Origin of the sequence: Ectopseudomonas oleovorans (assembly GCF_003052605.1) — a bacterium.
In the GTDB taxonomy this organism is placed as follows: domain Bacteria; phylum Pseudomonadota; class Gammaproteobacteria; order Pseudomonadales; family Pseudomonadaceae; genus Aquipseudomonas; species Aquipseudomonas oleovorans_A.
In genome coordinates this window covers 1-56892 of record NZ_QASO01000117.1, presented here as the reverse complement: position 1 = coordinate 56892, position 56892 = coordinate 1, and the positions used below count along the sequence as shown (strand labels likewise).

Below are 56892 nucleotides of genomic sequence, written 5' to 3'. Positions count from 1 at the left end.
CTGCGAGCGAACTGGCAGCCGAACAAGGCGGCCGATCCAATCAGAAATGGCGTCGCGGCATTGGCCCACCAGGGGTTGTTGGGCCAGAAATACTCGATGCCAGCACCGTTGACCGAGACCTGATACAGGCCGAACGAGGCGATATAAAGGATGTAATAGAGGTAGCTGGTGTCGCGCACGCTGAGGAAGATGAACAGGTTGTACACCAGCATCACCAGCAGCACGCCGTAGATGATGCCAAGCACGTAGATACGCGCGGGCTGCTCTTCCAGATAGGCGTTGGGCGCCCACAGGGTCAGCGGCGCCTGGATCGAGCCCTGGCTTTCCAGGCGCAAATAGATGCGCTTGTTCTGGTTCGGCTCGAGATTCAGCTCGAACAGGTAGTTGTGCTGGCGGATCTGGCGGGTGTCGAAAGGCAAAGAATCGCCGGTACGCTGTGCCAGAGTGAAACCACCGGCCTCGTCGGGGAGGTAGAGCTCAAGGTGATCGAGCGGCGGATAGGCCAGTTCAAGCAGCCAGTTGCGTGGGCCCTGTGCCTGCTGCGGCAAGTAGTGCAAATCCAGCCGCAACCAGAATACCGAGCGTGAATAGCCGGCGTTGAGCACGGGTTTGTCATGCAGACGGAAACTGCCTTGCACGGCGGGTGAGGCAATGTCGTCAATGCTGGCATCGCCGCGCACGTCCTCGAACACGTACATGCTCTGCCCCAGAGGCAGAGTGCGCATATGTTCGTCGAAGGTAACGGCGCCCACGAGCGAGGAAAAAACGAGGCTCACGATGAGCAGGAGCAGCCGGCACATACGACTCCAAAACCCTGTCAGACAACGCCCAGGCCCCCATTAGCCCATCAAATGGCACCGTCACGTACGGCAGACTTATATTCGAATCGCTCTACTCTAGGGACTGTTGGGTCGCTTTTCCAGATTCAGACGGCAGTTTAAGCAGCGCTTCACCTATGGCCTCGGCCAGATACTGCAGGGAAAACACCCCGCCATAGGTCCAGGTCGAGGGCATCGCGGCGAAGCGCTGCTCACGCACGAAAGGCATCGCCTGCCACAGTGGCGAGGCGAACAACTGCACCTCCTGGGCAAAGGGTTCGATATGCAGCACGACGCCCTCTTCGATGCGCCCCAGCGCGGTGATCGGTACCTGAGTGATGCCCCAGGGGCTCGGCGGCAGATCCAGTGCCGGCTGCAGGCCGAGCAGCGCCAGCGCATGTTGCGGCATGGAGTTGGGGCCGTTGATGAAGGCGGCCGTCGGCGACGAGAGGCGTATCACCGTGACGGCCGGCAGGCGCTGCCCGTAATGAGCCCGCAGCCGCTCGCGCCATTGCGCCAACTCGGCGTCCATCGCCTGCAGGCGTTGCTTGGCCAATGCCTCGCGGCCGAGCGCGCGCGCCAGGTCGAGAAACGCCTCGTGATGCACCTGCAGATTGTCGCGCTGCTGGCTGAAGCCCTGATACACCTGCACCGGCGCGATACGTTCGAGCAACGGGCGAATGTCTTCCAGCACCGGTGGAATGACGATCAGCTCAGGCTGTAACTCGGCCAGCAACTCGAGGTTGGGCTCCAGGCGCGAACCACTCGACGGCACGCCTGCGGGCAGCGTCGGCCGCACCACCCAGGCGCGGTAGTCACCGGCATCGGCGACGGTCAATGGCGTCACATCGAGCATCAGCAGATGCTCGGTGGCCTCCCAGCTCAGCGCAGCCACCCGTGGCGCATCACTCGCCCAGGCAGGTGTCAGCCACAGCAGTAGAAAGCCGAGTAAGCAACGCTTCACGCCAACCTCCCACGGATGAGCAGGTAGACGAAATAGCTGCCACACAGCACCGAGGCAACAATGCCCACCGGAATCTGCAACGGGAAGATCAGGGTGCGGCCAACCCAGTCCGCCAGCAGCATCAGCACCGCGCCCAGCGAGGCCGCCAGCAGCAGTTGCGGCAGTACCCGGCGCGCGCCGAGCATCACCGCGATATGCGGGGCCAAAAGCCCAAGAAACGCTACTGGCCCGAGCAGGCTGGTGACCAACGCACACAGCAGCGCCACCAGCACCAGCAACGCCAGACGCAAGCGCGGCACGTTCAGGCCACGGCTGGCGGCCACCCCATCGCCGATGCCGATCAGCGTCAGGGCGCGCTGAAACAGCAGCGCCAGCGCGCCGAATAGCAGCACGCCCAGCGTCAGCCCCAAGGCTTGCGCCGGTGTGGCGCGGTAGGTGGAGCCGGCCAGCCAGCCGAGCAACGCGAACGAGTCACCCGTGCCCTTGGCCAACACGAACTGCAAGGCGGCGTTGAGCAGCGCGCCCAGGGAAATCCCCAACAGCGCCATCAGCGCTGGTGAGTAGTGATGACGCCGGCCCAGCAGCATCAACACCGCCAGCACCGCCAGACTGCCGACGAAGGCCGCCAGCGGCGCGACCGCGCCTAGCAGCGCACCACCGAAGATGATCAGCGCCAGCATCACCGCCAGCGTGGCCCCGGCGGATAGGCCGAGAATATCCGGGCTGGCCAGCGGGTTACGCAGCAGGCGCTGCAGCAGCAGGCCGGAAATCGCCAAACCGGCGCCGGCCGAAGCAGCCGTGAGCACACGCGGCCAGCGTAGCGACCAGACCAACGCCGACGGCCATTCCAGACGCCAGCCATCGATACCACGCGCCAGCCCGAGCGCCACGGTCAGCGCCAGCACGGCGAGAAGCGCCACCCACAGCGCACTGCGCCAGCCGAAACGCTCGGCGCCGCGCGGCAACTGCAGGCCACGCGGGTCTTCCGCCGCCAGATGTCGGCGCGCCAGCCACAACAACACTGGCGCACCGATCAACGCCGCCGCCGCGCCACTGGGCACCAGTTGGCCGCTGAGACGATTGGCCAGCAGCGCCAGGGCGTCGGTGCCAAGCAGCAGCAAGGCACCGAGCAACGCGCTGTAAAAAAGCTCATCACGCGCCGTGCGGGCGCCGAGCATCTTCGCCAGATTCGGCGTGAGCAGGCCGATGAAACCGATCAGGCCGACCGCCGTGATCGACACCGAACATAGCCACAGCGCCGCCAGGAACAGCACCAGCATCACCGGCCACAGCGCCAGGCCACGGCCCTGAGCAGCATCGCCGCCAAGCTGCAGCAAGCTCAACGGCCGCGGCGCCAGGATCAGCACTGGCACTGCCAGCAACAGCTTGGGCCACAGCCACTGCACCCAATGCCAGTCGATCTGCGCCAGATCACCCGCGCCCCAGACGAACAACCCCTGGGTGTACTGGTTGTTGATCAGCACCAGCCCGGCAGCCAGCGCGCCGAGCAACAGGTTCATGGCCATGCCGCCCAGCACCAGCGGCAGCCCGCCGATGCCACTGCGCCCGGCAATCAGCAGCACCAGACCGACCGCCAGCAGTGCGCCGAGCAGTGCCGCCCAGTGTCCGTGGCTGGCCGCGAAGGTCGGCACCAGCAAGGTGGCCAGCACCAGCCCGAGCCAGGCCCCGGACGAGGCGCCGATGGTCATGGGCGACACCAGGCGGTTCTGCGTGATCTGCTGCAACAGGCTGCCGGACAGGCCCAGCGCAGCGCCGGTCAGCAGCGCCATGCTCAGCCTGGGTAGAGCCGACAGTTGCAGTTGCAGAAACTCGAAGCTGTGTTCGGCAGAAGCCAGCATCGCCCACAGCTCGAACGGACCAAGATCTGCCGCCAGCCACAGGTGCAGGAGTGCCAGGGGCAGCAGCGCGAGTAGCGTCAGAAGGTGGCGTGACGGCGCCGAAACTGCAGCCATGCTCAGGCCACCACGGCAATCTTGCGGGCGCTGCCGGGCTGCTCGATCAGTTCGATATCGATGTCGTAGAGCTGGCTGAGCAATGGCCCGCTGAGCAACTCGTCCGGGCTACCGTCGAAGAAGATCCGCCCCTGCTTGAGGGCGATCACCCGGTCGGCATGCCGCGCGGTGAGGTTGATGTCGTGAAGGATGGCGACGATGCCGCGCCCGCTGTCGCGATTGAGCTGCCGCAGCAGGCCCATCAGCTCGTACTGATGCGCCAGGTCCAGCGCCGAGGTGGGCTCGTCGAGCAGTAACAGCGGCGATTGCTGGGCCAGCAGCATGGCGATCCAGGCACGTTGGCGCTCGCCACCGGAGAGGCGGTCGGCCAGGTGATCGGCGTAATGGGCGACATCGGTCTGGGCCAGCGCCTGATCGATGGCTGCATGGTCCTCGGCGCGCCAGCGGCCGAGCAGCCCGCGCCAGGGAAAGCGCCCCAGACGCACCAGTTCGCGCACGGTCAGGCCAGCGACATCGGGCAGGTGTTGCGGCAGAAAGGCCACACGGCGGGCGAAGTCACGGGCGGAAAAACCGGCCAGGTCGCGCTCATCGAGCTGCAGCGAACCTCGGGTCGGCTGCAGCTGCCGCGCCAGCAGGTTCATCAGGGTCGACTTGCCCGAGCCGTTGTGGCCGAGGATCACGGTGAAGCGATCCCCTTCGAGGTGCAGTTCGTCCAGCGCCAGCGTCACCCGCTCGCCGCGGCGTACTTCGATATCACGCAACGTCAACATGCCAGGGCCAGCTCCTCGCGCAGGCGCAGCAGGCGCTCGTCACGCCGCAATTTCGGGCAGGTGCTGCACAGCCCGCCGTCGCAACGCCGAAAATGCTGGCAACAGGCCTTGCGCTCCAGGGTCAGGCAGTCGCGGCCATCGTCCAGGCGCACCTCCAGCAGGTCGCTGCCACCACGCAAGTCCAATGCCTCCAGCCAGCGTGCCGCCAGCGCGCGCAGTTGCTGGTTATCCAGAGTCAGTTGGCGCTGCACCAGCAACAAGGCGGCCAGCACGTAATCGGCCGCCAGGCGCTGGGCCAGCTTGCCGTGAATGTTCTGCACCTGGCAGAACTCGGCGTGCTGGCGGCGCAGCAGTTGCTCGAGCTGGCTGGCAGCCAGGCCGATCAGCTGATCTTCCGTAGCTTGCTGCGGGCAGTGCTCGGGCAGACAGAAGCCCGACACCACGCCGCCCTGCACCGCCTGCCCCAGGCTCGAAAGACTGGGCACGCGCTGCGCCAGGTGCACGCCGAGCAAGGTCAGGTAGATGGGTTGCCAGACCAGATAGGTCCAGCTGCGCACCGTCCAGTAATGCGGCCCGGCCTCGGGATGGGCCTGCTGCCAGTGCTGGTAGAGCGCGGCGATACGCCGGTCGTTGCCCTCGCTACCGCACACCAGCAGGTCAGCCCCGGCATGCCCGATCCGTCCCTGCAGCCCGGGCAGGCTGCGAGAAATGACATCGAGCAGATGGTGGAGGTCTTGCATCGCGGCGAATCCAGATGACGGCGGCAGTGCGGAGGGCGAATTTAATCACCGAAACGCATCTGCATCAAATTATCATTCGCCACTCAAGACTCAGGCCACCTTGGGCTTGCGCACCAGCACCGGGAACAACGCGGCGGTCAACAGCAGCCCGGCAGCACCGACCCAGAACGGCATGGCCTGGCCGTAGTGGCTGACCAGCAAGCCCGCGCCGTAGGCCGAGCCCATGTTGCCCAGGCACTGGAAGATATTGATCTTGCTGAAGTCCACCGCGTAGTGCTCCGGCGAGCTGAGCTCGAACAGCAAGGCATCGAGGCGCACGGTGACCTGATACAGCGCCCAGCCAAACAGCACGCGGCCGAGCAGGATCAGCCACTGATCGCCGAAGCCCTGGATGAAGGTGGCCGCCGCGCCCAGCAGCAGACCGGCGAGAATGCCGTCACGGGTGTTGCCCTGCTTGGTCGCGCGGCGCCCCCACCACAGCGCCAACACGGCCACGGCGCCGGGCAACGCATAGACGAAGCCGGCCGCCATCTCGCTGTTCCAGTGCGCCACCTGCTGCCAGTAGACGGCAAAGAACGGCCGGGTGACGTAACCGACGAAGTAGAACAGCAGCATCACCAGGCACAGGCGGTAGATCGCCGGCAGGCTGCGCGACTCGTTCTTCACCGGCGCGTCGTCGCTTGCCGGCTGCTCGCCTGGTGCCGGCAGGTAGCCACGCACCAGATGCATGCAGATGGCCATCTGGATGAAGTCGCCAGCAGCCATTACCAGAAACACGTCGCCAATGTTCATGATCTGCAGGATCAGGCCGCCCAGCGCGGCACCGAGAATGGCGCCGAAGTGCACCACCACCGACAACGTGCCGATGGTCTGGGTGTGGTTGTCCTGCTGCTGCAGGCTCATCACGTAGGGGTACATCAGCAGGTAGCTGCCCTTGAACACCACCATCAGCAACGACACCACCCAGAACAGCGGCAGCGAGTCGATGAAATAGCAGGCGGCGGTCAGGCTGCCGGCCATCAGTTGCGCGCTGATCAGGATGCGCACCGGGTGCACGCGCTTGGCCAGGCGCGCCCAGAGCGGAAACACCGCCATCACCACCAGGCTGACCACCGCCAGATAGAGACCGACATGCTGCTCCGGCGGATTGTCGAAACGCTCGGCGAAATACTGCGGGTAAAAAGGAATGATCAGGTTATCGGTGATCACCGCCAGGGCGGTCATCATGATCAGGCAGGTACGCAGCGTCATTGGAGGCATTCGGGCAAGGCGGCAGGGGCGCGCATGATGCCACTTCCAGACCAGCTAATGCCAATACAGACGAGAATCAGAAAGACTAACGACCGGCATGGCGTGCAGCGACTTGATGCCTGTTAGTGATAAGCTCGCGCACCATGAAAACGCCAAACTTCCGCCCCGTAGTGCTGTGCATGTCTGGTCACGACCCCAGTGGTGGTGCTGGTCTGCAGGCCGATATCGAAGCCCTGCTGGCCCAAGGCTGCCACGCCGCACCGACGGTGACCGCCCTGACCGTGCAGGATACCGTCAACGTCTCCGACTTCCGTGTGCTCGACCGCGACTGGGTGCTGGCCCAGGCCCGCGCGGTGATCGCCGATATGCCGGTGGCCGCCGTCAAGCTGGGCATGCTCGGCTCGGTGGACATGGTCGACACCGTGCTCGAGGTGATGGGCCAGTTGCCTGGCGTGCCGCTGGTCTGCGACCCGGTGCTGCGTGCCGGCGGCGGCGGTTCGCTGGGCAAGGACGACGTCGGCTATGCCATGCGCGAGCGTCTGTTCGCCGTGTCCACCATCGCCACGCCGAACCTGCCGGAAGCGCGCATCCTCGCCGAACTGCCGGAAGGCAGCGCCGACGATTGCGCCGAGAAACTGCTGCCCTTCATCGAGCACCTGCTGATAACCGGCGGCCATGGCGACGAAGCCGAAGTGCACAACCGCCTGTACAGCCGCGATGGAAGTCGCCACACCTTCACTTGCGCGCGCCTGCCGGGCAGCTACCACGGCTCCGGCTGCACCCTGGCCAGTACCCTGGCTGGTCGCCTGGCGCTGGGCGAGGAACTGGTGAGTGCCGTGAAGAGCGCGCTGGATTACACCTGGCGCACCCTGCGCGACGCCGAACAACCGGGCCACGGCCAGTACGTGCCGCGCCGTCTGCCGCTGGACTTCGCCCAATGACTGCGGCGCTGCGCGGCCTTTACGCCATCACCGACACCCCGCTGCTGGCCGGTGGCAAGCTGCTGCCCTATGCCGAAGCGGCGCTGATCGGCGGCGCGCGCCTGCTGCAATACCGCGATAAATCCGGCGATGCCGGGCGCCGTTTCGATGAAGCCCAGGCGCTGGCCGAACTGTGCCAGCGCCATGGCGCCACGCTGATCGTCAACGATGACCTGGAGTTGGCTGCACGCCTGGGCGTCGGCCTGCACCTGGGTCAGAGCGATGGCTCGCTGGCCGCCGCCCGCGCCCGCCTCGGCGCTGAAACCGTGATCGGCGGCACCTGCCACGCCCAGCTGGAGCTGGCCGAGCGCGCCGTCGCCGAAGGCGCCAGCTATATCGCCTTCGGCCGCTTCTTCAACTCCAACACCAAGCCCGGCGCCCCGGCCGCCACCGTGGAGCTGCTGGATCAGGCACGTGCGCGCTTTGCCCAGCCCATCGTCGCCATCGGCGGCGTGACCCTGGAAACCGCACCCAATCTGATCGCCCGCGGCGCCAGCATGGTCGCCGTGATCCACGCCCTGTTCGCTGCCGACTCCGCCACCGAGGTGGAAGACCGCGCCCGCGCCTTCGCCGCGCTGTTCGACTGATTCGTTTCCAGAGAGCCCTGCCATGTCCCGTTCCGAAATCCTCTTCGCCAACGCCCAGAAACATATCCCCGGCGGCGTCAACTCGCCGGTGCGCGCCTTCCGCAGCGTTGGCGGCACGCCGCTGTTCTTCAAGCACGCCGAAGGCGCCTATGTCGTGGACGAAGACGACAAGCGCTACGTCGATTACGTCGGTTCCTGGGGCCCGATGATTCTCGGCCACAGCCATCCGGACGTGCTCGATTCCGTTCGTCGCCAGCTGCAGCACGGCCTGTCCTACGGTGCGCCGACCGCGCTGGAAACCGAGATGGCCGAGTTGGTCTGCTCGCTGGTGCCGTCGATGGAGATGGTGCGCATGGTCAGCTCCGGCACCGAGGCGACCATGAGCGCCATCCGTCTGGCCCGCGGTTTCACCGGCCGCGACAGCATCATCAAGTTCGAGGGCTGCTACCACGGTCACTCCGACAGCCTGCTGGTCAAGGCCGGCTCCGGCGCCCTGACCCAGGGCGTGCCGAACTCCGCAGGTGTGCCGGCGGCCTTCGCCAAGCACACCCTGACCCTGCCGTTCAACGACATCGACGCCGTGGCCGAATGCCTGGCGCAAGTCGGCAAAGAAGTGGCGTGCATCATCGTCGAGCCAGTGGCCGGCAACATGAACTGCGTGCCGCCGGCCCCAGGTTTCCTCGAAGGCCTGCGCGAGCAGTGCGACAAGCATGGCGTGGTGCTGATATTCGACGAAGTGATGACCGGTTTCCGCGTCGCCCTCGGCGGTGCGCAAGCGCACTACGGTGTGAACCCGGACCTGACCACCTTCGGCAAGATCATCGGCGGCGGCATGCCGGTGGGCTGCTTCGGCGGCAAGCGCGCGATCATGGAATGCATCGCCCCGCTCGGCCCGGTCTACCAGGCCGGCACCCTGTCGGGTAACCCGCTGGCGATGGCTGCCGGCCTGACCACCCTCAAGCTGATCAGCCGTCCAGGCTTCCACAGTGAGCTGACCGACTACACCTCGCGCATGCTCGCCGGCCTGCAGCAGCGCGCCGATGCTGCCGGCATTCCATTCGTCACCACCCAGGCGGGCGCCATGTTCGGCCTGTACTTCAGTGGCGCGGACGACATCGTCACCTTCGCTGACGTGATGGCCAGCGACAGCGCACGCTTCAACCGCTTCTTCCATCTGATGCTGGATGGCGGCGTGTACCTGGCGCCGAGCGCCTTCGAAGCGGGCTTCACCTCCATCGCCCATGGTGAAAAGGAGCTGGACATCACCTTCGCCGCCGCAGAACGCGCCTTCGCCGAGCTGAAAAAAGCCTGATGCAGTACAGCACGGCCTTCAGTGATGCGTTGCTGGCCCTGGCCTGCGTTGCCTGCGTGTGGCTGATCGGCCGGGCACGCGGGCGCTACGGCGAGGGCGATCAGCCGGCACTGTTCTGCGCCCTGCTCGGTTTTCTGCTGCCGGCTGCGGCGGCCAGCGTCGGCGTGATTCGCTACGGCTTCGACCCAAGCTGGCAGGCCGCGCACCTGTGGCTCTCGCAGGCCAGCAGCTTTCTCGGCCTGCCGCTGCTTGGTGCCGCAGCACTGGCGCTGGGCCGTGGCTGGGCCTGGAGTCGACCGAACTGGGGGCGCATCCTGCTCGGCCTGTGCGCCTTCTTCGAGCTGTTCCGCCAGCTTGGTTATATGGAGGACTACCGCCTGGCGCTGAACCTGGCCACGCTGGTGCTGATTCTCTATGCCGGCGCAGTCCAATGGCCGCGCCGCGCGCCAGCGATCAGCGCAGCTGTGGTGGTGGGCCTGTTCCTGCTGGCCGGTGTGGCAGTCGGCACCGAAGGCGTGATCGGGCCGCTGCGTCGCATCGACCTGTTCCACGTGCTGCTGACACCGGCTTACCCGCTGCTGGCCTGGCTGCTGCTGAGCCTGCCGGGAAGTGCGAAACGACAGACCGGGTAAAGCCTTTGTAACAAGCCCACGGTTATTCCATAATGCGAGGGTCGGCACGTTTTGCGCCGACCGGGCACGTCACCCGCCCTGAACTGCCGAGGTCCCGTTATCCAGATGAACCGCACCGGCCGCACCCTGTCCCTGGGCTGCCTGTTGCTTTTCCTCCCGCTGTTTGCATTCGCAGGCGGTAATTCGCTGTTGATCCCCGCCAGCGGCAGCTGCGCGCTGAACGCCTCCCCCGAAGAGATGCCCGATGCCCTGGCCAGCTGCCAGGAAATGGCGCGCGCCGGCAACATGCAGGCCGCCTATGAGTTGGGTGAGTACTACTACGACGGCAAACGTACCCCACGCGATTTCAAGCAGGCCCTGACCTGGTTCGAGCGCGCCTCGCTGCAGGGCCACGCCGAAGCGCAGCTGCGCCTGGGCACCATGTTCTTCCGTGGCGAAGGCGTACCGGCCAACAACGTGCAGGCTTACATCGTATTGAAGATGGCATCGGTCAATGGCTCGGACGAAGCCATGGACAGCGCCGACCTGGTGTCGGCGCAGATGCGTCGCGATGAACTGGAAATCGCCAGCCAGGTGCTGGGCCAGATATTCCGTAGCTACCTGCTCGAACTGCAGACAGCTGAAGGTCGTTCACCTTTCGCGCCGCTGCCCTAAAGCGGCCTTGGCGCCGTAGGGTGGGCTTCAGCCCACCAAGTAGCCTCTCGATACCGCTGGTGGGCTGAAGCCCACCCTACCTAGCTGAAGCCCACCCTACATCCAACGTTCCTGCGCAGCCGCTTACTTGTCCGGCATCGGCATGGGGAACGGCATGACGTTGCCGCCGCCCTTGGCTTCGCTGATCTTCGCCGTACCCAGACGCTCTACCTCGTCGATGCGGATGATCGCGTGCATCGGTACGAAGCTGCGCACCACACCCTCGAACTGCGCCTTGAGTTTCTCCTCGCTGGGGTCGACCACCAGTTGGCTGCGCTCGCCGAAGACGAACTCTTCAACCTCCAGAAAGCCCCACAGATCACTTTGAAAGATCTGCTTGGCATACATCTCGTATACCTGGCCCTGGTTGAGAAAAATCACCTTGTAGATGGGATCACGCTTGCTCATGAAGATTCGAAGTCAGGAAAAACGGGGCGCGCAGAATAGCACAGCGCCGCACACGTACGGATGCAATCCGGAGATAGGCGATGGCGCGCTTGCCCATGGCCTGAAGCCTGTAGCCTGTAGCCCGCCGCTCCCCTATAATACGCGGTCATTTTTTAACCACCTCAGACAGTGCCATGACCAAGAAGCTCTATATCGAAACCCACGGTTGCCAGATGAACGAGTACGACAGCTCGCGCATGGTCGACCTGCTGGGCGAGCATCAGGCCCTGGAGGTCACGGAAAAACCCGAAGACGCCGACGTGATCCTGCTCAATACCTGCTCGATCCGCGAGAAGGCGCAGGACAAGGTGTTCTCCCAGCTCGGCCGCTGGCGTGAGCTGAAGCTGGCCAACCCGGACCTGGTAATTGGTGTCGGCGGCTGCGTGGCCAGCCAGGAAGGCGTGGCGATCCGCGACCGCGCGCCCTATGTCGACGTGGTCTTCGGCCCGCAGACCCTGCACCGCCTGCCGGAAATGATCGACGCCGCACGCACCACCAAGACCGCGCAGGTGGACATCAGCTTCCCCGAGATCGAGAAGTTCGACCGCCTGCCCGAACCGCGCGTCGACGGCCCCAGCGCCTTCGTCTCGGTGATGGAAGGCTGCAGCAAGTACTGCACCTTCTGCGTGGTGCCCTACACCCGCGGCGAGGAAGTCAGCCGCCCGCTGGTCGACGTGTTGATAGAAATCACCTCCCTCACCGAGAAGGGCGTCAAGGAAATCACCCTGCTCGGGCAGAACGTCAACGGCTATCGCGGGGAAGCGCCGGACGGCCATATCGCCGACTTCGCCGAACTGCTGCATGCCGTGGCGGCCCTCGATGGCGTCGAGCGCATCCGCTACACCACCAGCCACCCGCTGGAGTTCTCCGACGCGATCATCCAGGCCCACGCCGAGATCCCGCAGTTGGTCAAATACCTGCACCTGCCGGTGCAGTCCGGCTCCGACCGCATCCTCGCGGCGATGAAGCGCAACCACACCGCGCTGGAATACAAGTCGCGCATCCGCAAACTGCGTGCGGCAGTACCGGACATCCTGATCAGCTCGGACTTCATCGTCGGCTTCCCCGGCGAGACCGAGAAGGATTTCGAGCAGACCATGAAGCTGATCGAGGACGTCGGCTTCGACTTCTCCTTCTCCTTCATCTACAGCTCGCGCCCAGGCACCCCGGCCGCCGACCTGGTCGACGACACCCCGGACGAGGTGAAGAAACAGCGCCTGGCGCTGCTGCAGCATCGCATCAACCAGAACGGCTTCGAGAACAGCCGGCGCATGGTCGGCACGGTGCAGCGCATCCTGGTCAGCGACTACTCGAAGAAGGACCCGGGCATGCTCCAGGGCCGCACCGAGCAGAACCGCATCGTCAATTTCCGCTGCGATAACCCGCGCCTGATCGGCCAGTTCGTCGACGTGCACATCGACGACGCCCTGCCGCACTCGCTGCGCGGCACCCTGCTGGATGCCGAGACCCTCCACTAACGTAGCGGTCGTCCACACTTTGCGTTGTGGACGACCAGCGTTATGCTGCCTTTTCATACCCAGACAAGTGACGATCACTCCATCACCTTGAACGCCTCTCTAGAACTTCATCGTTTCACCCTCGAACCTTTCGAGGCCCGCCGTTTCGCCAACCTCTGCGGCCAGTTCGACGAGCACCTGCGCCTGATCGAAGAGCGCCTCGGCCTGGAAATCCGCAACCGTGGCAACCAGTTCGAAATGCTTGGCAGCGCCGACAAGACCCAGGCCGCCGAGCAACTGCTGCGCAAGCTGTACCGCGAAACCAAAGCCACCGAGCTGTCGCCCGACCTGGTGCACCTGTATCTGCAGGAGTCCGGCGTCGAAGAGCTGGTCAACCCCAGCAACCTGCCGCAGGTGACCCTGCGCACCAAAAAGGGCGTGATCAAGCCGCGCGGCGCCAACCAGCAGCGCTACGTCAAGGCGATCCTCGACAACGACATCAACTTCGGCATCGGCCCAGCCGGCACCGGCAAGACCTACCTGGCCGTGGCCTGCGCGGTGGACGCCCTGGAGCGCGAGCAGGTACGACGCATCCTGCTGGTGCGTCCGGCGGTCGAAGCCGGCGAGAAGCTCGGTTTCCTGCCCGGTGACCTGGCGCAGAAGATCGACCCCTACCTGCGCCCGCTGTACGACGCGCTCTACGAGATGCTCGGTTTCGAATACGTGGCCAAGCTGATCGAGAAGCAGGTGATCGAGATCGCGCCGCTGGCCTACATGCGCGGCCGCACCCTTAACAACAGTTTCATCATTCTCGACGAGAGTCAGAACACCACCGTCGAGCAGATGAAGATGTTCCTCACCCGTATCGGTTTCGGCTCCACCGCCGTGATCACTGGCGACATCACCCAGGTCGACCTGCCGCGTGGCACCAAGAGCGGCCTGACCCACGTGATCGACGTGCTACGCGACGTGCCCGGCATCAGCTTCACCCACTTCAAGCCCAAGGACGTGGTGCGCCACCCGTTGGTGCAGCGCATCGTCGAAGCCTACGAGCGCCACGACGCACGCCTGAACGGCAAGGGCGACGGTCACGATGCTTGAACTGGACCTGCAACTGGCCACTGACGGCCGGCACCCGGACGAGGCGCAACTGCGCCGCTGGTGCGAGCTGGCCCTGCGTCAACGCACGGCCGATTCGGAGCTGACCATCCGCCTGGTCGACGAGGCCGAAGGTCGCGAGCTGAACCACACCTGGCGGCACAAGGACTACGCCACCAACGTGCTGTCCTTCCCTGCCGAGATTCCCGATGGGATTCTCGACATCCCGCTGCTCGGCGACCTGGTGATCTGCGTGCCAGTGGTCGAGCGCGAAGCGGCCGAGCAAGGCAAGGCGCTGGAGGCGCACTGGGCGCACCTGGTGATCCACGGCTGCCTGCACCTGCTGGGCTATGACCACATCGAGGAAGACGAAGCCCTCGAGATGGAAGATCTGGAACGACAATTGCTCGCCGAATTGGGTCATCCCGACCCGTATGCCGGTGACGAATCTCCTAATGAAAAGGACCCCGAGTAAAACGCCATGAGCGAAGACCGATCGAGCAACGAGCAGAAGTCCTGGTTCAACAAGCTGACCCAGGCTTTTGCTCATGAGCCGAGAAACCGCCAGGAACTGCTGGAAGTCCTGCGCGAAGCCCACCAGAACAAGCTGCTCGACAGCGAAGCACTGGCCATCGTCGAAGGCGCCATTCAGGTCGCCGACCTGCAGGTACGCGACATCATGGTGCCGCGCTCGCAAGTGATCAGCATCAAGGCCAGCCAGACGCCCCGCGAATTCCTGCCCGCAATCATCGACGCCGCGCACTCGCGCTATCCGGTAGTCGGCGAAAGCCTTGATGACGTGATCGGCATCCTCCTGGCCAAGGATCTGCTGCCGCTGATCCTGCAGGGCGAACAGCCCAACTTCAACATCAAGGACCTGCTGCGTCCGGCCACCTTCGTGCCCGAGTCCAAGCGCTTGAACGTGCTGCTACGTGAGTTCCGCGCCAACCACAACCACATGGCCGTGGTCATCGATGAATACGGCGGCGTCGCCGGCCTGGTGACCATCGAGGACGTGCTCGAGCAGATCGTCGGCGATATCGAGGACGAGCACGATGTCGAGGAAGACGGCTACATCAAGCCGCTGCCCTCTGGCGACTACCTGATCAAGGCGCTGACCCCCATCGAAAGCTTCAACGAAACCTTCGACAGCGAGTTCTCCGACGACGAGTACGACACCGTTGGTGGTCTGGTGATGAGCGCCTTTGGCCACCTGCCCAAGCGCAACGAGGTCACTGAGATCGGCGAATTCCGCTTCCGTGTGCTCAACGCCGACAGCCGCCGCATCCATCTACTGCGCCTGACGCCGGTTAGCCGCTGAGTCTCAGCCGCCCTTGCCCAGCGAGGGCGGCCGCTTCCCCCTGCGCCATTTCCGCTCTATCCTTGCGCCACCCTGATTCCAAGGATCTAACCATGCTGCAATGGATCACTCGTCCAGGCTGGCCCGGCCACCTGCTTGCCTGCGGCGCAGGCGCCCTCACCCCCCTGGCGCTCGCCCCTTTCGATCTCTGGCCATTGGCCGTGCTGTCCATTGCCCTGCTCTATTTCGGCTTGCGCCATCTGCGCCCCGGCCAGGCAGCGCTGCGCGGCTGGAGCTACGGCTTTGGCCTGTTCGCCGCCGGCACCAGTTGGGTGTATGTCAGCATCCATGACTATGGCGCGGCATCACCGGCACTGGCCGGCTTTCTCACCCTGGGTTTCGTCTCCGGCCTGGGCCTGCTCTTCGCCCTGACAGCCACCCTCTGGGCGCGCTGGATACGCCGCAACGAAGCGCCACTGGCCGACGCCCTGGCATTCGCCGCGCTATGGGTCGCCCAGGAAGTGTTTCGCAGCTGGTTCCTCACCGGCTTCCCCTGGCTCTACGCCGGCTACAGCCAGCTCGAAGGACCGCTGGCCGGCCTGGTGCCAATTGGCGGGGTCTGGCTGTCGTCCTTCGTCATCGCCCTGTCGGCCGCGCTGATCATCAACCTGGAGCAATTGCGCAAGCACAAACCGCGCTACCTCTGCGCCCTGCTCCTGCTGCTGAGCCCCTGGCTCGCAGGCCTGGCACTGAAGGACCACAACTGGACCCACGCCGCCGGCAACAGCCTGACGGTCGCCGCTGTGCAAGGCAACGTCGAGCAGAACATGAAATGGGACCCGGCCCAGCTCAACGCTCAGCTCGCCCTATACCGCGACCTCAGCTTCAGCGCCAAGCAGGTCGACATACTGGTCTGGCCGGAAACGGCGATCCCGGTACTCAAGGACATGGCTCAAGGCTATATCGGCGTGATGGATCGCTTCGCCCGTGACCGCAACAGTGCGCTGATCACCGGCGTACCAGTGCGGCAGTCCAACGAGCGCGGGGAGATTCGCTATTACAACGCGATCACCAGTTTGGGCGAAGGCCAGGGCACCTACTTCAAGCAGAAGCTGGTGCCGTTTGGTGAATACGTGCCCCTGCAAGACCTGCTGCGCGGCCTGATCGCTTTCTTCGACCTGCCGATGTCCGACTTCGCCCGCGGCCCGGCCGACCAGCCACCGCTGCTGGCCAAGGGGCATCGCATCGCGCCGTTCATCTGCTATGAAGTGGTCTACCCGGAGTTCGCCGCAGAACTGGCCGCAGACAGCGAGATACTCCTGACGGTGAGCAATGACGCCTGGTTCGGCACCTCCATCGGCCCGCTACAACACCTGCAAATGGCGCAGATGCGTGCGCTCGAGGCCGGACGCTGGATGATCCGCGCCACCAACAACGGCATGACCGTGGTGATCGACCCGCAGGGCCGTATCCAGTTCGGCTTGCCGCAGTTCGAACAAGGCGTGCTCTACGGCGAAGTGCTGCCCATGCAGGGGCTCACCCCTTATCTGCAATGGCGCATCTGGCCGCTGGCGATTCTCTGCGCCCTGTTGCTGGGTTGGGCCCTGCTGGCCAGCCGCATGGCCAAGACGGTATAGAAGCGGCGGCAGCGAACGTCGCTTGGAGTGCATCCGAGCGATGCGCTTTTCGTAGAAGCCAGCTTGCTGGTGATCAGTGCGGCCAAATGCCCCAGGATCGCTAGCAAGCCAGCTCCTACAGGAATCACGCACGCCCTCAATCACGAGCGTAAATCAGCCCTCGGAACGCAGAACCCGCAGGCGTACTGCCTGCGGCGAGTACGCCCTACTGCTTGCCGTAGACAATGGGATACGCCAATAACCCAATGACTTCGTTGAGCACCTGACTGCTCTGCCAGATAGCCCTCGACTCTGGCAGCCAGCCCCCCAGCGGGCGCTCGTAACCCGAACTGAGATAGCCCATCGGCGCGGTGATCACCTCGAAGCCGGCCTGCTCAAAACTCCAGCGGGCACGCTGCATGTGCCAAGCCTGGGTGACCAGCACCACGCGCCGCACGCCCTGGGGCTGCAACAATTCAGCGCTGAGCACTGCATTCTCCCAGGTGGTGCGGCTTTGCTCCTCCAGCCAGCGGATCTCCAGCCCGTAGTCGCGGCGCATGGCATCGGCCATCAGTGCCGCCTCACTGGGCGGCTGGCCATAATGCAGGCCACCGGTAGCCGCCATTGGCAGGCCGGATACGCGCGCCAGGCGAGCGGCATAGCGCAGGCGCTCCAAGGCCATCAGCCCAGGCTGATCGGCTCCACCCCAGCCCGGGTCGCTCTGCTCACGCCCGGCGCCGAGAATCACGATGGCGTCGGCGCGCTGCGCCAGGGTCGCCCACTGCGCCTGCTCCAGGACCGGCTCACGCTCCAACCAGGCGGCACTCCACTGCGTCACCGCAGGCAGGCTCATCAGCCATAGCCCACTGAAACCGACGGTAAAGCAGGCAAACGCGAGCCGGGGAAAGCGACGACGCAGCCACCAGCCCAGTGCGATCAGCAGGAGTAGAACGCCTGGTGGCATCAACAGTTGTTTAAGGATGAAACGAATCGGCATCAGGCACCTCCGGGGCGCCCAAGCCTAGCAGGTTGGTTTTCAACTGGCTGCTAATGCGGATTACCGCTGCGAAACAACCTGGAGCCACAGGCCTGGCAAGCTCGTACATCCTGCCCTCGATGCCAGCTGACTGGCGCACCGCAGAGTGCGCAACAAAGCGCCTGACGCCGCGTCATCACGGATTTGATCCTGCCCATCGGCTTGCTGTCAACGGTCTTGGCACTGCGCAGTGGCTGACGCTGTATCAGCGCCAACTCTTCTGCCGCCGCGTGCCAGCCGCGCAGCCAGTGCAGGTCACGATTGAGATAGGCACGGATCAGCTCCAGCTCCGCCGGGCTCAGCCCATCAAGCTCCAGCTCGCGCAGCGGCTCGGCATGCAGGCGACTCGCGGTATCGGCCTCTTCCAGCGCCAGGGCAAGCCGTTGCAGCAGTCGCTCGTAAAGATCACCGCCTCGTTCCACCCGCCGTGCATCCGCCATCTGCCACCTCGCGAGCCCCGACAACCGCGGGCCTTGAGTAAAGCTTAGCGAAGGCCCCGCACGCAGCCAGGCGCCGCGACAAACGGCGGACGCGGCACAATCTGGGTTTCCCTCGATAGACGGCGCTCATGTATGCTACGGCGTTTTCCGCAAGCCCCATTCCTTCAGCGCCAGAGCCATGCACGAACAGTACTCGCCCCGTGAAATAGAAGCCGCCGCGCAGTCCCACTGGGACGCGCAACAATCCTTCGTCGTCAGCGAACAGCCGGGCAAGGACACCTTCTACTGCCTGTCGATGTTCCCCTACCCCAGCGGCAAGCTACACATGGGGCACGTGCGCAACTACACCATCGGTGACGTGATCGCGCGCTACCAGCGCATGCAGGGCAAGAACGTGCTGCAGCCGATGGGCTGGGACGCCTTCGGCATGCCGGCGGAAAACGCGGCGATGAAGAACCAGGTCGCACCGGCCAAGTGGACCTACGAGAACATCGCCTACATGAAGTCCCAGCTCAAATCGCTGGGCCTGGCCATCGACTGGACGCGCGAAGTCACCACCTGCAAACCGGACTACTACCGCTGGGAACAGTGGCTGTTCACCCGCCTGTTCGAAAAGGGCGTGATCTACCGCAAGAACGGTACCGTCAACTGGGACCCGGTGGACCAGACCGTACTGGCCAACGAGCAGGTCATCGACGGCCGTGGCTGGCGTTCGGGCGCGCTGATCGAGAAGCGCGAAATCCCGATGTACTACTTCAAGATCACTGCGTATGCCGAAGAGCTGCTGAGCAGCCTGGATGAACTGGATGGCTGGCCCGAGCAGGTCAAGACCATGCAGCGCAACTGGATCGGCAAGAGCTACGGTGCCGACATCGTGTTCGACTATGACGTCGCCAGCATCGGCATCGACGGCCAGCTCAAGGTCTATTCGACTCGACCCGATACCCTGATGGGCGCCACCTACGTCGCCGTGGCTGCCGAACACCCGCTGGCCCAACGCGCTGCCGAGGGCAATGCGGCCATCGCCGCCTTTATCGCCGAGTGCAAGGCCGGCTCCGTGGCCGAGGCCGACATGGCCACCATGGAGAAGAAAGGCCTGGCCACCGGCCAGTTCGTCATCCACCCGCTGACCGGCGACAAGCTGCCGGTATTCGTCGCCAACTACGTGCTCTGGGGCTACGGCGAAGGCGCGGTGATGGCCGTGCCGGCCCACGACGAGCGCGACTTCGAGTTCGCCCACAAGTACGACCTGCCGATCCAGCCGGTCTACGCCGGCGAGGGCAAGGACTACGACAGCGGGCAATGGCAGGCCTGGTACACCGACAAGGACGGCCTGACCACCGTCAACTCCGGCAAGTACGATAACCTCGACTTCAGCGCAGCCTTCGATGCCATAGTCGCCGACCTCGAAGCGACCGGCCACGGCGCGCGTAAGACCCAGTTCCGCCTGCGCGACTGGGGCATCAGCCGCCAGCGCTACTGGGGCTGCCCGATCCCGATCATCCACTGCGACGCCTGCGGCGACGTGCCGGTGCCGGAAGACCAACTGCCGGTCACCCTGCCCGAAGACGTGGTGCCGGACGGCGCAGGCTCACCGCTGGCCAAGATGCCCGAGTTCTACGAGTGCAGCTGCCCGAAATGCGGCGCACCGGCCAAGCGCGAAACCGACACCATGGACACCTTCGTGGAAAGCTCCTGGTACTTCGCCCGCTACGCCAGCCCGCACTACGAGGGCGGCATGGTCGACCCGCAGGCAGCCAACCACTGGCTGCCGGTGGATCAGTACATCGGTGGCATCGAGCACGCCATCCTGCACCTGCTGTACGCGCGCTTCTTCCACAAGCTGATGCGCGACGAGGGCCTGGTCTCCTCCAACGAGCCGTTCAAGAATCTGCTGACCCAGGGCATGGTGGTCGCCGAGACCTATTACCGCACCCTGGAAAACGGCGGCAAGGACTGGTTCAACCCGGCCGATGTCGAGCTGGAACGCGATGCCAAGGCCAAGGTCATCAGCGCCAAACTCAAGTCCGACGGCCTGCCGGTGGAAATCGGCGGCACCGAGAAGATGTCCAAGTCGAAGAACAACGGCGTCGACCCGCAGGCCATGATCGATGCCTACGGCGCCGACACCTGCCGCCTGTTCATGATGTTCGCCTCGCCGCCCGACATGAGCTGCGAATGGTCGGATGCCGGCGTCGAGGGCGCCAACCGCTTCCTGCGTCGTGTCTGGCGTCTGGCTCAGGGCCATGTCAGCGCCGGTCTGCCGGGCAAGCTGGATGTGAACACTCTCACCGACGAGCAGAAGGCTGTACGCCGCGCCATTCACCTGGCGATCAAGCAGGCCAGCAACGATATCGGCCAGCACCACAAGTTCAACACCGCCATCGCCCAGGTGATGACCCTGATGAACGTGCTGGAAAAGGCCGCCACCGCCACCGAACAGGACCGCGCGCTGGTGCACGAAGGTCTGGAAATCGTCACTCTGCTGCTGGCGCCGATCACCCCGCACATCAGCCACGAGCTGTGGCAGCGCCTGGGCCATGCCGATGCGGTGATCGATGCGCAGTGGCCGCAGGTCGATGAATCCGCCCTGGTGCAGGACAGCCTGACGCTGGTGGTACAGGTCAACGGCAAGCTGCGCGGCGAGATCATCGTGGCGGCCAGCGCCAGCCGCGAAGACGTCGAGGCCGCCGCTCGTGCCAACGAGAACGTCCTGCGCTTCACCGAAGGCCTGAGCATTCGCAAGGTCATCGTGGTGCCAGGCAAGCTGGTCAACATAGTCGCCAACTGATTAAGCTCGGCGCCACACATGTGTGGCGCCGTGATCCGCCAAGGGGATATGAGAATGATGAAACGGAATCTGCTGGTCATCGGCCTGGCTGGCCTGCTCAGCGCATGCGGCTTCCAGCTGCGTGGCACCGGCGATGTGCAGTTCGCCCTCAAGGAACTCGACGTCAGCGCGCGCGATGCCTACGGCGACACCGTGCAGCAAGTACGTGAAGTGCTGGAGAACAACGACGTTCGCGTCTACTCCGGCGCCCCCTACAAGCTGGTGATCGCCCGCGAGACCGAAAATCGTCGCGGCGCCAGCTACAGCAGCGGCGCACGTACCGCCGAGTACGAGCTGACCATGGGTCTGGAATACGAGATCCGCGGTGCGAAGAACCTGCTGCTGACCGGTAACAAGGTGGAAGTGCAGAACTACTACCAGCAGGACGACAACAACCTGGCCGGCTCCGACCAGGAAGCGACGCAGCTGCGCAGCGAGCTGCGCCGTGAAATGATCCAGCAACTGATGTTCAGCCTGCAGCAGATCACGCCCGAGCGACTGGACCAACTGCAGCAGACCGCCGAAGCCCGCGCCAAGGCCGAAGCCGAAGCACTGGAAGCGCAGCGCCGGGCTCGTGAGAGCCAGGTCGCGCCGCAGCAGTCGCCGATCGAACTGCCGTCCCGCTAAAGGCCCAAGGGCCGCAGCCGCGGCCCGACGCCCTGCCCCTGATGACATCACCCCGATGAAGCTTGCCCCCGCGCAACTCGGCAAACACCTGCAAGGCGCACTGGCACCTGTCTATGCGATCAGCGGCGACGAGCCATTGCTGTGCCAGGAAACCGCTGACGCCATTCGCAATGCCTGCCGCCAGCAGGGGTTCGGCGAACGCCAGGTGTTCAATGCCGAAGCCAACTTCGACTGGGGCAACCTGCTGCAGGCTGGCGCCAGCCTCTCGCTGTTCGCCGAGAAGCGCCTGCTGGAACTGCGCCTGCCTTCCGGCAAGCCAGGCGACAAGGGCACAGCCGCCCTGCTCGAGTACCTGGCCCGCCCGCCCGAGGACACCGTTCTCTTGCTGAGCCTGCCCAAGCTTGATGGCAGCACGCAGAAATCTAAATGGGCCAAGGCCCTGATCGACGGCCAGGTGAGCCAGTTCATCCAGATCTGGCCGATAGATGCCAATCAGTTGCCGCAGTGGATTCGCCAGCGCCTCGCGCAGGCCGGCCTGAGCGCCAGCGCCGATGCGGTGGACATGATCGCCGCGCGGGTAGAAGGCAACCTGCTGGCCGCCGCCCAGGAAGTGGAAAAGCTCAAGCTGCTCGCCGAAGGCAATCAGGTCGATGCCGAAACCGTCCAGGCCGCCGTAGCTGACAGTGCGCGTTTTGACGTCTTCGGTCTGATCGACTGCGCCCTCGCTGGCGATGCCGCACACGCCCTGCGCGTCCTCGAAGGGCTACGTGGTGAAGGTGTGGAAACCCCGGTGATTCTCTGGGCGCTGGCGCGCGAGATTCGTCTGCTGGCCGGCATCGCCCACCAACAGAGCCAGGGCATCCCATTGGACAAAGCCTTCTCCAGCGCCCGCCCGCCAGTCTGGGATAAACGTCGCCCCCTGGTTTCCAAAGCCTTGCAGCGTCACAGCAGCAAACGCTGGGGCCAGTTGCTGCAGCAGGCGCAGTTGATCGACGCACAAATCAAGGGCCAGGCGCCCGGTGATCCGTGGAGCGAGCTGGCACTGCTGACCCTGCAGTTGGCCGGACAGCGTCTGCGCCTGTAATTGTTGCTGCCCACCCTACGAGCTGAAAGGCTTCGCGAGCAGAGCTCGCTCCTACGAGCTCCCCATCCAGACCGCAATCTGGACATTTTCTGTACAGCGGCGCATAGTCTCCGCCGCCTGCATTGGCGCAGGCCAGTCTGCATGAGGAAACGCCATGAGCAAGAAAGCCGGCAAACGGCCGAACAAGGCCAAATCCATCGTCGCCCAGCCACTGTTTCGCTCCCGCCAGGAACGACCACAGAAAGGTAAAGGCAGCTACCGCCGCGAAGCCTCCCACAATTGGGAGGCTTCTTGCTTTATGGGCCTCTTCGCTTCGCTGATAGCCCAGAATCCCCGTCGAGCATGCTAAGGTAACCGCCTGCTTAAACGCCTTGAGATAGACATGCCACACCAGCTTCCACGTCGCGCCCTGGCTCTGCTTCCTCTCCTGCTACTGGCGGCCTGCGCCCAGGCCCCAGCGGAAAATCTGCCTACCACCACTGCCCCGGCAGCGGTCCAGACTGCAGCCGAAACGCCCTTGCCCAGTTTTGCCGACTGGCGCCAGACGATGCGTAGCGAAGCGATTGCCGCCGGCATCGACGCAGCGCTGTTCGATCGCGTATTCGCCGGCGTCACCCCCGACCCTGCGGTGCTCAAGGCAGACAGCAGTCAGCCCGAGTTCACTCGCCCGGTGTGGGAATATCTCGACGGTGCCGTCTCCTCCAGCCGCATCGGCCGCGGCCGAGTATTGCTGGCCCAGCACAACACCATGCTGCAACGTATCGAGCAGCAATATGGCGTCGAAGCGCAGATCCTGGTGGCCATCTGGGGCCTGGAGAGCAACTTCGGTAACAATATCGGTAGCCACAGCGTAATCCGCTCCCTCGCCACCCTGGCCTATGACGGTCGCCGCCAGGGCTTCTGGCGTGCTCAGTTGCTGGCCGCCCTGCAAATCCTGCAGAACGGCGATGTACCCAGCGATCGCATGATCGGTTCCTGGGCCGGCGCCATGGGCCAGACCCAGTTCATGCCCACCACCTATAACCAGCATGCGGTCGACTTCGACGGCGACGGCAAGCGCGACCTGTGGAACTCCTCGGCCGATGCCTTGGCCTCGGCGGCTCATTACCTGCAAGCCTCGGGATGGCAGCGCGGCCAGCCCTGGGGTTTCGAGGTGCGCCTGCCGAGCGACTTCGACTATGCCCTGGCAGACCCGGATCAGCGTCGCAGCCTGACCGAGTGGGCCGAACTCGGCGTGCGCCCACTGGCACCGACCGGCGCAGCCGCCAGCGCGCGCGCCAGCCTGCAGCTGCCTGCCGGGCACCAAGGCCCGGCCTTCCTGCTGCTGGATAACTTCCGCAGCATCCTCAAGTACAACAACTCCACGTCCTACGCGCTGGCCATCGGTCTGCTCGCCGACAACCTGCTACGCAGCACCGAAATCAAGGGGCAATGGCCCCGGGGTGAGCGTCAGTTGGGGCGTAGTGAACGTGTTGAGCTGCAGGAGCTGCTGGCCCAAGCCGGTTTCGACCCGGGTCCGGCCGACGGCATCATCGGCGCCAACACGCGCAAGGCCATACGCGCCCTGCAACTGCAGTTGAACTGGCCAGCCGATGGCTACCCCAACACCCAACTGCTGCAACAGCTGCGCACACGCTGAATCCAGCACTGACACCTCAGGGGGGCTTGCCATCATCGGCAAGCGCCTTGCCGAGCGGTCACAGCGACGCCCCCCAAAAAAACGCCTTGGCGGTGTTTTGTCGACAGGCGGCCTCAGCGTCTGCATACACCTTCTGTGATAGACTGGCCGGCGGCCAAAAGCCACCTGCCCACGGAGCCTCTACCGGAGCCCAGATTTCCGATGTCCGACACCTCCTCGCCCAAATCCGTCGCCAGCGGCGAAAAATTTCGCACCGCCCAAGGCATCAGCGCGATCAAGGATGGTCAGAAGCGCCGCGCCTCGGCCGAACCCCAGGTGTTCGAACCCAAGCCCAAGTGGCTGCGGGTCAAGGCTCCTGGCGGTAGCCGTTTCGAGGCGGTCAAGCGCAACGTCGGCGAACACCGCCTGAGTACCGTCTGCCAGGAATCGCACTGCCCGAACATGGGCGAATGCTGGTCAAACGGCACGGCCACCATCATGCTGATGGGCTCGGTGTGCACCCGCGCCTGCCGCTTCTGCGCCGTGGATACCGGCAACCCCAATGGCTGGCTGGACCTGGAAGAGCCGCAGAACACTGCCAAGTCGGTGGAGCTGATGGCCCTGCGTTATATCGTGCTGACCTCGGTGGACCGTGACGACCTCGAAGATGGCGGCGCCGGCCACTATGCAGCCTGCGTGCGGGCGATCAAGGAAAACACCCCGCAGGTGGTGGTCGAAGCCCTGACCCCGGATTTCGATGGCGATCATCAGGCCATCGAGCGCGTGGTCGACTCCGGTCTCGAAGTCTTCGCGCAGAACGTCGAGACAGTCAAACGTCTCACCTATGTGGTTCGCGATCCACGCGCCGGCTATGAGAAGACTCTCAAGGTGCTCGAGCACGCCAAGAAGCACCGCCCCGACGTGCTGACCAAGACCAGCCTGATGCTCGGCCTGGGTGAAACCGACGAGGAAATCCTCGAGACCATGGATGACCTGCGCGCCATCGGCGTGGACATCCTCACCCTCGGCCAGTACCTGCAACCCACGCGCAACCACCTCAAGGTGCAACGCTGGGTCAGCCCTGAAGAATTCAACCGCCTGCGCGATATCGGCCTGGAGAAAGGCTTCATGGAAGTCGCTGCCGGCCCGCTGGTGCGCTCCAGCTACCGCGCCGACCGCGTGTTCGAGAAGAACAACCTGGGTCTCGCCGCTCCGGTTCCGGTGCCTGGCCAGGAAGTTAATGCCAGCCTGATTCCGGCGCTGAATCTGAACTGAGACAGATCCTCTCGGAAAACAAAAGGGACGCCTCGGCGTAATGCTGATCAGATAAGTTCGTCACCATCCCCTCCTACTTGCAGTAGAGGGGGCGCTTTTCGTAGGAGCCAGCTTGCTGGCGATGCTTTTTATGGCGGATCGCCGGCAAGCCGGCTCCTACAAAAATCGAGTGCAACGGCTTAACTGACTGGCATTACGCCTCGGCGTCCCTTTTTCGTTACTGTCATTAAGCATGCGTGGCTACGCGCCTGCGTAGGAGCCCCGCCCCGGGGCGAAGCTTTGGGCGCCGCGCCTACGCATTCGCTCGCATGAGCTTACACGTAACCCAGACGGGCACGCAGCGCCTGTTCCAGACGTCGCGACACCTCGTCGAACACGGGCGGCGCTTGCAGCAGGTCACGCATCTGCACCATCTTCAGCCCCGCGTAGCCGCACGGATTGATGCGCAGGAAGGGCGACATGTCCATGTCGACGTTCAGCGCCAGGCCGTGGAATGAGCAACCACGACTGACGCGCAGGCCCAGTGAGGCGATCTTGTCGCCGGCCACATACACGCCCGGCGCATCGGCCTTCGGCGCAGCCTCGATACCGTAGCCGGCCAGCAGATCGACCAGGCTTTGCTCCATGGTCGTGACCAGTTCACGCACCCCAAGGTCGAGGCGGCGCAGATCGAGCATCAGGTAGGCCACCAGTTGGCCAGGGCCGTGATAGGTCACCTGGCCGCCGCGCTCGACCTGCACCACCGGAATATCGCCCGCTGCCAGCACATGCTCGGCCTTGCCGGCCTGACCCTGAGTGAAGACCCGGGGGTGCTGCAGCAGCCAGATTTCATCCGGTGTCCGCTCATCGCGCTCACGGGTCAACTGGCGCATGGCCTCCAACGTCGGCTGATAGTCGACCAGCCCGAGGTGACGAACGACGAGTTCGGGCATGAGGATCACAGCACCATGTGCACGCGGCCAGTGGCACGCAGATCGACATGAATCGCCTGCAACTGCTCGACGCTGGTGGCGGTGATCAGCACCTGCACGGAGAGGAAGTTGCCGTTACGGCTGTCGCGCAGCACCAGCGTGGAGGCATCCAGATCCGGCGCATGGCGCTGGATCACCTCGATCACCAGATCGGAGAAACCCTCACCCGCAATGCCGATTACCTTGATCGGGTAACGCTCGCAGGGAAATTCGATTTTAGGGGCTTGAACGTCGTTATCGGTCATGGCGTCAGCGGGCTCGCGGCCCGTCCAGAAAAGGGCCGCTCCATCAGGAGCAGCCAGGCTTGTCAGTTGAAAAGGCCGAAGAAGAACAGGCGAATGCTGTCCCACAGACGGCGCATCAGGCTGCCCTCGTCCACCGACTCCAGAGCCACCAGGTCGGTGCTGCGCACCACCTCGTCACCCAGTTTGACTTCGACCTTGCCGATCACATCGCCCTGCTGGATCGGTGCGATCAGTTGCGGGTTGAGGGTCATGCTGGCCTGCAGTTTTTCCAGTTGGCCCTTGGGCATGGTCAGGGTCAGGTCTTCGGCGAGGCCGGCCTTCACCTGATGCGCAGTACCTTTCCAGACAGTGGCCTGAGCCAGCTCGGCGCCTTTCTGATAGAAGGTGCGGCTTTCGAAGAAACGGAAACCATAGGTCAGCAGCTTCTGGGTTTCCGCTGCGCGGGCCTGCTCGCTGTCAGTACCGAATATCGAGGTAATCATGCGCGAACCATCACGTACGGCCGAGGCGACCAGGCAGAAGCCCGCCTCCGAAGTGTGGCCAGTCTTCAGGCCATCGACGGTGCGGTCACGCCACAGCAGCAGGTTACGGTTGGGCTGCTTGATATTGTTCCAGAGAAACTCTTTCTGCGAGTAGATCGCATAGTGCTCGGCATCTTCATTGATGATCGCACGGGCCAGGATCGCCATGTCATGGGCGCTGGAGTAATGCTCAGGATGCGGCAGGCCGGTCGCGTTCACAAAGTGGCTGTTCTTCATGCCCAGACGTTCGGCAGTGGCGTTCATCATGTCAGCGAAGGCATCTTCGCTGCCGGCGATATATTCGGCGATGGCGATGCTGGCATCGTTACCGGACTGAATGATGATGCCGTGCAGCAAGTCGTCGACCGTGGCCTGGCTGTTCACCGGCAGAAACATGGTGGAGCCACCGGACGCAGCGCCACCTGTGCGCCAGGCGTGCTCGCTGATGGTTACCAGATCCTGCTCGCCGATCTTGCCATTACGGATTTCCAGGGTCGCGATGTAGGCCGTCATCAGCTTGGTCAGGCTGGCGGGCGGCAGGCGCTCGTCAGCGTTGTTCTCGACCAGGACATTGCCGCTGGCAGCGTCCATCAGCACGTAGGATTTCGCGGCCAGTTGCGGCGGCGCCGGCACCACCTGCGGGTTGGCCATGGCCAGGGGGGCGGCCAGAAGGGTAAGAACCAGTGAAGCACGTTGCACGAAGCTGGTGATGTTCATCCGTCTCTCGAAAATCATTGCTTGGGTTGTACGGCCCCACAGGGCCATCTTTCGACTCGCACCAGGCAAGCCTCGGATTTAGTCCGGCAAAGGCCGGTTAAGTTGCCATCAGTCGGCGCGCACCAGCGTGGCCTGGCCGAGGTTGGCCAGGCGCACGCTGCTCTGCAGCTGCTCAGCCTCGCCCTGATTGCTGATCGGCCCCATGCGGACGCGGTGCAGTATCTGCTGGTCGCGCACCACTGAGCTGATGAACACCGGCACACTGCTGGTCTGGCTCAGCTTGGACTTGAGCAGCTCCGCAGCGTCCGGATTGGCGAAGGCTCCCACCTGGAGATACAGGCCAGAGGCTCCGAGTAAATCGTTTTTTTTTGCGTCGATCTGCACCGGCACCACCGCAGCGGCGTGCTGCGTCGGCGGCGGCGAATAGTGTTCGACAGGCTGCGACACAGGCTGCGCGACGGGCTGGGCAACGGCAGCCTTGGCCGGCTGATTGTTGGCCAGCACCAGCGGCACCGGACGGCCCTGCTGCGCCCACCACTCATGCGGATCGATACCTTCGACCTTGACCCGTGCGGTACCTTTCTCGGCATAGCCGAGCTTCTTCGCCGCAGCGAAGGACAGGTCGATGATGCGGTCGGAGTAGAACGGCCCACGGTCGTTGACCCGCAGGATCACGACCTTGCCGTTCTCCAGGTTGGTCACCCGCACGTAACTGGGCAGCGGCAGCGTCTTGTGTGCTGCGGTCATGCCGTACAGGTCGTAGGTCTCGCCGTTGGCAGTGGCCTGGCCATGAAACTTGGTGCCATACCAGGAAGCCGGACCGACCGCCTGGTAGCGACGGGCGTCCTGAATCGGGTAGTACTGTTTGCCGAACACCACATAGGGGCTGGCCTTGACCGGTCCGTAGTGCGGCATGGGAATGGCGTCCTGAATCTTCGAGACGTCGACATCCCACCAGGGCGCGCCATCCTTGTGCGGCCGGTTGTAATCATCAGGCCCGGAGATGCCCGTCGACTGACCGGGCACCACAGCGGGCTGCGGTGCCCGATTGGACGAGCAACTCGCCAGCAGCAGGGCTGCCGTTATGCAGGCAGCCAGCGGCAGCAGTTTGTGCGCACTCATTGTTGACTCCGCGCTTCGACCAGCAACTCAGCCAGTTGGTTGACCGCCATGGCATACATCACGCTGCGATTGTAGCGGGTGATGGTGTAGAAGTTGGGCAAACCGAACCAGTATTCGTCGCCTTGCGCACCTTCCAGACGAAATGCGGTCACCGGCAGATCTTCGGGCAGCTTGTCCTGGCTCTGCCAGCCCAGTGCGCGCAATTCGGCAACATTCTTCACCGGATCCAGGCCCTGGGTCAGGCCTTCATCGACGCGCGCACCGCTGACCTGGACGCGGCTGGCCACCTGGCCGCCGGCCTGCCAGCCGTGACGTTTGAAATAGCTGGCAACACTGCCGATGGCATCGGTCGGGTTGCTCCAGATGTTGATATGGCCGTCGCCATCGAAGTCCACGGCGTAAGCACGGAAACTGCTCGGCATGAACTGTGGCAGGCCCATGGCACCAGCATAAGACCCCTTGAGGGTGATCGGATCGACCTGCTCCTCACGGGTCAGCAGCAGAAATTCGCGCAGTTCCTTGCGAAAGAACGGCGCACGCGGCGGGTAGTCGAAGGCTAGCGTGGACAGGGCGTCCATCACCCGCCAACTGCCGGTGTTGCCGCCATAGAAGGTTTCCACGCCGATGATGGCGACGATGAACTGCGGCGGCACACCGTACTCGGCCTCAGCCTTTTCCAGCGCAGCCTGGTGCTTGTTCCAGAACTCCACGCCCTGGGCGATGCGCTTGTCGGTAATGAAGATCGGCCGGTAGTCCTTCCAGGGCTTGACCTTCTCTGCCGGGCGCGAGATGGCATCGAGAATCGCCTGCTTGCGCTCGACCTCGGCGAACAGACTGACCAGTTGCTCGCTGGCGAAACCATAGTCGCGGGTCATTTCCTCGACGAACTCGGCCACCTGCGGCGAGCCGTCGTAATCGGCCGCCAGCGCCTGTGCGCCAGAACCAAGCGCGCCGGCGATACCGACTCCAATGAGCGTACGAGCAGCCCAACTACGCAGAGAATGCATTAACTCAAAACCCCCAAAATCAAACCTGAGCGATCCACTTTCTGTGGGTGTGGATCGCCATCAATACCCCGAAGCCAGACAACAGCGTGACCAGATGGGTTCCGCCGTAACTAATGAAGGGCAGCGGCACCCCAACCACCGGCAGCAGCCCGCTGACCATGCCGATGTTGACGAATACGTAGACGAAGAAGGTCATGGTCAGCGCCCCGGCCAGCAGCTTGCCGAACAGCGTCTGCGCCTGGGCGGTAATCACCAGGCCACGCGCCAGCAGCAGCAGATAGAGCAGCAACAACAGACAGACGCCAACCAGGCCGAACTCCTCCGCGAGCACGGCAATGATAAAGTCCGTATGGCTTTCCGGCAAAAAATCCAGGTGTGACTGGGTACCCAGCAACCAGCCCTTGCCCAATACGCCGCCAGAACCGATGGCCGCCTTGGACTGGATGATGTTCCAACCCGCCCCCAGCGGATCGCTCTCCGGGTTGAGGAAGGTCAACACACGGCGCTTCTGGTAGTCATGCATGACGAAGTACCACATGCCTATCGCAATCGGCACCACCGCCGCCGCTGCACCGACAATCCAGCGCCACTGCAGACCGGCCATGAACACGACGAAAGCGCCCGACGCCAGTACCAGCAGCGAAGTACCGAGATCCGGCTGCTTGAGGATCAGCACGAAAGGCACGCCAATCATCGCCAGGCTGATAACGATGTGCTTGAAGCGCGGCGGCAGGTTATGTCGCGACAGGTACCAGGCGACGGTCATCGGCATGATGATTTTCATCAGCTCCGAGGGCTGGAAGCGGATCACGCCCGGGATGTTGATCCAGCGAGTCGCCCCCATCGCGGTGTGGCCCATCACCTCCACCGCCATCAGCAAGGCGACGCCCGCAACGTAGGCAAGGGGTACCCAGCGCGCCATGAAGCGCGGGTCGAACTGGGCGATCACGACCACCGCGAGCATACCGATGCCGAAGGATGATGCCTGCTTGAGCAGCAGGTCGACATTCTTGCCACTGGCCGAATAAAGAATGAACAGGCTGCCGGCACCCAGAATCAGCAACAGCAACAGCAACCAGCCGTCGATATGCATGCGCTGTAGCAGGCTGGCGCGACGACGCAGGACGTCCTCATCGGACAGGGTGCGGTCGAAATTGCTGATCATCGCTGGCTGACCTCGGCAGTCTGGGGCAAGGCGAATTCGGCTTTGAGCTGACCGGTCTCTTTATCCAGCAGCCAGGCGTCCATCACCTGCTTGACCACCGGGGCGGCGACGCCGGAGCCTGACTCGCCGTTCTCCACCATCACCGCGACGGCTATCTGCGGGTTATTGGCGGGTGCAAAACCGACGAACAGGGCGTGATCGCGGTGGCGCTCCTGCACCTTGTTGCGGTCGTATTTCTCACCCTGTTTGATCGCCACCACCTGGGCCGTGCCGCTCTTGCCGGCGATGCGGTAGACCGAACTGTCACCGACCTTGCGCGCCGTACCACGGGCACCGTGCAGCACGTCTTCCATAGCACGAATGCCATACTCCCAGAACTTCGGATCACGCAGGACGATATCCGGCATCGGGTTGGGGTCCACGGGCAAGCGTCCGTCGACACTCTTGGCCAGGTGCGGACGAATCCACTTGCCACGCGTGGCCATCAGCGCGGTGGCCTGCGCCAACTGCAGCGGTGTGGTCTGCATATAGCCCTGGCCAATGCCGAGAATCAGCGTCTCGCCCGGGTACCAGGGCTGGCGATAACGCGCCCGCTTCCAGTCACGCGAAGGCATCAGGCCGGCGGTCTCCTCGAACATGTCCAGCGCCACGCGCTGGCCGAGGCCGAAGCGGCTCATGTATTCATGCATGCGATCGACGCCCATCTTGTGCGCCAGGTCGTAGAAGTAGGTGTCGTTGGAACGGGCGATGGCCAGGTTGAGATCGACCCAGCCATCACCGCTGCGGTTCCAGTTACGGTACTTATGGCTGTGATTGGGCAACTGATAGAAGCCCGGGTCGAACACCCGGGTCTGCGGGGTGACCACGCCAGCATCGAGACCGGCCACAGCCACCATCGGCTTGATAGTCGAGCCCGGCGGATAAAGGCCACGCAACACGCGGTTGTACAGCGGCTGGTCAATGGAGTCGCGCAGTTCGCCATAGGCCTTGAAACTGATGCCGGTGACGAACGGGTTGGGGTCGAAACTGGGCTGGCTGACCATCGCCAGCACTTCGCCATTGTTCGGATCGATGGCCACCACAGCGCCACGACGCCCACCGAGGGCGTTCTCGGCCGCTTCCTGCAAGTGGACATCGAGGCTGAGCACGATGTCCTTGCCCGGTTTCGGATCGACACGATTGAGCACACGCAACACGCGACCACGGGCATTGGTCTCGACCTCTTCATAGCCGACTTCGCCGTGCAACTCGTCCTCGTAGAAACGCTCGATACCGGTCTTGCCGATATGGTGGGTGCCGGCGTAATCGGTCGGATCCAGACGCTTGAGCTCCTGCTCGTTGATGCGCCCGACGTAGCCGACCGAATGCGCGAAGTGTTCCTGCTGCGGATAATGCCGCACCAGTTGCGCCGCCACCTCGACGCCAGGCAGGCGGAACTGGTTGACCGCAATGCGAGCGATCTGCTCTTCGGACAGTTCGAACAGAATCGGCACCGGCTCGAACGGACGCCGCCCCTGGCGCACGCGGCGCTCGAACAGGGCACGATCATCCTCGCTGAGTTCCAGCACCTCGACCACCGCATCGAGCACGCTTGGCCAGTCACCGGCGCGTTCGCGGGTCACGGTCAGGCTGAAGCTGGGGCGGTTGTCGGCGATGATCACGCCATTGCGGTCGAAGATCAGCCCGCGGGTCGGCGGGATCGGCTGCACATGGATGCGGTTGTTCTCCGCCAGGGTGCTGTGATGCTCGTACTGAATCACCTGCAGGTAGTACATGCGCATGATCAGCACGCAGGTCAGCAGGATGATCACGACGCCGCCAACGAGCACCCGGCGCTTGACCAGGCGAGCGTCCTTTTCATGATCCTTGAGGCGAATCGGCTGCGGCATGACTAGGTGATCACTTGTGGTACGGATGACCGGACAATACGGTCCAGGCGCGGTAGATCTGCTCGCCAAGAAGGATGCGCACCAGCGGGTGCGGCAACGTCAGAGGCGACAGCGACCAGCGCTGCTCGCTACGCGCGCAGACCTCCGGTGCCAGCCCTTCCGGGCCGCCGACCATGAGGTTGACGTTGCGTGCATCGAGACGCCAGCGCTCCAGCTCCGCTGCCAGTTGCTCGGTGCTCCATGGCTTGCCATGGACCTCCAGCGTGACGATACGTTCGCCGGGCTGCACCTTGCTCAGCATGGCCTCACCCTCCTGACGGATCAGGCGGGCAACGTCGGCATTCTTGCCGCGGGTGTTGAGGGGAATTTCCACCAGCTCCAGCGGCAATTCGGCAGGCAGACGCTTGACGTACTCCTGCCAGCCCTCTTCGACCCAGCGCGGCATGCGCGAACCGACGGCGATCAGTTTGATCCGCACGGTTTACGCTTACTCGGCCGAATGTTGCGCGCGGCTCTGCTCGGCGCCCTGCCACAAGCGCTCGAGGTCGTAGAACTGACGCGCGGTCGGCAGCATCACGTGCACGACGATGTCACCCAGGTCGAGCAGGGCCCATTCGCCGCTGTCCAGACCTTCGCTACCGATCGGGCGCACGCCCTGCTCCTTGACCTTTTCCAGCACGTTTTCCACCAGCGACTTGACCTGACGGCTGGAGCTACCGCTGGCGATCACCATGAAGTCGGTGATGCTGGTCTTGTCCTTGACGTCGATCACCGTGATGTCGGTCGCCTTGATTTCTTCCAGCGCCGCCACGGCGATCTTGACCAGCTCTTCGCTGGGCATGTTCTGCTTGCTCATAAATGACTCATTTGCCTCGTGTAATGGACGCCTGCGCACATGCGCGACGTTTCAAGCATTGGGCGCACGGTACAGATCGTGCGCCTGGATGTAGGCCAGTACCGCATCCGGCAGCAGATAGCGCGCCGAGCGGTCGGTTGCCAGTAAGTGGCGAATCTGCGTGGCGGAAATCGCCAGCGGAGTCTGCCAGATGAAACTGATTTGCCCGCCTGCACCCTGCAGGCTCAGCGGGTCGCTGACACTGCGCGCGGCCAGCAGATCGCGCAGCGCCTCCGGCGCTTCGCTGTCGGCATCCGGCCGTTGCAGCACCAACAGGTGGCAATGCTCGAGCAGTTCCTGCCAGCGATGCCAACTCGGCAAGCCGCAGAAAGCGTCCCAGCCGAGCAGCAGAAACAGCTGATCGTCCGCTGCCAGCTCGGCGCGCACCGACTCCAGCGTGTCCACCGTATAAGACGGTTTGTCGCGGCGCAGCTCGCGGTCATCGACCGTCAGCCGCGTCTCGCCGGCCACCGCCAGCTGAACCATGGCCAAGCGCTGCTCGGCTGTTGCCTGCGGCGCGTCGCGATGCGGCGGCCTGGCGCTGGGAATCAGCCGCAGCTGGTCCAGCGCCATGAACTCAGCCACTTCCAGTGCCGCACGCAGATGCCCGATGTGCACCGGATTGAAGGTACCGCCGAGCAGGCCGATGCGTCGGGCGCCGATCCGTTTCATTTATGTGCGAATGTGTCCATCGCCGAAGACCACGTACTTCTCGCTGGTCAGCCCCTCCAGGCCAACCGGGCCACGGGCGTGCAGCTTGTCGGTGGAGATACCGATCTCCGCGCCCAGGCCGTATTCGAAACCATCGGCAAAGCGGGTCGAGGCATTGACCATCACCGAAGCGGAATCCACCTCGGTGAGGAAGCGCCGCGCATCGCTGAAGTTCTCGGTGATGATCGAATCGGTGTGCTGCGAGCCGTAGTGGTTGATGTGCTCGATGGCCGCATCCAGCGAGTCGACGATGCGAATCGCCAGGATCGGCGCGTTGTACTCGGCGAACCAGTCGTCCTCGCTCGCCTCCAGCACATCGCTGCCGAGCAGTTCGCGGGTGGCGGCATCGCCACGCAGCTCCACGCCCTTGTCGCGGTAGATGGCGGCTAGCGGCGGCAGCACGCGCGCGGCGATAGCCTGGTGCACCAGCAGGGTTTCCATGGCGTTGCACGGCGAATAACGCTGGGTCTTGGCGTTGTCGGCAACGCGAATGGCCTTGTCGAAGTCGGCAGCGACGTCGACATACACGTGGCAGACGCCATCCAGGTGCTTGATCACCGGCACCTTGGCGTCGCGGCTGATGCGCTCGATCAGGCCCTTGCCACCGCGCGGCACGATCACGTCGACGAACTCCGGCATGGTGATCAGCTCACCGACGGCAGCGCGATCAGTGGTTTCCACCACCTGCACGGCAGCTGCCGGCAGGTCGGCCTCGGCCAGGCCCTGCTGGATGCAGCGGGCAATCGCCTGGTTGGAATGAATGGCCTCGGAGCCGCCACGCAGGATGGTGGCGTTGCCGGACTTCAGGCACAGGCTGGCCGCATCGATGGTCACGTTCGGCCGCGACTCGTAGATGATGCCGATCACGCCCAGCGGCACACGCATCTTGCCGACCTGGATACCGGACGGCAGGTAGCGCATGCCCTGAATCTCGCCGATCGGGTCAGGTAGGGTCGCCACCTGGCGCAGGCCTTCGATCATGCTGTCGATCACCTTCGGCGTCAGCGCCAGGCGGTCGACCATGGCCGGCTCCAGACCGCTGGCGCGGGCGGCTGCCAGGTCCAGTTCGTTGGCGACGGTCAGCTCGGCACGAGCGGCGTCGAGGGCATTGGCAGCGGCCTGCAGCGCGCGATTCTTCTGCGCGGTGCTGGCACGGGCGAGCACCCTGGAGGCCTGGCGGGCGGCCTGGCCCAGGCGGGTCATGTAGTCGTGCACGGACTCGGTCATGGCGGCGGAGGTCTGGCAGTTGGAAAAAGGGGCTGATTATAGCGGGCTCGCAAGGCCACGCCCAGCGGCGTCTGGCAAGCGGTAGGCAGCTCGTCCGCCAGGTGATGAATGCTGGGCAATGCCGGACCTAGCCGGGGTAGCGCACCGATGGGCAAACATGGGCGCCAAGGGTGCTGGAACGTTCAGGCATTTTTAAGCTTCTTGTTGTTATGCTCGCCGCCCGAGACCTAGCCCCCCGTACGATAGATGAAGCCTGCCGAACCCACCCTCAGTTTGCCCTGGCCCGGTGCCCGGCCACTGCCCGATGCGTTCTTCGACCGCGACGCGCAGCTGGTTGCTCGCGAACTACTCGGCAAGGTGATCCGCCATCGTGTCGGCGCGCAGTGGCTGAGTGCGCGGATCATCGAGACCGAGGCCTATTACTTGGTCGACAAGGGCAGCCACGCATCGCTCGGCTACACCGACAAGCGCAAGGCGCTGTTCGCCGACGGCGGGCACATCTATATGTACTATGCGCGCGGTGGCGACTCGCTGAACTTCAGCGCCCAGGGGCCGGGCAACGCGGTGCTGATCAAGTCGGCGCATCCGTGGCTCGACGCCGTCAGCGGCGCCGATGCTCTGGCCGCGATGCAACGCAACAACCCAGGCAGCCTCGGCCAGCCGCGCGCCCCCGAGCGCTTGTGCGCCGGACAGACCCTGCTGTGCAAAGCGCTTGGTCTGAAAGTGCCGGATTGGGACGCACGCCGCTTCGACCTGCAACGACTCTTCGTCGAGGATGTCGGCGAACGACCGCACTCGATCATCCAGTGTGCGCGACTGGGCATTCCCAAGGGCCGTGACGAGCACCTGCCTTACCGCTTCGTCGACGCCCGCTATGCCCGCCACTGCACGCGCAACCCTTTGCGCCGTGGACAGGTCGAAGGGCACGACTATCAACTACACACGCTGGAGCCTACCCGACCATGATGCAATGGTTCGACAGCATGACCACCTGGCTGCAAGGCAGCCCGCACTGGCTGGCATTGGCCATTTTCCTGGTCGCCTGCCTGGAGTGCCTGGCAGTGGCCGGCATCGTCATCCCTGGCACCGTGGTGCTGTTCACCCTCGCCGTGTTGGCCGGCAATGGCGCCCTGGAGCTGTGGCAGACGCTGCTGCTCGCCTATACCGGCGGCCTGCTCGGCGACGCGATTTCCTACGGGCTGGGTCGCCGCTTCCACCAGGGCATCCGGCGCCTGCCGGTGCTGCGTGACCATCCCGAATGGTTGACCGGCGCAGAGAACTACTTCCAGCGCTATGGCGTGATCAGCCTGCTGGTCGGCCGCTACATCGGCCCGCTGCGGCCGATGCTGCCATTGGTCGCCGGTATGCTGGACATGCCGGCCGTGCGCTTCGCCCTGGTCAGCCTGCTGGCTGCCGCCGGCTGGGCAGTGGCCTACATACTGCCCGGCTGGGCCACCGGCGCCGCCTTGCGCCTGCCGCTACCAGAAGGTTTCTGGGGTGCGGCCGGCATCGTCAGCGCAGCCCTGGCGGTGATGTTGCTGCTGATCATGCAGGCCAGCCTGCGTGAACGGCGCTGGGCCGCCAGCCTGGCCGCACTGCTCGGCGCCATCGCCCTGGCCGCCATGCTGATCGGCTTCCCGCGCCTGGACAGCCTCGACCAGGGCCTGATGACGCTGGCGCAGGACGAGCGCAGCGCCGCCTTCGATCCCATCGCGGTGTTCATCACGCGCTTCGGCGACTTCCATATCCAGTTCGCCGCCGGCGTCCTGCTGGTGGCGCTGCTGTTCGCCGCACGTCGGTGGCAGGCCGGACTGTTCGTCGCTGGCGCCCTGCTGCTCGCCTCCACCGCAACCACGGTGCTGAAGAACCTACTGGCCCGTTCACGCCCGGATGTCCTGCTGCAGCCGCTGGAAAGCTACAGCCTGCCGAGCGGACACAGCTCTGCGGCATTCGCCTTCTTCCTGGCCCTGGGTGTGCTGGCCGGTCGTGGCAGCGCGGCGCGCACACGCCTGACCTGGCTGCTGGTGGCGAGCCTGCCAGCCCTGACCATCGCCCTGTCGCGGGTGTACCTGGGGGTGCACTGGCCCAGCGACATCATCGCTGGTGCCCTGGTGGCGGCGACCAGTTGTGCGCTCAGCCTGGCCCTGATTCAGCGCGCAGCGCCGATGCAGCCGTTGCCGGAGAAGGTGTGGTGGTTGGTGATTCCGGCCTGCGCTGCGCTGTTTGGCGCCATGGTCGCCTGGGAGCTGTCGGCGACTCAGTTACGCTACAGCTATTGAAGCCTGGAGCGTCGCCGGGTCACTCACGCATCGAGGGGTGCACGGCGCCCCCCCTATGAGGCATCGCCCTGCAGGTGCTCCACCATGGCCTGCAACTGGCTCAGGCGCAGTTCCGGGTCATCCAGTTGCAGCAGCTGCAGCTTCTGCCCCGGCTCCAGCGGCAACAGATAGGCCAGCTGATTGGCCAGCTGGAGTTGGCCGCTGGGCAAGCCGGCCATGCCCAGCCCTTCCACCAGCGGATGCTGGGCCAGTGCCGAGAGCAGCGCGGCCAGATCGGCATGCTCGGCCTGCAGTGGGCTGTCTGGCTGTTCCTCAAGCCACTGCACCTCGGCGACGGTCAGCTGGTCAGGCAGAACCTGGGCGCGCTCGACACGAAAACGCCGCCCACCTTCGACGCGAATACCCAGCAAGCCGTTGGTACGCTGCTGAAAGTCGCGCACCAGTGCCTCGCAGCCAATCGCGGCAAAACTACTGGCAGCTTCGCCCACTTCAGCGCCCTCGACGATGCACACCACACCGAAACCACTGCCCTGTTTCATGCAGCGGCTGATCATGTCCAGGTAGCGCGCCTCGAATATCTGCAGGTCGAGTACGCAACCGGGAAACAGTACGGTATTGAGCGGGAACAGCGGCAGATTCATGGTTTAACAGCCTGTTATCGATGCAGGGGTACCAGGGCATCAGTGATCATCGGGGGAGGCTCTCACAGCAACAAGACAATCGCCAGAGGCAACAGCACGGCGGTAATCATCCCCATCAGACTCATCGCCAATGCCGCGAAGGCACCGCACTCATCGCTTTCCTGCAGCGCTCGCGCCGTACCCACGGCATGCGCGGTGATGCCCAGGGCCATGCCCTGCGCCGCCGGATGATGAACCCTGCACAGACGCAGAATGGACGGCCCGACGATAGCGCCGATAACCCCGGTGATCATCACGAACACCGCCGCCAGCGCCGCGATACCGCCGATCTGATCAGCCACCAGCATGGCGATCGGCGAGGTCACCGACTTCGGCGCCATGCTCATCAGCATCAGCCGCTCGGCCCCGAACAACCAGGCCAGCCCCGCCCCGAGCACGGTGGCGAAGGTGCCGGCAACCAGCAAGGTCAGGATGATCGGCCAAAACAGCTGACGAATTCGCCGCAGGTTGAGATACAGCGGCACCGCCAGGGCCACGGTGGCCGGGCCGAGCAGCAGGGTCAGCGCTGCAACGCTGCTCCGGTATTCGGCAAAACTCAGACCGCACAGCAGCAGGATGCCAATCACCGTGAGCATCGACACCAACACCGGCTGCAGGAACACCCAGCGGGTGCGCTCGTAGGCGGCCATGGCCAACTGATAGGCGCCCAGGGTGATGCCGATGCCAAACAGCGGGTGATGGGTCAGCGCCTGCCAGGCGTCCTGCCAATCGGGACTCATACATCCTCCCGGCGCTGCTGGCGCTCGATCAGTTTCTGCATCAGCCAGCCGGCGAAGGCCAGCGATACCAACAGCAACAGCACCAGCGCGCCGACCACGGCCCAGAAATCGGCGGCGATATCGCTGGCATAGGCCATCACACCCACCGCAGGCGGCACCAGAATCAGCGGCAGGTATTTGAGCAGGCTGCTGGACGCAACGCTCAGCGGCTCGCCCACCTCGCCGCGCAGCATGAGAAAAACGAACAACAGCAGCATGCCGATGATCGGCCCTGGCAACATCGGTAACAGCAGGACGTTGAGAACGGTACCCAGCAACTGGCACAGCACCAGCCAGGAAAGGCCGCGAAGCAGCATGTTTGAGGTCTCCAGAAGACGAGCGATGGCCGTATTTCCGCTCGCGAGTAGGCCGCTGAAAAACGTAGGCGAGGCAGTCAGTGCAAGGCAAAAACAGGCGAGGAAGCGCAGTTTACGAGTTGTAAATGAGCATTCTGATCGGACTCGCGCACGAGCCTGTTTTTAACGCAGCAATGGCAACGTAGGTAGTTTTTCAGCGACCTACCAGAGGGGATTCCGGGCATCTATTGAGGCATGTCGGCCATTATAGGCGCGCTGGCCTCTGTATTGCTTCGTCAGGCTGGCCTATGCCGCGTCATTCATTACGCCAAGGCAGGCTTGACCCGCTGCCGGCCCCGTGATGATCTAGGCCGCAACGGTTTCACGCACACAAGAAAAACACCCGCGTCCTCAAGGAGGAACTATGCCGTTCGTACCCGTAGCAGAGCTCAAGGACTATGTTGGCAAGGAACTTGGCAAGTCCGAGTGGCTGACCATCGACCAGCAGCGCATCAATCAGTTCGCCGAGTGCACCGGCGACCATCAGTTCATCCACGTCGACCCGGAAAAGGCCAAGCTGACCCCCTTCGGCACCACCATCGCCCACGGTTTCCTGTCGTTATCGCTGGTGCCGATGCTGATGGAAAACATCATGATCATGCCGCAGGGTCTGAAGATGGCGGTGAACTACGGCCTCGACAGCGTGCGTTTCATCCAGCCGGTCAAGGTTGACTCCAAGGTGCGCCTGGTGGTGACGCTGACCGACGCCACCGAGAAGAACCCCGGCCAGTGGCTGCTCAAGGCCCGCGCGGTACTGGAGATCGAAGGTCAGGAGAAGCCGGCCTATATTGCCGAACCCTTGACCCTCTGCTTCGTCTGACCCCTGCCTGTTTCCGTTTCCGGTGTCATCCGCCGGAAACGGTAACGCTCTCACATCAGCAAAGCGTGCGGCTGAGCAGCGCAAGCGTCCAGGCTTGCGGCATACTGCGGACAAAGCACCGACCTGGACGTCCCTCATGAATCCCCTTGCCATGCGCTTGCTGCCTGTTTGCCTGTCTCTGCTGCTTGCCGGTTGCGACGAAGCACGCCCGCTGCTGCCGGCCAATGCCACCCTGCCGGATGGTGGCCAGTATCGCGGTGAGATAGTCGAGGGTCTGTTGCAGGGGCCGGGGCGCCTGGACTACCGCAATGGCAGCTGGTTCGTTGGCCAGTTCAAGGACGGCATGCTCGAAGGCAGCGGTGAATGGCAAGGCCCGGGTGGTGAGCACTATCTGGGCGAGTTCCACGAAGGCATGTTCCATGGCCAGGGCACCCTGACCTACAGCGATGGCAGCCGCTACCAGGGCGGTTTCGAACGCAATCGCTTCAGCGGCGTCGGCCTGCTCGAACAGGGCGGCCAGCGCTACCAGGGTGAATTTCTCAACGACCGCTTCCATGGCCTGGGCAAACTGGAGATGGCCGACGGCAGCAGCTTCCAGGGCCAGTTCGTCAACGGTCAGCCAGAGGGCCAGGGCGTGCGCAGCGACGCCTACGGCAACCAGTACAGCGGCGTGTTCGCCCAAGGGCTGCTCAGCGGCCAGGGCAGTTACCAGAATGCCGATGGCGACAACTACAGCGGCGGTTTCCAGAATGATGAATTCCACGGCAAGGGCCGCTACCAGAGCGCCAGCGGCGAAACCTGGGCCGGGGAGTTCATCGAGGGCGTGATGCAGGGCCCCGGTGAATATACCGACGGCGCCGGCACCCGCTACCTCGGCGAATTCGCCGACTGGCAGTATGAAGGCGAAGGCCTGCTCACCCTGCCCGATGGCAGCGCCTACCGCGGCCATTTCTCAGGCGGTGATTACAGTGGCGTGGGCACCCTGACCCTGGCCGATGGCAGCCGTCAGTCCGGCACCTGGCAACGCGGCCGCCTGGTCCGTGACGAACAGGGTCAGGTGCTGCCCGACAGCCTCGAGCTGGGTCTGCTGCAACAAGGGCACCTGCTCGATGAAGCCATCGCCGCGATTCCAGCCTCAACCCCGGCGCGCGAGCTGTATGCACTGACCCTGGCCGGCGACGGCAAGCAGAGCGTATTCATGCGCGAAGCCGACTACGTCAGCCGGCTGATGCGCGAGCGCTTCGGCGCCCATGGCAGCATCAGCCTGATCAACCACCGCGACCATCTCGCCGACCGCCCACTTGCCACCCGCGAGAATCTCACCCGCGTGGTGCAGGCGCTGGCCGCACGCAGTGGCGAAGAAGACCTGATCTTCATCTATCTGACCAGCCACGGCTCGCGCCGTCACGAGCTCAATCTCGACCAGCCGCGCCTGCAACTGGCCGACCTGCCCGCCAGCGAGCTGGCTGCCCTGCTCGCTCCACTCAAGCAGCGCAACAAGGTGGTGGTGATCTCCGCCTGCTATTCCGGCGGTTTCATCCCGCCGCTGAAAGACGAAAAGACCCTGGTGATGACCGCCGCACGTGCCGACCGGGTGTCTTTCGGTTGCAGTGAAGAGAACGACTTCACCTACTTCGGTCGCGCCCTGTTCGCCGAGGCGCTGGGCGAAACCGACAACCTCGAGCGGGCCTTCGAGCTGGCCAAGGAACGCGTCGCCGAGCGTGAGCAGAGCGACGGCTTCGAACCTTCCGAACCGCAGATCTGGGCGCCACGCGGCGTACTCCAGCACTGGCGCGACCTGCGCCAGAGCCAGGCCGAGCGTGCGCTCAGTGCCATGGCCAGTGGTCCGGCAAAGGACTAAGCTGAACTGTAACGGACAAGAGACAACTGCATGTACCTGACCCCGCAGCACATCCTTCTCGCTGGCGCCACCGGGCTTACCGGTGAACACCTGCTCGACCGCCTGCTCAGCGAGCCGACGGTTGCCCGCGTGCTGGCGCCTACCCGCCGCCCCCTGGCCGCCCACCCGCATCTGGAAAACCCGGTGGGCGACCTGCAAGCGCTGCTGCCGCAGTTGTCCGGCCAGGTCGATACCGCTTTCTGCTGCCTGGGCAGCACCATCAAGCAGGCCGGCTCGCAGGAAGCCTTCCGTGCCGTCGATCATGACCTGGTACTGGCCTTCGCTCGTCGCGCTCGCGAGCTGGGCGCACGGCATCTGGTGGTGATCAGCGCCCTCGGTGCCGACCCCGGCTCAAAGGTGTTCTACAACCGCATCAAAGGCGAGACCGAAGAGGCGCTGAAAGCCATGGACTGGCCGCAACTGACCATCGCCCGCCCGTCGCTGCTGCTCGGCGCGCGCCATGAGTTTCGTCTCGGTGAGCGCCTCGCCGCCCCGTTGCTGCGCTGGCTCCCGGGCAAGTACCGCGGCATCGACGCCTGCGCCCTGGCCCGCGCCCTGTGGCGCCTGGCCCTGGAAGAGGGAGACGGCGTGCGCGTGATAGAGTCTTCCGACCTGCGCCGGCTGGGGCGCTGATACCGTGGATGAAACGATGAAACCCACAAGCCTGATCGAGGCCCTGCAAGACGCCGACATGCTGGAGATCGACGGTCTGTATGCCTGGCAGTTCGACCTCGACACCGAATTGCTGGCGCAGATCAGCGCCGGCACGGCTGGCAGCGACAGCGCCGCCAAACCCCTGCTGCAAGTACATTGCATCGACGGCCGCGAACGCCGCCTGTGGAAGTTTTCCCTGGCTTCGGTGCAGGCCGCGCGTTACAGCGAAGCGGACGACAGCTGGCTGATCGAGGGCAGCGAAGTCAGCCACAGCCTCAAGTGCTTCGCTGCCTATCGCGGCGACAACGATGACGGCGACGACGAGCAAGACGAAGCCTGAACCATGGGCCTCTATGACCGCCACGTCCTGCCGTATCTGATCGATTTCGCCTGCGGCATGGGCGCGGTCATGAAAGCCCGCTCGCAGATCGTGCCGCTGGCGCAGGGCCGAGTACTGGAGATCGGCATCGGCAGTGGCCTTAACCTGAGTTTCTACGATCCGCAACGGGTCGCGGTGGTCGTTGGCGTCGACCCGTCCGCCGACATGCAGCGCCTGGCCCGTGAACGCGCCGCACGCTGCCAGATGCCGGTGGAAATGATTGCCCTGGAGCTGGGGCAGATTCAGACTGAGGACGCCAGCTTCGACGATATCGTCTGCACCTTTACCCTGTGCACCATCCCCGATGCGCTGGCCGCACTCAAGGAAATGCGCCGGGTGCTGAAAGCCGGTGGTCGTCTGTTGTTCTGCGAACACGGCCTGGCGCCGGATCTGCCTGTGGTGCGCTGGCAGAAACGCCTGACGCCGCTGTGGAAACCGCTGGCCGGCGGCTGCCATCTGGATCGCGACATACCCGCACTGATCGAGGCCGGGGGCTTTCATATCCGCCAGCTGGATAGCGGCTACCTGAAAGGGCCCAGGCCCATGACCCACGTCTATCGCGGCTGGGCCGACTGAGCACCGTCCTGAGCTCGCATACTCGGTATAGGCGGCCATACTGCAGGACAGGCTGCTGGAATTCTGTCCATGGAAGTCGACCCGCGCATGAAGCCCCTCCCGTCACCCCGCTTCGTTAACCTGCTGCTGTGTCTGTGCCTGCTGGGCTGCGCCTGGAGCACCGCCGCAGAAGCACGCACGGTCAGGGTCGGCGTGTACGCCAACGAGCCAAAGATCTTTGCCGATGCCAACGCACAGCCATCGGGCATTCTCGGTGAGCTGCTGCAGGCCATCGCCAACGAGGAACGCTGGCAGCTGCAGACAGTGCCCTGTGCCTGGCAGCAATGCCTGCAACTGCTGCAGGACAGCGAGATCGATCTGCTGCCTGACGTCGCCTTCAGCGAGGAACGGGCACAACTGATGGACTTCCACCAGGTACCTTCGCTATTCAGCTGGTCACAGCTGTACAGCCACGAAGAGCTGCGCCTGCAGAGCGTGCTCGACCTGCGCGGCCTGCGTATCGCAGCGTTGGAGGGGTCGATTCAGTTCCAGTATCTGCAGAGCCTGCTCGACAGCTTCGGCCTGCAGGCGCAGATGATTCCGCTCAGCGACCTGAGCCAGGGCTTTGCCATGGTGCTTGCCGAGCAGGCCGATGCAGTGGTGGCCAATCATCTGTTCGGTGACTATCACGCCGCCAACTACCGCCTGAGCGCAACACCGATCATGTTCCAGCCTGCACAGCTGTTCTACGCCACGCGCAAGGGTGCCAACGGCGAGCTGCTCAGCGCCATCGACCAGCACCTGCAAAATTGGCAGTCTGCGCCTGGCTCAATCTACTTTCAGGTGCTGCAGCGCTGGAGCGGAGCGCCTCAGCAGCGCAGCGTGCCCGTCCTGTTCTGGTGGGGCCTGGCGCTGCTCGCCGCACTGCTGGCGCTGGCCATTGGCGGCAGCCTGCTGTTGCGCCGCCAGGTCGCGGACAAGACCCGACATCTCAAGACCAGCGAAGCGCACCTCAATACCATCCTCGACAGCGTCGAGGCGCATATCTACATCAAGGACCCGCAACTGCGTTATCAGTACGTCAATCGCAAGGTCTGCGAGCTGTTCGGACGCAGCGCCGAACAGGTCATCGGTCATAGCGATGCCGACTTCTTCGACAGTGACACGGCGCAAGCACTGGGCATCAACGACCGACGCGTACTGGCTGGCGAGCGCATCGAGAGCGAGGAAACCAACCGTGATCGCCACGGCCGTAACGAGCGCACCTACTTTTCGGTGAAGCTGCCGCTGCGTACGGCCGATGGCAGCATCTATGCCCTGTGCGGCATTTCCACCGACATCACCGAGCACAAGAAGAACCTCGAACAGATCCATCAACTCGCCTATTACGACGCGCTCACCGGCCTGCCCAATCGCCGCCTGCTGCTCGAACACCTGCAGTTCGCCCTGGCCCGCAGCGCACGCAGTCGACGTGAGGGCGCGTTGCTGTTCATCGATCTGGACAATTTCAAGCAGCTCAATGACACCCTCGGCCACGACATGGGCGATCTGCTGCTACAACAGGTCAGCGACCGCCTGCTCAATCAGGTGCGCCTCGAAGACAGCCTGTCGCGCCTCGGCGGCGACGAATTCGTATTGATCCTGGAGAACCTCGAGCCTGAGCCTCAGGCTGCCATCGCCAGCATCGAGCAAGTCGCGGAAAAACTGCTGCGCGCTCTGGCCACCCCGTTCGAGCTGCCCGGCTATAGCCACAGCGGCAGCGCCAGCATCGGTGTCGCACTGTTCTCGCAACCCCATGACAAGCCCGAGGAACTGCTCAAGCACGCCGACTTGGCCATGTATGAAGCCAAGGCCGCCGGGCGCAATACCCTGTGTTTCTTCGACCCGCGCATGCAGCAGGCACTGGCCGCCCGCGCCACTCTGGAGCATGAGCTGCGCCGCGCCCTGAGCGAGGCTCAACTGCTTCTGCACTACCAGCCGCAGGTGGATGAACGGGGTGAGCTGCTCGGCGCCGAGGCGCTGGTGCGCTGGCAACACCCGCAGCGCGGTCTGGTACCGCCCGGCGAGTTCATCCCGCTGGCGGAAAGCACCGGGCTGATCCTGCCCATGGGCCGCTGGATCCTGCACACGGCCTGCCAGCAACTCGCCTCATGGGCCAATGACCCGCAGCGCGCCGAGCTGACCGTGGCGATCAACGTCAGCGCCCGCCAATTCCATCATCCGGACTTCGTCACCGACGTACTCAGCGCGCTGCAGAAGACCGGAGCCAACCCGCACAGGCTGGAGCTGGAGCTGACCGAGAGCCAGCTGGTGCAGGACATCGAAGCGCTGATCAACAAAATGGGCCAGCTCAGAGCCCGCGGCGTGCGCTTTTCGCTGGACGACTTCGGCACCGGCTACTCATCGCTCAGCTACCTGAAACGCCTGCCACTCGACCAGTTGAAGATCGACCGCAGCTTCGTTCGCGACCTGCTCGACAATGCCAGCGATACCGCCATCGTGCGGACCATTCTCGCTCTGGGGCAGGCGCTGGAGTTGCGCGTCATCGCCGAAGGCGTAGAGAGCCAGGCACAGCGCGATGCCTTACTACGCCTGGGCTGTCGCCACTTCCAGGGCTACCTGTATGGCGTCCCGCAGCCGGCCGAACAGATCGGCGTCTATGGCCGAGCCACCCTCGACCTGCAGCAGAGCTCAGCCTGAAGGCTCAGGCGCGCACCGGCTCACGCAACGCCAGGCTGTCCACCAGACCGGCGGCGATGGCCATACCCACCAGCTCGGCCAGGGTCTCGGCCTGCATGCGCTTCATCACCCGTGAGCGATAGAGGTCGACGGTTTTCACGCTGATATCCAGCTGCTCAGCGACTTCACGGTTGGTGTAGCCGCGCACCAATGGCAACAGCACGTCACGCTCACGCGGGGTGAGTTGATCAAGCCGTGCCTGTACCTCGGCCAGACGCGGATCGCGCCGGGTTACAGGCTTACGGCGCTCCAGCGCCTGCTGCACGCTGTCGAGCAGCAGTTGCTCGTTGTAGGGCTTCTCGATGAAATCCACCGCGCCGGCCTTGAACGCGCGCACGACGATGGGCACGTCGGCGTGACCGCTGACGAAAATTATCGGCAGGTCGATACCCCGTGCGCGCATCTCCTCCTGCACATTGAGCCCGCCCATGCCCGGCATACGCACATCGAGCAGCACGCAGGCATTGGCCGCCGGGTCGCAGGCCTCGAGAAAGGCGCGACCGCTGGTGAACGGCACGCCCTTGAGGCCTACCGACTCCAGCAGCCAGAGGGTCGAGTCGAGCATGCCCTGGTCGTCATCGACCACGTAAACCAGTTGTTGCATCCCTGTGCTGCTCCTCTTGTTGTTATCAGTGACTTGGCCGCTCGTAGGGCGGACTCAGGAGCGCCAGCGAACAGTCCGCCGATTCGCGTCGCGCCACGAGTCCTGATCGCCGGCAAGCCGGCTCCTACAGATCAACCTAATCCTCTCTGCCCAGCGGCAAGCGGCACTCCAGACACAGCCCGCCGCCCTCGGCCGGCAATGCCTCCAGCGACCCACCAAAACCTTCGACGATGCTGCGGCTCATGGACAGGCCAAGTCCCAGGCCGTCCGCCTTGCTGGTGTAGAACGGCGTGAACAGCTTACCCAGTTGCTCCTCACTGACACCCGGCCCCTGGTCGATCACCCGGATCATCAGGCTGCCATCGCGCTCCTGCGCTTGCAGACGAATCTGCGATGCGCTGCCCGGATGCTGATCGCGGTTGGCCTCGATGGCGTTGCGCAGCAGGTTGAGCAACACCTGTTCGAGCAGCACGCGGTCGGCGAATACCGGCGGCAGATTGTCCGGCAAGGCGTCGCTGACCGCCACCTGCGCCGTGCTCGCCTCCCAGTTGCACAAGCGCACCGCTTCGCGCGCCACCTCGGCCAGATTGAGCGCCTGCATGCGCCGCTGGCCCTTGCGCAGGAAGGCGCGCAGGCGCTTGATCACTGCCGAGGCGTGGTTGGCATGTTCGGTAATACGCGCCAGGCCTTGAGCCACCTTGTCGACAGCGGCCTGATCGCCGCCGACGCCCTGCAGGTAGCGCTGGCTGGCGCTGGCGTAGTTGACCACCGCCGCCAGCGGCTGGTTGATCTCGTGGGCGATGCCCGAGGCCAGTTCGCCCAGGGTGATCAGCCGCGTGGTGTGCGCCAGCTCGTCCTCCAGGCGGCGCTTGTTCTCCTCGGCCTGGATGCGCGCGGTAATGTCGCGCGACACGCTGACCACCTCCACCACCGCACCGGTGTAGGTTTCGCGAATGGCGCGGCTGGCGGTCTCGAACCACAGGTAGTGACCGTCGCGATGACGAATGCGGTAGGTCATGGTGTGGTAGCCGTCCTGCTCCAACGCCTCGTGCGCCTGCTTGGCCTGCTGCAGCTGGTCCTGCGGATGCAGCAGGCTGTCGACCGCCATGCCGCGCAGTTCTTCCGGCCAGTAGCCGAGCAGCGTCCAGCTTGCAGGCGAGGCATCGAGAAACACGCCGTCCGGCGTATGCCGGGAGATCAGGTCGGTGGTGTTCTCGGTGATCAGCCGGTACAGCCGCCGTGCGCGCGCGGCCTCGCGCTGCTCGCGGATTTCCTGGGTCGCTTCGCGGCAGCGCGCCAGCACCCGCCGTTCGGCGACATCGGGGATAAAGCTCCAGATCAGGATGCGCTCGCCGTCCTGTGCCTCCACCGCCTCGATGGCGCGCGACTGCTGCAGGCAGGCGCGCACCAGCGGCATATGATTGACGGGCAATATGGCGCCGACCTGTGCCAGCGAGCGGTCGCCGAGCAGCGCCTGCAAAGCCTGGTTGAACTCCAGCGGCCGTGCGCGCGCATCGAGCAGCAACGCCGGCTGTGGGTCGGCCGATAGCAACGGCGCACTGCGACTCATACCACCAGCCAAACCGACCAGTTGCGCCAGCAACTCACGCAGCCAGGGCAACCATTCCAAGCCGGCGTTTTCGTCCACCTGCAGCAGCAACAGACCGGCACCGCCCTCCTCCAGGCTCAGCGCCAGCGCCTGACCATGATGAATCGCGGCGCGGCGCAGTCGCCCGGCCAGCCAGCAGGGCAGCTGACGCACTGCTTCCAGGCTCAGGCAGGGCTGCGTCGTCAGCACCTCGAACAACTCCTGATCGCTGGCCGCCAGTGGATCCCCCTGGCCTGGCGGCAAGCGTGGCCCACCATCGTCCTGGGCATAGGTGCGGCTGGCCGGCTGCCAGGTCAGATACCAGGCCTGGCGTACCTGCGGACAGCCAAGCACGGCGCGACGCAAAGCCGCCGCCCGCTCGTTGAGGGATGGTGCTTCGCGCTGGATGCGCAGCCAGGACTGCAGCGGCACGGCCGCCTGATCGCTTGAGAGACTCATATAGTAATTATTCTATAAAACCTTGGTACAACTTCCATAAAAAACAGAAATGACCTATAAATTACCGCCAGCAAGCTTCGGTAATGCCTGCATCATTACCGGAATAACCAGAGCTAACAATCAGCCAAAGGTGTATCCGCCATGTCGATCTACGAGCAGGGCCTCGGCCGCACCGCCGTCAACCATGTTGCCCTCAGCCCACTGAGCTTCATCGAACGTACAGCGGCGGTATACCCGCACTACCCGGCCGTAGTGCATGGCTCGATTCGTCGCAACTGGGCCGAGACCTACGCGCGCTGCCGGCGCCTGGCCTCGGCACTGGCCGGCCGTGGCATCGGCCAGGGCGACACGGTGGCAGTGATGCTGCCGAATATTCCGGCGATGCTCGAAGCGCATTTCGGCGTGCCGATGATCGGCGCGGTGCTCAACACCCTCAACGTGCGCCTGGATGCCGAAGCCATCGCCTTCATGCTGCAGCATGGCGAAGCCAAGGTGGTGATTGCCGACCGCGAATTCCATGACGTGATCCACGCCGCCATCGGCATGCTCGACCACCCGCCACTGGTGATCGACGTCGACGACCCCGAATACGGCGAAGGCCAGGCAGTCAGCGATCTGGACTACGAGGCCTTCCTTGCCGAAGGCGACCCCGAGTTCGCCTGGCAGTGGCCGACGGACGAGTGGCAGGCCATCAGCCTCAACTACACCTCCGGCACCACCGGCAATCCCAAGGGCGTGGTCTATCACCACCGCGGCGCCTTCCTCAATGCCATGGGCAACCAGATGACCTGGGCCATGGGCAACCACCCGGTCTACCTGTGGACATTGCCGATGTTCCACTGCAACGGCTGGTGCTACCCCTGGACCATCACCGCCCTGGCTGGTGTGCACGTGTTCCTGCGACGCGTCGACCCGGCGAAGATCCTCACCCTGATCCGCGACGAGCAGGTCACCCACCTGTGCGGCGCACCCATCGTGCTCAACGCGCTGGTGAACATGCCGGCCGAGGCCAAGGCGGCTATCGATCACCCGGTCAAGGCCATGGTTGCCGGCGCCGCGCCGCCCGCGAAGGTGATCGGCGCGGTGGAGGAAATGGGCATCCATGTCACCCATGTGTACGGCCTTACTGAGGTCTATGGCCCGGTGACCCTGTGCGCCTGGCACGCCGAATGGGACGAACTGCCGCTGGAAGAGCGCGCCACCATCAAGGCGCGCCAGGGCGTGCGCTACCCGACCCTGGAAGGGGTGATGGTGGCCGACCCGAAGACCCTCGAGCCGGTACCGCGCGACGGCCAGACCATCGGCGAGATCTTCATGCGCGGCAACACCGTGATGAAGGGCTACCTGAAGAACCCCAGCGCCACCGCCGAGGCCTTCGAGGGCGGCTGGTTCCACACCGGCGACCTGGGCGTATGCCACGCCGACGGCTACGTGGAAATCCGCGACCGGCTCAAGGACATCATCATCTCCGGCGGCGAGAACATCTCCACCATCGAGGTCGAGGGCGTGCTCTATCGCCACCCGGCGGTGCTGGAGGCGGCGGTGGTCGCCCGCCCGGACGAGAAATGGGGCGAGACGCCCTGCGCCTTCATCACCCTGAAGACCGGCCAGCAGGCCAGCGACAGCGAGATCATGAGCTTCTGCCGCGAGCACCTGGCGGGCTTCAAGGTGCCCAAGACCGTGGTCTTCACCCAGTTGCCCAAGACCAGCACCGGCAAGATCCAGAAGTTCGTCCTGCGCGATATGGCCAAGGCGCTGTAGAAGCAGCCCTCACCCCCGGCCCCTCTCCCGGTGGGAGAGGGGTGAATGAACCGTTTGCACAACAACAAGAACCGGCCCTGGCGGCCGACGGAGAACCTTCATGCAAATTTTCAAGCGCCGTGACGGCGACGAACAACCTTACTGGCCATTCGGCCCGTTCAAGGTGCGCCTGCCCTTCGTGCATTACCGCTGGGAAACCGCCGAGATGCTGCAGGCGCTGATCATGTTCGTGGTCAGCCTGGCAATGATCCCGCTGCTGGAGAAATACCTCGGCCTGCCCTATGACGTGGCCCTGGCCTATGTAGTGGTGTGCGGCATCGGCTTCATGCTGCCGGCGCTGCTCGGCGTGCCGCTGGTGCCGGGCTGGATCACCCCCGGCATTCCCGTGGTGTTGCTGTTTCTCGGCAACTACGAGCCGGGCCCTGCGGCCATTCAGGCGCTGTTCGCCCTGCAGTTTCTGGTGTTCGTGATCTTCCTCTTCCTCGGTGTCACCCGCCTGGGCAGTGTCCTGGTGCGACTGATCCCCAACTCGATGAAGGGCGGCATCATCATCGGTGCCGGCATCGCCGCGCTGATGGGCGAAATCAGCGCGGGCGGCCGTCTGGCCAACACGCCGATCTCCCTGGTGCTGGGCAGTCTGATCTGCCTGTATCTGATGTTCTCGGTGTCGTTCAAGGGCCTGACCGAGCGCGTGCCCTTCGCCCGCAAGATCGTCAACTACGGCATGGTGCCAGGCATGCTGATCGCCATCTTCATCGGCATCGCCGTGGGCGAGTACAAGATGCCGGACGTGAAATGGGGCATCACCGCGCCAGCCTTCGGCGAGATGTGGAACTACCTGCCGTTCAACGTCGGCTTCCCCGGCCTGGACGTATTCATGCTGGCCGTACCAACCGCGGTGATCGCTTACGTGATCGCCTTCGGCGACATCATCGTCGGCCAGTCGCTGATGCAGCGCGCCGATGAGCTGCGCACCGACGAGGTGATCGAAAACAACGTCGACCGCATTCATTTGGTGACCGCCATCCGCAACGCCCTGCACGCCTTCTTCGCGCCCTACCCGGGCCTGGCTGGCCCGCTGTGGACGGCGGTGGCGGCGACCATGGCCGAGCGTTACAAGTACGGGCGCAAGGCGATGGACTCAATCTACAGCGGCGCCGGCACCTTCTGGATCACCGGCTTCGCCGCGCTGTTCATGCTGCCGCTGGTCAGCTTCTTCCAGCCGGTGCTGCCGATCGCCCTGTCGCTGACGCTGATCCTCACCGGCTATATCTGCCTGATGGTCGGCTTCGAGCAACTGAACAACAACACCGAGCGCGGCATCGCCGGCACTATGGGTGTGGTGCTCGCGGTCTACGGCGCGGGCTGGGGCCTGGCCGCAGGCGCGGCGCTGTACATTCTGATCGAACGTACCCATCTGCTTAAATTCACCAGCGTCAAGGACAAACCGCGCGAGCCGGCCGAGACCGACTGACGCTTTTCGCTCCACGTGCGCCGCGCCTGCTCGCGGCGCCTCTGCTGTCGAGGTTGCACCATGCCCGAATTCAACGCCCCGCTGCGCGATATGCGCTTCGTCCTTCATGAGGTCTTCGCCGCCCCGCAACTGTGGGCACGCCTGCCGGCCCTGGCCGAAACCGTCGATGCCGACACCGCCGACGCCATTCTCGAAGAGGCGGCCAAGGTCACCGGTACGCTGATCGCCCCGCTAAACCGCAGCGGCGACGAGGAAGGCGCGCAGTGGGAAGGCGGCGACGTGCGCACCCCGACCGGTTTCCGCGAGGCCTACGCCACCTACACCGAAGGTGGCTGGGTGGGTCTTTCCGGCAACCCGAATTACGGCGGCATGGGCATGCCCAAGATGCTCGCCGTGGCATTCGAGGAGATGCTCTACGCCGCTGGTTCCAGCTTCGCGCTGTATTCAGCGCTGAGTTCCGGCGCCTGCCTGGCCATCGACGCCCATGCCAGCGAAGAACTCAAGACCACCTATCTGCCGCCGATGTACGAAGGCCGCTGGGCCGGCTCCATGTGCCTGACCGAGGCCCATGCCGGCACCGACCTGGGCATCATCAGAACCCGCGCCGAGCCGCAGGCGGATGGCAGCTACAAGGTCAGCGGCAGCAAGATCTTTATCACCGGCGGCGAACAGGATCTGACCGAGAACATCATCCATCTGGTGCTGGCCAAGCTGCCGGACGCACCGGCCGGGCCGAAGGGCATCTCGCTGTTCCTGGTGCCCAAGGTGATGGTCAATGCCGACGGCAGCCTGGGCGCGCGCAATGCGGTGAGCTGCGGCTCCATCGAGCACAAGATGGGTATCAAGGCATCAAGCACCTGCGTGATGAACTTCGACGGCGCCACCGGCTACCTGATCGGCGAGGTCAACAAGGGCCTGGCGGCGATGTTCACCATGATGAACTACGAGCGTCTGTCCATCGGCATCCAGGGCATCGGCTGCGCCGAGGCGTCCTACCAGTCGGCGGTCGCCTACGCCCGCGAGCGTATCCAGAGCCGCGCCGCCACTGGCCCGGTAAACCACGACAAGCTCGCCGACCCGATCATCGTCCACGCCGATGTGCGCCGCATGCTGCTGACCATGAAGGCGCTGAACGAGGGTGGTCGCGCATTCGCCTGCTACGTTGGCCAGCAGCTCGATCTGGCCAAGTACGCCGAGGATGCCGAGGAACGGCAGAACGCCGAAGCACTGGTCGCCCTGCTCACCCCGGTGGCCAAGGCCTTCTTCACCGACACCGGGCTGGAAAGCTGCGTGCACGGCCAGCAGGTATTCGGCGGCCACGGCTACATCCGCGAATGGGGCCAGGAGCAACTGGTGCGCGACGTGCGCATCGCACAGATCTACGAAGGCACCAATGGCATCCAGGCGCTCGACCTGCTCGGGCGCAAGGTGGTGGCCAACGGTGGCGCCGCGCTGCGCCTGTTCGCCGCCGAAGTGCGCGACTTCGCCCATGCCCATGAATCGCCCTTCGGTGATCGCCTGGTCGAAGCGTTGGAGCGCCTGGAGGCGGTCAGCGGCTGGCTGCTCGAGGAGGCCAAGGCCGACCCGAACTCGGTGGGCGCCGCCTCGGTGGAGTACCTGCACCTGTTCGGCTACGTCGCCTACGCCTACATGTGGGCGCGCATGGCCGCCGTAGCGCAGGAAAAGCAGAGCGAGGACGAAGCCTTTTACAGCGGCAAGCTGGCCACCGCCGAGTTCTTCTTCGCCCGCCTGCTGCCGCGCACCCTGAGCCTGGAGGCGAGCATTCGTGCCGGCAGCCAGCCGCTTTATGGTCTGGCTGCAGAGCAGTTCTAAACGTAGGGCGGGTGCAACCCGCCACCGTCGAGCCGGCGGGTTTCACCCGCCCTACAGGTTTGAGCGTGTTGCGCGGCCGTTTCGGCGCCGCGCTTTTTTTATTAGCCGGCGTCGGCGCTTTCCCCCGGCAAGGCTCGGCGACAATGCAAGACCGAGCACAGCCGCCTTCAAGAACAAGAGATACCGTCATGCGAACCCTGACCACCCTGACCGGCAACAGCCAGAAACTCGATGGCGGCGCCATGTTCGGCAACGCGCCCAAGGCGCTGTGGCAACGCTGGATGCCAGCCGACGACCTGAACCGTATCGACCTCGGCTGCCGCGCCCTGCTGGTGCAGGAAGACGAGCGCAACATTCTTGTCGAGACCGGCATCGGCGCCTTCTTCAGCCCGGAGCTGAAGCAGCGCTTCGGTGTGCAGGAAGAGCGTCATGTGCTGCTCGACAGCCTGGCAGCGCAGGGCCTGAGCGACGCCGATATCGATATCGTCGTCCTCACCCACCTGCACTTCGACCATGCCGGCGGCCTGCTGGCCGCCTGGCAAGACGGTCAGCCGGCTCGCCTGCTATTTCCCAACGCGCGCTTCGTCACCGGCCGGCGCCAATGGCAGCGCGCCTGCAAGCCACACGCCCGCGACAAGGCCTCCTACATCCCGGAGTTGCTGGCTCTGCTGGAGGCCAGCGGACGCCTGCATCTGATCGATGAAACCGACAGTTGCGCACTGCTCGGCCCCGATTGGCGCCTGCACTGGAGCGATGGCCACACACCGGGCCAGTTGTTGCCGGAAGTGGCCATGCCGGGCGGGCCGGTGGTGTTTCCCGGCGACCTGATCCCTGGCGCGCCCTGGGTGCACCTGCCGATCACCATGGGTTACGACCGTTTCCCCGAAGGCCTGATCGAGGAGAAGGAGGCGCTGCTGGCCGACCTGGTCGCCCGCGGCGGCCGTCTGGTATTCACCCACGACCCCGACGTAGCCATGGGCCGGGTGACGCGAGACGAAAAAGGTCGCTACGGGCTCGTTGAGGCGGTAAAAACAGCACATCTGCTGGCAAACTGACGCCATCAGGTCTTGACGCGCCGCCCATGCAGCGCGAGCATGGCCGCTTGTTTTTTCGCCGTGGTCACGACCACACCAGCACCCCAGGAAGGGGGCTGCGCTTGGCCAGCGAGAGACTGGCCGTCATGCCGTGCCCACCTCGACAGCCCTGGGGGACCGTTTCATGAGCCTGGCCTCTGTACGCGCCTTCTTCGCCGCCAAGGCGCCCGATATCGCGATCATCGAACTGCAGTCCAGCACCGCCACCGTGGCGCTGGCCGCCGAAGCGCATGGTGTATCGCCGGGCCAGATCGCCAAGACCCTGGCCTTTCGCATCGCCGAACGCGACGTGCTGATCGTCGCCCGCGGCGACGCGCGTATCGACAACCGCAAGATGAAGGAATGCTTCGGTGCCAAATCGCGCATGCTCGATGCCCAGACCGTGGTCGAACTGACCAGCCACCCGGTGGGCGGCGTCTGCCCATTCGGCCTGGCCACACCGCTCAGCGTCTATTGCGACCGCTCGCTGCTGGCCTTCGATGAAGTGCTGCCGGCCGCCGGCGCCACCCACAGCGCCGTGCGTATCGCCCCGCAGCGCATGGCCGAACTGGTCGATGCCGAGTGGATCGACGTGTGCCAGGAAGTGGAAACGGAAACCTGCTGAACGACGCAACCAACGCCAATCCGGTAGCGCGCGCCGCGCGCACCAGCGCCTTTCCCGGATTGCATCCGTATATGGACTCCTCCCGTTTTGCCAGTGAAATAATCTGCCTCTGAACCTAGGTACGACTGCTTCCGTATATTCGACTTCTGATAAGGCGTTAGCCTTGAGCCATGATGAATTTCGCTCCTGTGCGCCTAACCGGGCTAGCGGCCTTGCAAAGCAGAGGGCCGATGGATGCAGCAGGTTACACACAGGTCGGTGCGACCGGTTCGTCATCAGTTCATGTCACTGTGCAATCGAGTGGATCTCTACTACG

52 protein-coding genes and 2 pseudogenes (1 of these 54 only partly in view) are annotated in these 56892 nt (G+C 64.3%); 29 read left to right on the top strand and 25 right to left on the bottom strand.

Annotated features, from left to right (window positions below; genetic code table 11):
* The 6 genes and pseudogenes from DBO86_RS26855 to DBO86_RS19840 all read right to left on the bottom strand — a co-directional run.
* A pseudogene (locus DBO86_RS26855) lies at nt 1-800 on the bottom strand (7TM diverse intracellular signaling domain-containing protein) (its annotated part extends 1511 nt beyond the left edge of the window); the annotation flags it as partial.
* Nucleotides 801-891: 91 nt separating this feature from the next.
* Entirely contained in the window at nt 892-1782 is an 891-nt protein-coding gene (locus DBO86_RS19860; RefSeq protein ID WP_108234618.1) for an ABC transporter substrate-binding protein, read from the bottom strand.
* On the bottom strand, nt 1779-3755 hold the full coding sequence (fhuB, locus tag DBO86_RS19855) for a Fe(3+)-hydroxamate ABC transporter permease FhuB (protein WP_108234617.1): 1977 nt from the start codon (nt 3753-3755) through the stop codon (nt 1779-1781). The genes DBO86_RS19860 and fhuB overlap by 4 nt, the downstream gene beginning before the upstream one ends.
* 2 nt (nt 3756-3757) lie before the next feature.
* A complete protein-coding gene (locus tag DBO86_RS19850) occupies nt 3758-4525 on the bottom strand; it encodes an ABC transporter ATP-binding protein (protein ID WP_074855327.1) in 768 nt (255 codons plus the stop codon).
* Nucleotides 4519-5265: a siderophore ferric iron reductase gene (locus DBO86_RS19845; protein WP_108234616.1), complete on the bottom strand. Its 747-nt coding sequence runs from the start codon at nt 5263-5265 to the stop codon at nt 4519-4521. The genes DBO86_RS19850 and DBO86_RS19845 overlap by 7 nt, the downstream gene beginning before the upstream one ends.
* Nucleotides 5266-5355: 90 nt before the next feature.
* The gene (locus tag DBO86_RS19840) at nt 5356-6516 is read right to left on the bottom strand and encodes an MFS transporter (RefSeq protein ID WP_108234615.1); all 1161 of its coding nucleotides are present in this window, start codon (nt 6514-6516) and stop codon (nt 5356-5358) included.
* Nucleotides 6517-6659: 143 nt separating this feature from the next.
* Here DBO86_RS19840 and DBO86_RS19835 point away from each other — a divergent pair, with 143 nt between their 5' ends.
* From DBO86_RS19835 to DBO86_RS19815, 5 genes are all read left to right on the top strand, one after another.
* Nucleotides 6660-7457 carry a hydroxymethylpyrimidine/phosphomethylpyrimidine kinase gene (locus DBO86_RS19835; RefSeq protein ID WP_167399144.1) on the top strand — a complete coding sequence of 266 codons (798 nt, stop codon included), beginning with the start codon at nt 6660-6662 and terminating at the stop codon, nt 7455-7457.
* On the top strand, nt 7454-8083 hold the full coding sequence (gene thiE / locus DBO86_RS19830) for a thiamine phosphate synthase (RefSeq protein ID WP_108234613.1): 630 nt from the start codon (nt 7454-7456) through the stop codon (nt 8081-8083). Before DBO86_RS19835 ends, thiE begins: the two co-directional genes overlap by 4 nt.
* A gap of 22 nt (nt 8084-8105) precedes the next feature.
* Complete coding sequence (hemL, locus tag DBO86_RS19825; RefSeq protein ID WP_108234612.1) at nt 8106-9395, top strand: glutamate-1-semialdehyde 2,1-aminomutase; 1290 nt, start codon at nt 8106-8108, stop codon at nt 9393-9395.
* Complete coding sequence (locus DBO86_RS19820) at nt 9395-10027, top strand: DUF6962 family protein (RefSeq protein ID WP_074855333.1); 633 nt, start codon at nt 9395-9397, stop codon at nt 10025-10027. The genes hemL and DBO86_RS19820 overlap by 1 nt, the downstream gene beginning before the upstream one ends.
* A 105-nt stretch (nt 10028-10132) precedes the next feature.
* Nucleotides 10133-10681: a tetratricopeptide repeat protein gene (locus tag DBO86_RS19815; protein ID WP_004424770.1), complete on the top strand. Its 549-nt coding sequence runs from the start codon at nt 10133-10135 to the stop codon at nt 10679-10681.
* Between the two features lie 123 nt (nt 10682-10804).
* On the opposite strand, the gene DBO86_RS19810 is transcribed toward DBO86_RS19815, so the two are convergent.
* On the bottom strand, nt 10805-11128 hold the full coding sequence (locus DBO86_RS19810) for a DUF1820 family protein (protein WP_004424773.1): 324 nt from the start codon (nt 11126-11128) through the stop codon (nt 10805-10807).
* Between the two features lie 173 nt (nt 11129-11301).
* Here DBO86_RS19810 and miaB point away from each other — a divergent pair, with 173 nt between their 5' ends.
* The 5 genes from miaB to lnt all read left to right on the top strand — a co-directional run bounded on the left by miaB (nt 11302) and on the right by lnt (nt 16659).
* Nucleotides 11302-12645, top strand: coding sequence for a tRNA (N6-isopentenyl adenosine(37)-C2)-methylthiotransferase MiaB (gene miaB, locus DBO86_RS19805; RefSeq protein ID WP_108234611.1), 1344 nt, complete (start codon nt 11302-11304; stop codon nt 12643-12645).
* Between the two features lie 87 nt (nt 12646-12732).
* Nucleotides 12733-13725, top strand: a complete 993-nt coding sequence (locus DBO86_RS19800) for a PhoH family protein (protein WP_108234620.1) — start codon at nt 12733-12735, stop codon at nt 13723-13725.
* Complete coding sequence (gene ybeY, locus DBO86_RS19795) at nt 13718-14197, top strand: rRNA maturation RNase YbeY (RefSeq protein ID WP_108234610.1); 480 nt, start codon at nt 13718-13720, stop codon at nt 14195-14197. The genes DBO86_RS19800 and ybeY overlap by 8 nt, the downstream gene beginning before the upstream one ends.
* Before the next feature lie 6 nt (nt 14198-14203).
* Complete coding sequence (locus DBO86_RS19790; protein ID WP_108234609.1) at nt 14204-15043, top strand: HlyC/CorC family transporter; 840 nt, start codon at nt 14204-14206, stop codon at nt 15041-15043.
* Nucleotides 15044-15135: 92 nt separating this feature from the next.
* On the top strand, nt 15136-16659 hold the full coding sequence (lnt, locus tag DBO86_RS19785; RefSeq protein WP_108234608.1) for an apolipoprotein N-acyltransferase: 1524 nt from the start codon (nt 15136-15138) through the stop codon (nt 16657-16659).
* Between the two features lie 205 nt (nt 16660-16864).
* Here the strand turns inward: lnt and DBO86_RS19780 are convergent, their stop codons facing one another.
* Both DBO86_RS19780 and DBO86_RS19775 read right to left on the bottom strand, forming a co-directional pair.
* Nucleotides 16865-17635, bottom strand: coding sequence for a YdcF family protein (locus DBO86_RS19780; RefSeq protein ID WP_104729269.1), 771 nt, complete (start codon nt 17633-17635; stop codon nt 16865-16867).
* A 50-nt stretch (nt 17636-17685) separates the two neighbouring features.
* Nucleotides 17686-18114 (bottom strand): hypothetical protein, encoded by a 429-nt coding sequence (locus tag DBO86_RS19775; protein WP_108234607.1) that lies wholly within the window; start codon nt 18112-18114, stop codon nt 17686-17688.
* 178 nt (nt 18115-18292) lie between these two features.
* Here DBO86_RS19775 and leuS point away from each other — a divergent pair, with 178 nt between their 5' ends.
* The 6 genes and pseudogenes from leuS to lipA all read left to right on the top strand — a co-directional run bounded on the left by leuS (nt 18293) and on the right by lipA (nt 25548).
* Nucleotides 18293-20905: a leucine--tRNA ligase gene (gene leuS / locus DBO86_RS19770; RefSeq protein ID WP_108234606.1), complete on the top strand. Its 2613-nt coding sequence runs from the start codon at nt 18293-18295 to the stop codon at nt 20903-20905.
* A gap of 54 nt (nt 20906-20959) precedes the next feature.
* Nucleotides 20960-21571 (top strand): LPS-assembly lipoprotein LptE, encoded by a 612-nt coding sequence (locus DBO86_RS19765; protein ID WP_075749744.1) that lies wholly within the window; start codon nt 20960-20962, stop codon nt 21569-21571.
* 55 nt (nt 21572-21626) lie between these two features.
* Nucleotides 21627-22655: a DNA polymerase III subunit delta gene (gene holA / locus DBO86_RS19760; protein WP_108234605.1), complete on the top strand. Its 1029-nt coding sequence runs from the start codon at nt 21627-21629 to the stop codon at nt 22653-22655.
* A 154-nt stretch (nt 22656-22809) separates the two neighbouring features.
* Nucleotides 22810-22956, top strand: a pseudogene (arfA, locus tag DBO86_RS19755) (alternative ribosome rescue factor ArfA); the annotation flags it as partial.
* A gap of 81 nt (nt 22957-23037) precedes the next feature.
* Entirely contained in the window at nt 23038-24294 is a 1257-nt protein-coding gene (locus tag DBO86_RS19750) for a lytic murein transglycosylase (RefSeq protein WP_108234604.1), read from the top strand.
* 201 nt (nt 24295-24495) lie between these two features.
* A complete protein-coding gene (gene lipA / locus DBO86_RS19745) occupies nt 24496-25548 on the top strand; it encodes a lipoyl synthase (protein ID WP_108234603.1) in 1053 nt (350 codons plus the stop codon).
* A gap of 314 nt (nt 25549-25862) precedes the next feature.
* Here lipA and lipB read toward each other — a convergent pair whose 3' ends face one another.
* From lipB to DBO86_RS19690, 11 genes are all read right to left on the bottom strand, one after another.
* Nucleotides 25863-26480, bottom strand: a complete 618-nt coding sequence (gene lipB / locus DBO86_RS19740) for a lipoyl(octanoyl) transferase LipB (protein ID WP_108234602.1) — start codon at nt 26478-26480, stop codon at nt 25863-25865.
* Between the two features lie 5 nt (nt 26481-26485).
* Nucleotides 26486-26764 (bottom strand): DUF493 domain-containing protein, encoded by a 279-nt coding sequence (locus tag DBO86_RS19735; RefSeq protein WP_003463006.1) that lies wholly within the window; start codon nt 26762-26764, stop codon nt 26486-26488.
* A gap of 62 nt (nt 26765-26826) precedes the next feature.
* Entirely contained in the window at nt 26827-28002 is a 1176-nt protein-coding gene (locus tag DBO86_RS19730; protein ID WP_108234601.1) for a D-alanyl-D-alanine carboxypeptidase family protein, read from the bottom strand.
* A 108-nt stretch (nt 28003-28110) separates the two neighbouring features.
* Nucleotides 28111-29124, bottom strand: coding sequence for a septal ring lytic transglycosylase RlpA family protein (locus tag DBO86_RS19725; protein WP_108234600.1), 1014 nt, complete (start codon nt 29122-29124; stop codon nt 28111-28113).
* The gene (gene mltB / locus DBO86_RS19720; protein WP_108234599.1) at nt 29121-30131 is read right to left on the bottom strand and encodes a lytic murein transglycosylase B; all 1011 of its coding nucleotides are present in this window, start codon (nt 30129-30131) and stop codon (nt 29121-29123) included. Before mltB ends, DBO86_RS19725 begins: the two co-directional genes overlap by 4 nt.
* 19 nt (nt 30132-30150) lie before the next feature.
* Entirely contained in the window at nt 30151-31296 is a 1146-nt protein-coding gene (rodA, locus tag DBO86_RS19715; protein ID WP_075749754.1) for a rod shape-determining protein RodA, read from the bottom strand.
* Nucleotides 31293-33185, bottom strand: a complete 1893-nt coding sequence (gene mrdA, locus DBO86_RS19710; RefSeq protein ID WP_074856878.1) for a penicillin-binding protein 2 — start codon at nt 33183-33185, stop codon at nt 31293-31295. Before mrdA ends, rodA begins: the two co-directional genes overlap by 4 nt.
* 10 nt (nt 33186-33195) lie before the next feature.
* A complete protein-coding gene (rlmH, locus tag DBO86_RS19705; RefSeq protein WP_003240195.1) occupies nt 33196-33663 on the bottom strand; it encodes a 23S rRNA (pseudouridine(1915)-N(3))-methyltransferase RlmH in 468 nt (155 codons plus the stop codon).
* 9 nt (nt 33664-33672) lie between these two features.
* Entirely contained in the window at nt 33673-34026 is a 354-nt protein-coding gene (gene rsfS / locus DBO86_RS19700) for a ribosome silencing factor (RefSeq protein ID WP_003240193.1), read from the bottom strand.
* Nucleotides 34027-34092: 66 nt separating this feature from the next.
* Nucleotides 34093-34752, bottom strand: coding sequence for a nicotinate-nucleotide adenylyltransferase (nadD, locus tag DBO86_RS19695; RefSeq protein ID WP_108234598.1), 660 nt, complete (start codon nt 34750-34752; stop codon nt 34093-34095).
* Complete coding sequence (locus DBO86_RS19690) at nt 34753-36018, bottom strand: glutamate-5-semialdehyde dehydrogenase (RefSeq protein ID WP_108234597.1); 1266 nt, start codon at nt 36016-36018, stop codon at nt 34753-34755.
* 246 nt (nt 36019-36264) lie between these two features.
* Here DBO86_RS19690 and DBO86_RS19685 point away from each other — a divergent pair, with 246 nt between their 5' ends.
* On the top strand, nt 36265-36984 hold the full coding sequence (locus DBO86_RS19685) for a DNA-3-methyladenine glycosylase (protein ID WP_108234596.1): 720 nt from the start codon (nt 36265-36267) through the stop codon (nt 36982-36984).
* Nucleotides 36981-38297, top strand: coding sequence for a bifunctional DedA family/phosphatase PAP2 family protein (locus DBO86_RS19680; protein WP_108234595.1), 1317 nt, complete (start codon nt 36981-36983; stop codon nt 38295-38297). Before DBO86_RS19685 ends, DBO86_RS19680 begins: the two co-directional genes overlap by 4 nt.
* Nucleotides 38298-38350: 53 nt before the next feature.
* Here the strand turns inward: DBO86_RS19680 and DBO86_RS19675 are convergent, their stop codons facing one another.
* The 3 genes from DBO86_RS19675 to DBO86_RS19665 all read right to left on the bottom strand — a co-directional run bounded on the left by DBO86_RS19675 (nt 38351) and on the right by DBO86_RS19665 (nt 40073).
* Complete coding sequence (locus DBO86_RS19675; protein ID WP_017675514.1) at nt 38351-38938, bottom strand: LON peptidase substrate-binding domain-containing protein; 588 nt, start codon at nt 38936-38938, stop codon at nt 38351-38353.
* Between the two features lie 62 nt (nt 38939-39000).
* Nucleotides 39001-39717, bottom strand: a complete 717-nt coding sequence (locus tag DBO86_RS19670; protein ID WP_108234594.1) for an LrgB family protein — start codon at nt 39715-39717, stop codon at nt 39001-39003.
* The gene (locus DBO86_RS19665) at nt 39714-40073 is read right to left on the bottom strand and encodes a CidA/LrgA family protein (RefSeq protein ID WP_108234593.1); all 360 of its coding nucleotides are present in this window, start codon (nt 40071-40073) and stop codon (nt 39714-39716) included. The genes DBO86_RS19670 and DBO86_RS19665 overlap by 4 nt, the downstream gene beginning before the upstream one ends.
* Before the next feature lie 403 nt (nt 40074-40476).
* On the opposite strand from DBO86_RS19665, the gene DBO86_RS19660 reads away from it, so the two are divergent.
* From DBO86_RS19660 to DBO86_RS19635, 6 genes are all read left to right on the top strand, one after another.
* Nucleotides 40477-40932 (top strand): MaoC family dehydratase, encoded by a 456-nt coding sequence (locus tag DBO86_RS19660; protein ID WP_075749766.1) that lies wholly within the window; start codon nt 40477-40479, stop codon nt 40930-40932.
* Nucleotides 40933-41068: 136 nt separating this feature from the next.
* Complete coding sequence (locus DBO86_RS19655) at nt 41069-42793, top strand: C13 family peptidase (RefSeq protein WP_108234592.1); 1725 nt, start codon at nt 41069-41071, stop codon at nt 42791-42793.
* Nucleotides 42794-42823: 30 nt separating this feature from the next.
* The gene (locus DBO86_RS19650; protein ID WP_017675518.1) at nt 42824-43465 is read left to right on the top strand and encodes an oxidoreductase; all 642 of its coding nucleotides are present in this window, start codon (nt 42824-42826) and stop codon (nt 43463-43465) included.
* A 16-nt stretch (nt 43466-43481) separates the two neighbouring features.
* Nucleotides 43482-43826, top strand: a complete 345-nt coding sequence (locus tag DBO86_RS19645; RefSeq protein WP_017675519.1) for a DUF5629 family protein — start codon at nt 43482-43484, stop codon at nt 43824-43826.
* Between the two features lie 3 nt (nt 43827-43829).
* Nucleotides 43830-44441 carry a class I SAM-dependent methyltransferase gene (locus DBO86_RS19640; protein WP_108234591.1) on the top strand — a complete coding sequence of 204 codons (612 nt, stop codon included), beginning with the start codon at nt 43830-43832 and terminating at the stop codon, nt 44439-44441.
* A 69-nt stretch (nt 44442-44510) separates the two neighbouring features.
* Nucleotides 44511-47120 (top strand): EAL domain-containing protein, encoded by a 2610-nt coding sequence (locus tag DBO86_RS19635; RefSeq protein ID WP_208630502.1) that lies wholly within the window; start codon nt 44511-44513, stop codon nt 47118-47120.
* Nucleotides 47121-47124: 4 nt separating this feature from the next.
* Here the strand turns inward: DBO86_RS19635 and DBO86_RS19630 are convergent, their stop codons facing one another.
* Together DBO86_RS19630 and DBO86_RS19625 are read right to left on the bottom strand one after the other, a co-directional pair.
* A complete protein-coding gene (locus tag DBO86_RS19630) occupies nt 47125-47763 on the bottom strand; it encodes a response regulator transcription factor (RefSeq protein ID WP_108234590.1) in 639 nt (212 codons plus the stop codon).
* 136 nt (nt 47764-47899) lie between these two features.
* On the bottom strand, nt 47900-49810 hold the full coding sequence (locus DBO86_RS19625) for a PAS domain-containing sensor histidine kinase (RefSeq protein ID WP_108234589.1): 1911 nt from the start codon (nt 49808-49810) through the stop codon (nt 47900-47902).
* Nucleotides 49811-49951: 141 nt separating this feature from the next.
* Here DBO86_RS19625 and DBO86_RS19620 point away from each other — a divergent pair, with 141 nt between their 5' ends.
* The 5 genes from DBO86_RS19620 (at nt 49952) to DBO86_RS19600 (ending at nt 56576) form a co-directional block, all read left to right on the top strand.
* Nucleotides 49952-51571: an acyl-CoA synthetase gene (locus tag DBO86_RS19620; protein WP_108234588.1), complete on the top strand. Its 1620-nt coding sequence runs from the start codon at nt 49952-49954 to the stop codon at nt 51569-51571.
* 100 nt (nt 51572-51671) lie between these two features.
* Nucleotides 51672-53045 carry a solute carrier family 23 protein gene (locus tag DBO86_RS19615; protein ID WP_108234587.1) on the top strand — a complete coding sequence of 458 codons (1374 nt, stop codon included), beginning with the start codon at nt 51672-51674 and terminating at the stop codon, nt 53043-53045.
* 60 nt (nt 53046-53105) lie between these two features.
* Nucleotides 53106-54878 (top strand): acyl-CoA dehydrogenase C-terminal domain-containing protein, encoded by a 1773-nt coding sequence (locus DBO86_RS19610; RefSeq protein ID WP_108234586.1) that lies wholly within the window; start codon nt 53106-53108, stop codon nt 54876-54878.
* A gap of 188 nt (nt 54879-55066) precedes the next feature.
* A complete protein-coding gene (locus tag DBO86_RS19605; RefSeq protein ID WP_108234585.1) occupies nt 55067-55933 on the top strand; it encodes an MBL fold metallo-hydrolase in 867 nt (288 codons plus the stop codon).
* A gap of 163 nt (nt 55934-56096) precedes the next feature.
* Nucleotides 56097-56576 carry a YbaK/EbsC family protein gene (locus tag DBO86_RS19600; protein ID WP_031306664.1) on the top strand — a complete coding sequence of 160 codons (480 nt, stop codon included), beginning with the start codon at nt 56097-56099 and terminating at the stop codon, nt 56574-56576.
* The last annotated feature ends 316 nt before the right edge of the window (nt 56577-56892 follow it).

Excerpts from the sequence above, each read along its gene's own strand:
- fhuB (WP_108234617.1), bottom strand. The coding sequence starts at position 3,755 with ATGGCTGCAGTTTCGGCGCCGTCACGCCACCTTCTGACGCTACTCGCG.
- DBO86_RS19850 (WP_074855327.1), bottom strand. The coding sequence starts at position 4,525 with ATGTTGACGTTGCGTGATATCGAAGTACGCCGCGGCGAGCGGGTGACG.
- DBO86_RS19845 (WP_108234616.1), bottom strand. The coding sequence starts at position 5,265 with ATGCAAGACCTCCACCATCTGCTCGATGTCATTTCTCGCAGCCTGCCC.
- DBO86_RS19840 (WP_108234615.1), bottom strand. The coding sequence starts at position 6,516 with ATGACGCTGCGTACCTGCCTGATCATGATGACCGCCCTGGCGGTGATC.
- DBO86_RS19835 (WP_167399144.1), top strand. The coding sequence starts at position 6,660 with ATGAAAACGCCAAACTTCCGCCCCGTAGTGCTGTGCATGTCTGGTCAC.
- thiE (WP_108234613.1), top strand. The coding sequence starts at position 7,454 with ATGACTGCGGCGCTGCGCGGCCTTTACGCCATCACCGACACCCCGCTG.
- hemL (WP_108234612.1), top strand. The coding sequence starts at position 8,106 with ATGTCCCGTTCCGAAATCCTCTTCGCCAACGCCCAGAAACATATCCCC.
- DBO86_RS19820 (WP_074855333.1), top strand. The coding sequence starts at position 9,395 with ATGCAGTACAGCACGGCCTTCAGTGATGCGTTGCTGGCCCTGGCCTGC.
- DBO86_RS19815 (WP_004424770.1), top strand. The coding sequence starts at position 10,133 with ATGAACCGCACCGGCCGCACCCTGTCCCTGGGCTGCCTGTTGCTTTTC.
- DBO86_RS19810 (WP_004424773.1), bottom strand. The coding sequence starts at position 11,128 with ATGAGCAAGCGTGATCCCATCTACAAGGTGATTTTTCTCAACCAGGGC.
- miaB (WP_108234611.1), top strand. The coding sequence starts at position 11,302 with ATGACCAAGAAGCTCTATATCGAAACCCACGGTTGCCAGATGAACGAG.
- ybeY (WP_108234610.1), top strand. The coding sequence starts at position 13,718 with ATGCTTGAACTGGACCTGCAACTGGCCACTGACGGCCGGCACCCGGAC.
- DBO86_RS19790 (WP_108234609.1), top strand. The coding sequence starts at position 14,204 with ATGAGCGAAGACCGATCGAGCAACGAGCAGAAGTCCTGGTTCAACAAG.
- lnt (WP_108234608.1), top strand. The coding sequence starts at position 15,136 with ATGCTGCAATGGATCACTCGTCCAGGCTGGCCCGGCCACCTGCTTGCC.
- DBO86_RS19780 (WP_104729269.1), bottom strand. The coding sequence starts at position 17,635 with ATGCCGATTCGTTTCATCCTTAAACAACTGTTGATGCCACCAGGCGTT.
- DBO86_RS19775 (WP_108234607.1), bottom strand. The coding sequence starts at position 18,114 with ATGGCGGATGCACGGCGGGTGGAACGAGGCGGTGATCTTTACGAGCGA.
- leuS (WP_108234606.1), top strand. The coding sequence starts at position 18,293 with ATGCACGAACAGTACTCGCCCCGTGAAATAGAAGCCGCCGCGCAGTCC.
- DBO86_RS19765 (WP_075749744.1), top strand. The coding sequence starts at position 20,960 with ATGATGAAACGGAATCTGCTGGTCATCGGCCTGGCTGGCCTGCTCAGC.
- holA (WP_108234605.1), top strand. The coding sequence starts at position 21,627 with ATGAAGCTTGCCCCCGCGCAACTCGGCAAACACCTGCAAGGCGCACTG.
- DBO86_RS19750 (WP_108234604.1), top strand. The coding sequence starts at position 23,038 with ATGCCACACCAGCTTCCACGTCGCGCCCTGGCTCTGCTTCCTCTCCTG.
- lipA (WP_108234603.1), top strand. The coding sequence starts at position 24,496 with ATGTCCGACACCTCCTCGCCCAAATCCGTCGCCAGCGGCGAAAAATTT.
- lipB (WP_108234602.1), bottom strand. The coding sequence starts at position 26,480 with ATGCCCGAACTCGTCGTTCGTCACCTCGGGCTGGTCGACTATCAGCCG.
- DBO86_RS19735 (WP_003463006.1), bottom strand. The coding sequence starts at position 26,764 with ATGACCGATAACGACGTTCAAGCCCCTAAAATCGAATTTCCCTGCGAG.
- DBO86_RS19730 (WP_108234601.1), bottom strand. The coding sequence starts at position 28,002 with ATGAACATCACCAGCTTCGTGCAACGTGCTTCACTGGTTCTTACCCTT.
- DBO86_RS19725 (WP_108234600.1), bottom strand. The coding sequence starts at position 29,124 with ATGAGTGCGCACAAACTGCTGCCGCTGGCTGCCTGCATAACGGCAGCC.
- mltB (WP_108234599.1), bottom strand. The coding sequence starts at position 30,131 with ATGCATTCTCTGCGTAGTTGGGCTGCTCGTACGCTCATTGGAGTCGGT.
- rodA (WP_075749754.1), bottom strand. The coding sequence starts at position 31,296 with ATGATCAGCAATTTCGACCGCACCCTGTCCGATGAGGACGTCCTGCGT.
- mrdA (WP_074856878.1), bottom strand. The coding sequence starts at position 33,185 with ATGCCGCAGCCGATTCGCCTCAAGGATCATGAAAAGGACGCTCGCCTG.
- rsfS (WP_003240193.1), bottom strand. The coding sequence starts at position 34,026 with ATGCCCAGCGAAGAGCTGGTCAAGATCGCCGTGGCGGCGCTGGAAGAA.
- nadD (WP_108234598.1), bottom strand. The coding sequence starts at position 34,752 with ATGAAACGGATCGGCGCCCGACGCATCGGCCTGCTCGGCGGTACCTTC.
- DBO86_RS19690 (WP_108234597.1), bottom strand. The coding sequence starts at position 36,018 with ATGACCGAGTCCGTGCACGACTACATGACCCGCCTGGGCCAGGCCGCC.
- DBO86_RS19685 (WP_108234596.1), top strand. The coding sequence starts at position 36,265 with ATGAAGCCTGCCGAACCCACCCTCAGTTTGCCCTGGCCCGGTGCCCGG.
- DBO86_RS19680 (WP_108234595.1), top strand. The coding sequence starts at position 36,981 with ATGATGCAATGGTTCGACAGCATGACCACCTGGCTGCAAGGCAGCCCG.
- DBO86_RS19675 (WP_017675514.1), bottom strand. The coding sequence starts at position 38,938 with ATGAATCTGCCGCTGTTCCCGCTCAATACCGTACTGTTTCCCGGTTGC.
- DBO86_RS19670 (WP_108234594.1), bottom strand. The coding sequence starts at position 39,717 with ATGAGTCCCGATTGGCAGGACGCCTGGCAGGCGCTGACCCATCACCCG.
- DBO86_RS19665 (WP_108234593.1), bottom strand. The coding sequence starts at position 40,073 with ATGCTGCTTCGCGGCCTTTCCTGGCTGGTGCTGTGCCAGTTGCTGGGT.
- DBO86_RS19660 (WP_075749766.1), top strand. The coding sequence starts at position 40,477 with ATGCCGTTCGTACCCGTAGCAGAGCTCAAGGACTATGTTGGCAAGGAA.
- DBO86_RS19655 (WP_108234592.1), top strand. The coding sequence starts at position 41,069 with ATGAATCCCCTTGCCATGCGCTTGCTGCCTGTTTGCCTGTCTCTGCTG.
- DBO86_RS19650 (WP_017675518.1), top strand. The coding sequence starts at position 42,824 with ATGTACCTGACCCCGCAGCACATCCTTCTCGCTGGCGCCACCGGGCTT.
- DBO86_RS19645 (WP_017675519.1), top strand. The coding sequence starts at position 43,482 with ATGAAACCCACAAGCCTGATCGAGGCCCTGCAAGACGCCGACATGCTG.
- DBO86_RS19640 (WP_108234591.1), top strand. The coding sequence starts at position 43,830 with ATGGGCCTCTATGACCGCCACGTCCTGCCGTATCTGATCGATTTCGCC.
- DBO86_RS19635 (WP_208630502.1), top strand. The coding sequence starts at position 44,511 with ATGGAAGTCGACCCGCGCATGAAGCCCCTCCCGTCACCCCGCTTCGTT.
- DBO86_RS19630 (WP_108234590.1), bottom strand. The coding sequence starts at position 47,763 with ATGCAACAACTGGTTTACGTGGTCGATGACGACCAGGGCATGCTCGAC.
- DBO86_RS19625 (WP_108234589.1), bottom strand. The coding sequence starts at position 49,810 with ATGAGTCTCTCAAGCGATCAGGCGGCCGTGCCGCTGCAGTCCTGGCTG.
- DBO86_RS19620 (WP_108234588.1), top strand. The coding sequence starts at position 49,952 with ATGTCGATCTACGAGCAGGGCCTCGGCCGCACCGCCGTCAACCATGTT.
- DBO86_RS19615 (WP_108234587.1), top strand. The coding sequence starts at position 51,672 with ATGCAAATTTTCAAGCGCCGTGACGGCGACGAACAACCTTACTGGCCA.
- DBO86_RS19610 (WP_108234586.1), top strand. The coding sequence starts at position 53,106 with ATGCCCGAATTCAACGCCCCGCTGCGCGATATGCGCTTCGTCCTTCAT.
- DBO86_RS19605 (WP_108234585.1), top strand. The coding sequence starts at position 55,067 with ATGCGAACCCTGACCACCCTGACCGGCAACAGCCAGAAACTCGATGGC.
- DBO86_RS19600 (WP_031306664.1), top strand. The coding sequence starts at position 56,097 with ATGAGCCTGGCCTCTGTACGCGCCTTCTTCGCCGCCAAGGCGCCCGAT.